Origin of the sequence: Candidatus Thalassolituus haligoni (assembly GCF_041222825.1) — a bacterium.
GTDB lineage: Bacteria > Pseudomonadota > Gammaproteobacteria > Pseudomonadales > Oceanobacteraceae > Oceanobacter > Oceanobacter antarcticus.
Genome location: NZ_CP139482.1, coordinates 2,288,849 through 2,346,519, shown reverse-complemented (window position 1 = coordinate 2,346,519; position 57,671 = coordinate 2,288,849). Strand labels below are relative to the sequence as shown.

Annotated in this window: 49 protein-coding genes (2 of these 49 running past the window's edge); 29 read left to right on the top strand and 20 right to left on the bottom strand. The window is 54.7% G+C overall.

What is annotated here, in order from left to right; translation table 11 throughout:
• Positions 1-945, top strand: the 3' portion of a protein-coding gene (locus SOJ49_RS10500; RefSeq protein ID WP_369854462.1) for a (Fe-S)-binding protein. The gene continues 540 nt to the left of window position 1, outside the view; only the last 945 of its 1,485 coding nucleotides appear in the window; its start codon lies beyond the left edge, outside the window; its stop codon occupies positions 943-945.
• Here the strand turns inward: SOJ49_RS10500 and SOJ49_RS10495 are convergent.
• Positions 905-1,558 carry an alpha-ketoglutarate-dependent dioxygenase AlkB gene (locus SOJ49_RS10495; RefSeq protein WP_369854461.1) on the bottom strand — a complete coding sequence of 218 codons (654 nt, stop codon included), beginning with the start codon at positions 1,556-1,558 and terminating at the stop codon, positions 905-907. The genes SOJ49_RS10500 and SOJ49_RS10495 overlap by 41 nt on opposite strands.
• 328 nt (positions 1,559-1,886) lie before the next feature.
• Between SOJ49_RS10495 and SOJ49_RS10490 the strand changes: the two genes are divergently transcribed.
• From SOJ49_RS10490 to SOJ49_RS10480, 3 genes are all read left to right on the top strand, one after another.
• Entirely contained in the window at positions 1,887-2,216 is a 330-nt protein-coding gene (locus SOJ49_RS10490) for a helix-turn-helix transcriptional regulator (protein WP_369854460.1), read from the top strand.
• Complete coding sequence (locus tag SOJ49_RS10485; RefSeq protein WP_369854459.1) at positions 2,210-3,538, top strand: type II toxin-antitoxin system HipA family toxin; 1,329 nt, start codon at positions 2,210-2,212, stop codon at positions 3,536-3,538. Before SOJ49_RS10490 ends, SOJ49_RS10485 begins: the two co-directional genes overlap by 7 nt.
• A 131-nt stretch (positions 3,539-3,669) precedes the next feature.
• A complete protein-coding gene (locus SOJ49_RS10480; protein ID WP_369854458.1) occupies positions 3,670-5,037 on the top strand; it encodes a hypothetical protein in 1,368 nt (455 codons plus the stop codon).
• A 308-nt stretch (positions 5,038-5,345) separates the two neighbouring features.
• On the opposite strand, the gene SOJ49_RS10475 is transcribed toward SOJ49_RS10480, so the two are convergent.
• The gene (locus tag SOJ49_RS10475) at positions 5,346-5,792 is read right to left on the bottom strand and encodes a bacteriohemerythrin (protein ID WP_369854457.1); all 447 of its coding nucleotides are present in this window, start codon (positions 5,790-5,792) and stop codon (positions 5,346-5,348) included.
• A gap of 576 nt (positions 5,793-6,368) precedes the next feature.
• Between SOJ49_RS10475 and SOJ49_RS10470 the strand changes: the two genes are divergently transcribed.
• Entirely contained in the window at positions 6,369-7,346 is a 978-nt protein-coding gene (locus SOJ49_RS10470) for a TRAP transporter substrate-binding protein (RefSeq protein ID WP_369854456.1), read from the top strand.
• Positions 7,347-7,673: 327 nt separating this feature from the next.
• On the opposite strand, the gene SOJ49_RS10465 is transcribed toward SOJ49_RS10470, so the two are convergent.
• The 8 genes from SOJ49_RS10465 to SOJ49_RS10430 form a co-directional block, all read right to left on the bottom strand.
• Positions 7,674-8,093, bottom strand: a complete 420-nt coding sequence (locus tag SOJ49_RS10465) for a DUF86 domain-containing protein (protein WP_369854455.1) — start codon at positions 8,091-8,093, stop codon at positions 7,674-7,676.
• On the bottom strand, positions 8,090-8,452 hold the full coding sequence (locus SOJ49_RS10460; RefSeq protein WP_369854454.1) for a nucleotidyltransferase domain-containing protein: 363 nt from the start codon (positions 8,450-8,452) through the stop codon (positions 8,090-8,092). Before SOJ49_RS10460 ends, SOJ49_RS10465 begins: the two co-directional genes overlap by 4 nt.
• A 164-nt stretch (positions 8,453-8,616) precedes the next feature.
• Positions 8,617-11,598, bottom strand: coding sequence for a valine--tRNA ligase (locus SOJ49_RS10455; RefSeq protein WP_369854453.1), 2,982 nt, complete (start codon positions 11,596-11,598; stop codon positions 8,617-8,619).
• 190 nt (positions 11,599-11,788) lie between these two features.
• Positions 11,789-12,631, bottom strand: a complete 843-nt coding sequence (locus SOJ49_RS10450; protein WP_369854452.1) for a hypothetical protein — start codon at positions 12,629-12,631, stop codon at positions 11,789-11,791.
• Positions 12,628-13,068: a DNA polymerase III subunit chi gene (locus tag SOJ49_RS10445; protein ID WP_369854451.1), complete on the bottom strand. Its 441-nt coding sequence runs from the start codon at positions 13,066-13,068 to the stop codon at positions 12,628-12,630. The genes SOJ49_RS10450 and SOJ49_RS10445 overlap by 4 nt, the downstream gene beginning before the upstream one ends.
• Positions 13,069-13,168: 100 nt before the next feature.
• Positions 13,169-14,176: a putative RNA methyltransferase gene (locus tag SOJ49_RS10440; protein WP_369854450.1), complete on the bottom strand. Its 1,008-nt coding sequence runs from the start codon at positions 14,174-14,176 to the stop codon at positions 13,169-13,171.
• Positions 14,173-15,300 (bottom strand): succinyl-diaminopimelate desuccinylase, encoded by a 1,128-nt coding sequence (gene dapE, locus SOJ49_RS10435; protein WP_369854449.1) that lies wholly within the window; start codon positions 15,298-15,300, stop codon positions 14,173-14,175. The genes SOJ49_RS10440 and dapE overlap by 4 nt, the downstream gene beginning before the upstream one ends.
• Positions 15,301-15,442: 142 nt before the next feature.
• On the bottom strand, positions 15,443-16,222 hold the full coding sequence (locus tag SOJ49_RS10430; protein ID WP_369854448.1) for a Slp family lipoprotein: 780 nt from the start codon (positions 16,220-16,222) through the stop codon (positions 15,443-15,445).
• Positions 16,223-16,431: 209 nt separating this feature from the next.
• On the opposite strand from SOJ49_RS10430, the gene SOJ49_RS10425 reads away from it, so the two are divergent.
• The 5 genes from SOJ49_RS10425 (at position 16,432) to SOJ49_RS10405 (ending at position 23,895) form a co-directional block, all read left to right on the top strand.
• Entirely contained in the window at positions 16,432-16,995 is a 564-nt protein-coding gene (locus SOJ49_RS10425; RefSeq protein ID WP_369854447.1) for a hypoxanthine-guanine phosphoribosyltransferase, read from the top strand.
• A gap of 330 nt (positions 16,996-17,325) precedes the next feature.
• A complete protein-coding gene (locus SOJ49_RS10420) occupies positions 17,326-17,817 on the top strand; it encodes a chemotaxis protein CheX (RefSeq protein WP_369854446.1) in 492 nt (163 codons plus the stop codon).
• A gap of 389 nt (positions 17,818-18,206) precedes the next feature.
• Positions 18,207-19,592, top strand: coding sequence for a TolC family protein (locus SOJ49_RS10415; RefSeq protein ID WP_369854445.1), 1,386 nt, complete (start codon positions 18,207-18,209; stop codon positions 19,590-19,592).
• On the top strand, positions 19,589-20,779 hold the full coding sequence (locus tag SOJ49_RS10410) for an efflux RND transporter periplasmic adaptor subunit (protein WP_369854444.1): 1,191 nt from the start codon (positions 19,589-19,591) through the stop codon (positions 20,777-20,779). The genes SOJ49_RS10415 and SOJ49_RS10410 overlap by 4 nt, the downstream gene beginning before the upstream one ends.
• Positions 20,776-23,895: an efflux RND transporter permease subunit gene (locus SOJ49_RS10405; protein ID WP_369854443.1), complete on the top strand. Its 3,120-nt coding sequence runs from the start codon at positions 20,776-20,778 to the stop codon at positions 23,893-23,895. Before SOJ49_RS10410 ends, SOJ49_RS10405 begins: the two co-directional genes overlap by 4 nt.
• 419 nt (positions 23,896-24,314) lie before the next feature.
• Here SOJ49_RS10405 and SOJ49_RS10400 read toward each other — a convergent pair whose 3' ends face one another.
• Both SOJ49_RS10400 and SOJ49_RS10395 read right to left on the bottom strand, forming a co-directional pair.
• A complete protein-coding gene (locus SOJ49_RS10400; protein WP_369854442.1) occupies positions 24,315-24,599 on the bottom strand; it encodes a tyrosine-type recombinase/integrase in 285 nt (94 codons plus the stop codon).
• Between the two features lie 43 nt (positions 24,600-24,642).
• Complete coding sequence (locus tag SOJ49_RS10395; RefSeq protein ID WP_369854441.1) at positions 24,643-24,849, bottom strand: site-specific integrase; 207 nt, start codon at positions 24,847-24,849, stop codon at positions 24,643-24,645.
• Positions 24,850-25,145: 296 nt separating this feature from the next.
• Here SOJ49_RS10395 and SOJ49_RS10390 point away from each other — a divergent pair, with 296 nt between their 5' ends.
• Together SOJ49_RS10390 and SOJ49_RS10385 are read left to right on the top strand one after the other, a co-directional pair.
• Positions 25,146-25,601 (top strand): hypothetical protein, encoded by a 456-nt coding sequence (locus tag SOJ49_RS10390; RefSeq protein WP_369854440.1) that lies wholly within the window; start codon positions 25,146-25,148, stop codon positions 25,599-25,601.
• Positions 25,602-25,714: 113 nt separating this feature from the next.
• The gene (locus SOJ49_RS10385; RefSeq protein WP_369854439.1) at positions 25,715-25,978 is read left to right on the top strand and encodes a hypothetical protein; all 264 of its coding nucleotides are present in this window, start codon (positions 25,715-25,717) and stop codon (positions 25,976-25,978) included.
• A gap of 69 nt (positions 25,979-26,047) precedes the next feature.
• Here SOJ49_RS10385 and SOJ49_RS10380 read toward each other — a convergent pair whose 3' ends face one another.
• The gene (locus tag SOJ49_RS10380; protein ID WP_369854438.1) at positions 26,048-26,494 is read right to left on the bottom strand and encodes a bacteriohemerythrin; all 447 of its coding nucleotides are present in this window, start codon (positions 26,492-26,494) and stop codon (positions 26,048-26,050) included.
• Positions 26,495-26,831: 337 nt separating this feature from the next.
• Between SOJ49_RS10380 and SOJ49_RS10375 the strand changes: the two genes are divergently transcribed.
• From SOJ49_RS10375 to SOJ49_RS10365, 3 genes are all read left to right on the top strand, one after another.
• Complete coding sequence (locus tag SOJ49_RS10375; RefSeq protein WP_369854437.1) at positions 26,832-27,080, top strand: hypothetical protein; 249 nt, start codon at positions 26,832-26,834, stop codon at positions 27,078-27,080.
• A 178-nt stretch (positions 27,081-27,258) separates the two neighbouring features.
• The gene (locus SOJ49_RS10370; RefSeq protein WP_369854436.1) at positions 27,259-28,839 is read left to right on the top strand and encodes a SulP family inorganic anion transporter; all 1,581 of its coding nucleotides are present in this window, start codon (positions 27,259-27,261) and stop codon (positions 28,837-28,839) included.
• Between the two features lie 58 nt (positions 28,840-28,897).
• Positions 28,898-30,007, top strand: coding sequence for a DUF1513 domain-containing protein (locus SOJ49_RS10365; RefSeq protein WP_369854435.1), 1,110 nt, complete (start codon positions 28,898-28,900; stop codon positions 30,005-30,007).
• A gap of 86 nt (positions 30,008-30,093) precedes the next feature.
• Here SOJ49_RS10365 and SOJ49_RS10360 read toward each other — a convergent pair whose 3' ends face one another.
• On the bottom strand, positions 30,094-31,569 hold the full coding sequence (locus tag SOJ49_RS10360) for a PLP-dependent aminotransferase family protein (protein WP_369854434.1): 1,476 nt from the start codon (positions 31,567-31,569) through the stop codon (positions 30,094-30,096).
• A gap of 187 nt (positions 31,570-31,756) precedes the next feature.
• On the opposite strand from SOJ49_RS10360, the gene ccoG reads away from it, so the two are divergent.
• The 9 genes from ccoG to SOJ49_RS10315 all read left to right on the top strand — a co-directional run bounded on the left by ccoG (position 31,757) and on the right by SOJ49_RS10315 (position 44,521).
• Entirely contained in the window at positions 31,757-33,151 is a 1,395-nt protein-coding gene (ccoG, locus tag SOJ49_RS10355; RefSeq protein WP_369854433.1) for a cytochrome c oxidase accessory protein CcoG, read from the top strand.
• 292 nt (positions 33,152-33,443) lie between these two features.
• Positions 33,444-35,615 carry a TonB-dependent receptor plug domain-containing protein gene (locus SOJ49_RS10350; RefSeq protein ID WP_369854432.1) on the top strand — a complete coding sequence of 724 codons (2,172 nt, stop codon included), beginning with the start codon at positions 33,444-33,446 and terminating at the stop codon, positions 35,613-35,615.
• Positions 35,616-35,762: 147 nt separating this feature from the next.
• Positions 35,763-36,905: an HmuY family protein gene (locus SOJ49_RS10345; protein ID WP_369854431.1), complete on the top strand. Its 1,143-nt coding sequence runs from the start codon at positions 35,763-35,765 to the stop codon at positions 36,903-36,905.
• Between the two features lie 2 nt (positions 36,906-36,907).
• A complete protein-coding gene (locus tag SOJ49_RS10340; protein ID WP_369854430.1) occupies positions 36,908-38,002 on the top strand; it encodes a hemin-degrading factor in 1,095 nt (364 codons plus the stop codon).
• A complete protein-coding gene (locus tag SOJ49_RS10335; RefSeq protein ID WP_369854429.1) occupies positions 38,002-38,943 on the top strand; it encodes a hemin ABC transporter substrate-binding protein in 942 nt (313 codons plus the stop codon). The genes SOJ49_RS10340 and SOJ49_RS10335 overlap by 1 nt, the downstream gene beginning before the upstream one ends.
• On the top strand, positions 38,943-40,058 hold the full coding sequence (locus SOJ49_RS10330) for a FecCD family ABC transporter permease (protein WP_369854428.1): 1,116 nt from the start codon (positions 38,943-38,945) through the stop codon (positions 40,056-40,058). The genes SOJ49_RS10335 and SOJ49_RS10330 overlap by 1 nt, the downstream gene beginning before the upstream one ends.
• A complete protein-coding gene (locus tag SOJ49_RS10325; RefSeq protein WP_369854427.1) occupies positions 40,055-40,837 on the top strand; it encodes a heme ABC transporter ATP-binding protein in 783 nt (260 codons plus the stop codon). The genes SOJ49_RS10330 and SOJ49_RS10325 overlap by 4 nt, the downstream gene beginning before the upstream one ends.
• A gap of 204 nt (positions 40,838-41,041) precedes the next feature.
• Complete coding sequence (locus SOJ49_RS10320) at positions 41,042-42,103, top strand: FUSC family protein (protein WP_369854426.1); 1,062 nt, start codon at positions 41,042-41,044, stop codon at positions 42,101-42,103.
• A gap of 240 nt (positions 42,104-42,343) precedes the next feature.
• Positions 42,344-44,521, top strand: coding sequence for a malate synthase G (locus tag SOJ49_RS10315; protein WP_369854425.1), 2,178 nt, complete (start codon positions 42,344-42,346; stop codon positions 44,519-44,521).
• 140 nt (positions 44,522-44,661) lie between these two features.
• Here the strand turns inward: SOJ49_RS10315 and katG are convergent, their stop codons facing one another.
• On the bottom strand, positions 44,662-46,848 hold the full coding sequence (gene katG / locus SOJ49_RS10310; protein WP_369854424.1) for a catalase/peroxidase HPI: 2,187 nt from the start codon (positions 46,846-46,848) through the stop codon (positions 44,662-44,664).
• 296 nt (positions 46,849-47,144) lie between these two features.
• Between katG and SOJ49_RS10305 the strand changes: the two genes are divergently transcribed.
• Both SOJ49_RS10305 and SOJ49_RS10300 read left to right on the top strand, forming a co-directional pair.
• The gene (locus tag SOJ49_RS10305; RefSeq protein WP_369854423.1) at positions 47,145-48,071 is read left to right on the top strand and encodes a 2-dehydropantoate 2-reductase; all 927 of its coding nucleotides are present in this window, start codon (positions 47,145-47,147) and stop codon (positions 48,069-48,071) included.
• A gap of 136 nt (positions 48,072-48,207) precedes the next feature.
• Complete coding sequence (locus SOJ49_RS10300) at positions 48,208-49,320, top strand: hypothetical protein (RefSeq protein ID WP_369854422.1); 1,113 nt, start codon at positions 48,208-48,210, stop codon at positions 49,318-49,320.
• Positions 49,321-49,352: 32 nt separating this feature from the next.
• On the opposite strand, the gene SOJ49_RS10295 is transcribed toward SOJ49_RS10300, so the two are convergent.
• The 3 genes from SOJ49_RS10295 to SOJ49_RS10285 all read right to left on the bottom strand — a co-directional run bounded on the left by SOJ49_RS10295 (position 49,353) and on the right by SOJ49_RS10285 (position 51,834).
• Positions 49,353-51,170 carry a cation:proton antiporter gene (locus tag SOJ49_RS10295; RefSeq protein ID WP_369854421.1) on the bottom strand — a complete coding sequence of 606 codons (1,818 nt, stop codon included), beginning with the start codon at positions 51,168-51,170 and terminating at the stop codon, positions 49,353-49,355.
• A gap of 258 nt (positions 51,171-51,428) precedes the next feature.
• Positions 51,429-51,608, bottom strand: coding sequence for a hypothetical protein (locus SOJ49_RS10290; protein ID WP_369854420.1), 180 nt, complete (start codon positions 51,606-51,608; stop codon positions 51,429-51,431).
• A gap of 7 nt (positions 51,609-51,615) precedes the next feature.
• Positions 51,616-51,834, bottom strand: coding sequence for a hypothetical protein (locus tag SOJ49_RS10285; RefSeq protein ID WP_369854419.1), 219 nt, complete (start codon positions 51,832-51,834; stop codon positions 51,616-51,618).
• A 272-nt stretch (positions 51,835-52,106) separates the two neighbouring features.
• On the opposite strand from SOJ49_RS10285, the gene SOJ49_RS10280 reads away from it, so the two are divergent.
• From SOJ49_RS10280 to dinG, 3 genes are read left to right on the top strand one after another with little or no spacing between them, the layout of a single operon-like run.
• A complete protein-coding gene (locus SOJ49_RS10280; protein ID WP_369854418.1) occupies positions 52,107-53,723 on the top strand; it encodes an AAA family ATPase in 1,617 nt (538 codons plus the stop codon).
• Positions 53,723-54,532, top strand: coding sequence for a general secretion pathway protein GspB (locus tag SOJ49_RS10275; protein WP_369854417.1), 810 nt, complete (start codon positions 53,723-53,725; stop codon positions 54,530-54,532). The genes SOJ49_RS10280 and SOJ49_RS10275 overlap by 1 nt, the downstream gene beginning before the upstream one ends.
• A gap of 6 nt (positions 54,533-54,538) precedes the next feature.
• Entirely contained in the window at positions 54,539-56,629 is a 2,091-nt protein-coding gene (dinG, locus tag SOJ49_RS10270) for an ATP-dependent DNA helicase DinG (RefSeq protein ID WP_369854416.1), read from the top strand.
• Between the two features lie 35 nt (positions 56,630-56,664).
• Here the strand turns inward: dinG and SOJ49_RS10265 are convergent, their stop codons facing one another.
• Both SOJ49_RS10265 and SOJ49_RS10260 read right to left on the bottom strand, forming a co-directional pair.
• Positions 56,665-57,333: a hypothetical protein gene (locus SOJ49_RS10265; protein WP_369854415.1), complete on the bottom strand. Its 669-nt coding sequence runs from the start codon at positions 57,331-57,333 to the stop codon at positions 56,665-56,667.
• 152 nt (positions 57,334-57,485) lie between these two features.
• Positions 57,486-57,671, bottom strand: partial view of a histidine phosphatase family protein gene (locus SOJ49_RS10260; protein WP_369854414.1) — the final stretch only. 429 nt of this gene lie beyond the right edge of the window; only the last 186 of its 615 coding nucleotides appear in the window; the start codon falls outside the window, past its right edge — the gene reads right to left on this strand; its stop codon occupies positions 57,486-57,488.

Genomic DNA, 57,671 nt, shown 5'->3' with positions numbered 1-57,671 from the left:
CTGAACCCGGCGGTGAATTTGCCAACGCGGGCAGGGCGCTCGATCAAACAGCCCGATAGTGCCAATGGATCCGGTGTTTCTGGCAACCTGAATGGCCATAAGGTGGCGCTGTTTATTGATACGTTCACACGGTACTACGAACCGCACATCGCGGCAGCGGCGATCAGTGTGCTGGAGGCCAGTGGCTATCAGGTCATGTTGCTGCAGCCAGAATCTGGAGGACGATCGGAGCAGGATTCGCGTCCCTACTGTTGCGGGCGTACCTGGCTGGCACAAGGCATGATTGATCAGGCCAGGGCAGAGGCCCGTCGGCTGATTCAGGCCATAGTGCCGCTGGTGGAGCAGGGCTACAGCATTGTCGGGTTGGAAGCTTCCTGTGTGCTGGGGTTAAGAGACGATGCCCAGGCGCTTGGTCTGGGAAAGGACGCCGTGACAGCAGCCAAAAACAGTTTTTTATTCGAAGAATTTCTTGCTCGTGAGGCCAAGTCCGGACGGCTCAATCTGTCGTTATCCAGCCCGGCCAGCGCTACGCTGGTACATGGCCATTGTCATCAAAAAGCCGTTGGTGCGATGAAGTCGGTACGGCGGGTGCTGAAACTGCTTCCTGATCATGCCTTCGATTTTATCGAATCCAGCTGCTGCGGCATGGCAGGCAGTTTTGGGCTGGAAGCCGAGCATGCGCAACACAGCCTGGCCATGGCTCAACAAGACTTGCTACCTGCGCTGGCAGCACGGGGAGACCGCCAGGTGATTGCCAACGGGTTTTCCTGCCGACAACAAATACGTCATCACAGCGATGCCAAGCCGTTGCACCTGGCCGAACTGATTGCCGGCTGTCTGGAAGATTATCCTGCTCGCTCAGCCGATCAGTCCCCAAATGAGGGAGATGTCAGGGAACGGAACATCAGGAAGCAGGAGGAATCACCCATCGAAACGTCAGGTTAACCCGTGGCTGGTGGATGCCGGTTTCGGCAGGTACGGCGTGTTCCCAGTGTTGCTGACAGGGCGGCTGCATCAGCCATAAGTCACCCGAATGTACCGGAACGGCTATTTCAGGTTGTGGTTCAGGTTGTGGTTCATGTGTGTGTTGGTGTCCCGGCGTAATCTTTGGACGCAAGCAGAATGCCCGTGTTGCCCCGACCGATAACGATGCAATCACCGGCGCTGGCCCCAACTCCGATTCGTCGTCGGCATGCCAGCCAACACTGTCCTCTCCAGATCGATACAGCGTTGCCAGCACGGAGTTAAACCGCTGCCCAGTCAAAGATTCCACCCGCTGACGTAACCGGTTCAGCCGCTCTGGCCAGGGCAGGGTTGTCAGTAAATTATCGGAGTAGCGATAGCGAATACCAGCATCTGCAAACCAGGCTTGCTGGCGAGGAATCGGAAAACGACGGCCAAAAGCCTCGTAAAAGGCATTGCCCCAGGCCACTTCATGCAGCAGCCAGTGCAACCATTCATCTGCCTCTGACTGGGTCAATATTGACCCCAGATACAGCAGGCCAGCCCGTGTTGCTGTTTCGTTTGCTATTGCATTTGCTGTCGCACCAACCTCCATATTCTGCTCCTGAGATTGCCAAAATTCATTACTGCGGTTACAACCGCAATAATGCCATGTCGGTATTGCAGCATTGATGCCAGGCTGCTGGGTCAGGATGTCATCCAAGAAGATTCATGCCGAGTTTAAGACAATGCGGGTTGCTGTCTGTGCGGAAAATATTAATTGATAATGTTGTAATGTTCTTTTTTAGGTACTTTAATAAAAAATATTGAATTAATGTTCTACTTTAAGGACTTTAAATTATATTTCGATTATTTTATTTTAATGTGCTAATTTGTACTCGTTAAGTGAAAATAAAGCACTAAAGTCCTCAATAGGTATCGTTATGAGTCTATCTGGAAATTCTGCGACAGCACTTGCAGCCGAGCTGGGCGAACGCTTGAAGCAAGCCCGGTTGAACCGCGACCTGACACAGGCTGATGTTGCCGAGCAAGCAGGCATCGCCAGAAAAACCGTCCTTAATGCCGAGAAGGGCAAGGCCCAGCTGGACATCTTTATCGCCATTCTGGCGGTGTTGGAACTGACGGATCAACTGGAGCTGTTTTTGCCCAAGCAAGAGATTTCACCCATCCAGCTGGCCAAGCTGCAGGGCAAGCAGCGGCAGCGTGCGTCCGGGCAACGACATCCTGACCAGGAGGCAAACACAGAATGGTAATGGAAGTTGTTCGGGTGATTTACCAGCAGCAAGACGTCGGAGCGGTGAGCTTTAATACCACCACGGGGGTCGGCGCGTTTGAATACGATCCGGCCTTTATACGTCAGGGAATCGAGCTTGCGCCCCTGAAAATGCCACTGGCAAAACGTATCTACAGCTTTCCGGAGCTGGACTTCAACACCTTTAAAGGTTTGCCAGGCTTGATCGCTGATTCGCTCCCGGACGACTTCGGTAACGCCGTGCTGAATGCCTGGGTGGCGGCGCAAGGCAAGTCGCCTGCCGATATCACACCGTTGCAGCGGCTTCAATACACCGGGATACGGGGTATGGGTGCGCTGGAATATCTGCCCGCCACCCGCATCAAAAGCCTCAATGCCTCACATTCTGTAGCGATTGAATCCCTGGTCGCCATCGCCCAGGACGTGGTGGATTGTCGTGATGACTTTGCCGTGAAGCTGAGCCACGGCGGCCAGGAAGACCGCGAAGCCATGATGTCTTTGCTCTCGGTTGGTATGAGTGCCGGTGGCGCCCGAGCGAAAGCCGTACTGGCATTTGATGACAACTTCAAACAGGTACGTTCCGGCCAGGCACAGGTACCTGATGGCTTCACCCACTACCTGATGAAATTTGATGGTGTCAGAGAGCACAGCAAACAGCAGGAAACCTTTGGCGACCCTATGGGCTTTGGGACGATGGAATATGTTTACTACCAAATGGCGACCGCCTGCGGTATTGACATGATGCCTTGTCACTTGCTTGCCGAAGGCCCTCGGCGGCACTTTATTACCCAGCGATTCGATCGCCAGGCCTCAGCTGATGACGAGGGTAAAATCCACGTCCAGACCCTGAATGGCATTGCCCATGTCGATTATAAAAAACCGGGTTCCTTCTCCTATGCCGAACTGTTTGGTGTGGCCCGGCAACTGCGGCTGTCGGCGTCAGAAGCGGAACAACTGCTTAAACGCATGACGTTTAATATCGTTGCCCGCAACCACGACGATCACGCCAAAAACTTCGCCTTTATGTTGCAGGGAAATAAGTGGTCTCTGGCACCCGCCTACGACCTGGCCTACAGCTACAAACCGGGCAGCCAATGGGTCAACAGCCACTGGATGAGCCTCAACGGCAAACGGGACAACTTTACCCGGCAGGACATTTATTCCCTGGAAAAACTCAGCCCGCTGTTCACCCGAGCCAGAATCAACGCCATTCTTGATGCCACTCAGGATGTGGTCTCTGGTTGGAAAACACTCGCCGCTGCGGCGGATGTGCCTGATTCGTTAATCCGGGAAGTAGAACCAAACTTGCGGCTGGGGATATGACTCAGGCTCCAACGTCGCTCTGTTTATGCAATCTTGTTACGCAACACTATATTCATGCTGCGCCACTGCTCATCGCGGCAGACAACTGGCAGTATGGCCCTTCTCCTGACTGATCTTGCGGATACCCCAACGTGACTGGCTCCTTGCTGTTGAACCAACCCCTGCAACGCTGGCTAGCAGGTGCCCCGGCTATCAAGTTGTTTGCTGGCTTGCTGCTGCTGTTCGCTTTGCTACTGGTCTTGGCCAATGCGCTGGTGGTCAATTTCCCGGCATGGATGGCGGGAGTGCCGTTGTGGGTTGCCACCCTGTTACTGGCCCCGCAAATCAAAGTGGCCCAGCGCAAACAGATTGGCGTGCTCTTGCTGGTGGGGGCCGCCGGGCTGGTCTTTGCCGGTTGGAGTGGCTCGGGTGGGCGGTACTTGCTAAAAGCCGTGGAGGGTAACCAGATGTTACTGGCCATGCTGATTGGCGTCAGTTTTTTGCGGCTGGTGGCGCTGGCTGGCATAACCGCGTCTGAACAGCTTCCACGAGGACAGCGAGCGTTACAGCAAACCCTGCTCAGTACCCATCTGTTTGCCTCCGTGCTGAATATTTCTGCTGCGCTGATTGTGGGTGACCGGCTGCGACACGCACGTAACAACCAGCCGTTACAGCCAGAGCAGGGGGTGGTGTTGCTACGGGCATTTTCAACCTGTGCCTTCTGGTCGCCGTTTTTCGCCGCCATGGGGCTGACGCTGTTGAGCGCGCCCGGCTCTCAGCTGGCCACGCTGGTATTGTTCGGCCTGCCGTTGGCACTGGCCGCCTTGCTGTTTTCTGCCTGGGAAATCAGCCGTAACCCGGAGGCTGAAAATGCCCTTGGTTATCCGTTGCAGTGGTCGTCACTCTGGATGCCACTGGTGTTGGCCGTGCTGGTTATTATCAGCCACTTGATCTGGTCAGAACTGGCGGTACTGACACTGGTTACGTTGATTGCCATGGTGTTTTCGTTTATTTGGCTGGCGTTAACACGCGGGATCAAAGGTCTGAACGACGTGGGTCAGTACATCACGGTCGGCTTGCCAGGGCTGTGCAGTGAAATCGCTCTGTTTTTAGGCGCAGCAGTATTAGCCGCCGGGGTCTCTGCCACCATGAACACACTGGATATTTCTGTTGCCCCTGAACACTTCGGCGCTCTCGAAGCCTGCATCACACTCGTTATATTAATTGTGGTCGCCGTCGCTGGTATGCACCCGGTAACCAGCGTGGTGTTGGCTGGCAGTTTATTGGCAACCAGCGTCACCGACCCTAACCTGCTCGGACTTACCTTGCTGATGGGGTGGGCCGTGGGCGTCGGGTTGTCGCCGCTGTCTGGTATTCAGCTTACCTTGCAAGCCCGCTTTGGCATGAGCGCTCGCGCCATGATGTGGGCCAATCGCTACTACGCACTGCTGATAGTGCCGCTGTGTTGCGCCACTTTATATGGGTATGAGTGGGTGACGGATATGGGTATGAGTGGGTGACGGATATGGGTACGAGTGGGTGATGGGGGCAGTAATCCATGTGATGTGATTGCGTCTACATTGTGTGTCTGCGGCAGAGTTCATCGTGCTGTGTACCAAGACAATAATCACAGATTCATGTGTACGTCGATCAGGCCATTTAAAACGGCTACCTGGCAGGCTTAGGGCTGTCTTGTGTCCTGTAGCGAACCCGAGGCCCGCTCTGGATTGAGTCAACGCCATTCGCACATAGACATACTACGTAATACGAGCATGTATATGCCGCATGGATGGCGTGACAGCCCCCATGCCCATGGGGCTGTTGTTGTTCAGGCGAAGAAGCGTTTTTTCATGCGGCTGACAAAACCACCTTCGATTGATTTACGCACGTAGGGCACATAGTCCTTGTCGTCGCGCTGAATATGGTTGGTCAGCCAGAGGCCGATATCCGACCGTACTTCCTTGGCGACTTTGAAGCAGTCTTCGCCGTTTTCAAGGCGTTGATCGTACGCCAGAGCGCGATTACGGAATGCCTCATGTACTTTGGAATGAGCCGCCAGAATGGGATAACTGGCACGCTCCATCAAGGTCTCTTCAAAAGCGTTGTGGGAGATTGAGTAGTCAATCAGTGACCTGGCAATCTGTTTCACGACATCTGGATCCTGGAGTCGAATGGCTCTGTCGACTTCAAGCAGGTATTCAAATATCCGCTTGTGCTGAGAATCAATCACATCAATCCCGGTTTCGAACTCGGGCACCCACTGGAATTGCAACATGTGTATTTCTCCTTCAAGTTTACATAGGTTCAGCAAAATCTATTCCAGTATTAATGTTATTAAATTCAATAAGTTACGATTTGTCGGAAAGTGCACTTGTCATGTTTATGACATTTTAGTATCCGTTTTGTTACATAGATGCGTTGACTGGATGGTCTGCGAGGCTGATGCGGGCCAGTGTGAAATTCCGGCTGGATATTGGCGTGGATGGTGATATCTGCATGTTTGGTCACAGGGTTAACAAACAGGGCGAGATCGATTGTGAACAGAAGATGGCTTGGCCGGTATTGTGAGGACGTCTGGATCTGTAGCTGACTGTCGTGGCTATTTATCTTGGCAGAAGTACTAGCGGCTAAAGAAGTGTCATTCAAACCCGTAAGTATTATTCCTGTTCCAGGCCTGCGGATGGATGCTGCGTACACTATGCCTTGGCGCTACTTTGGGCCTCGGCGCTAATTTTGGCTGCAAGCAGCTATTTCCTCGATTCTGGCTCACGCAACCTAAAGCGGATCGGTCAGCGGGCAGCTCAACGAAGCGCTATTGAGTGACGGCTCCACGTAACGGAATGAACCCAACATGATAAAAATAATAAAAAACCGGAAAAAGAACCTGATAAAAATGCTGATGGTACTGCTACTGTCAGTACCGGTTGCGGCCGAGACGATACGTTTCGGTATGATCACCACACCAGACCACGCCTGGTCACGGTTGATGCAACAGTTCAAAAGCAGCCTGGAAAATAGCTCCAGTAATGCCATTCGAGTACGCGAATCCCGCTTTGCCAAGGTGCGTGGTGAATCCAGTATTATCGAATTACTGGGTCGCGGTCAGCTTCAGGCAGCCATTGTTGCGGTAGGGTCTTTGACCACACTCGATCCATCCCTGAATGGCTGGTTAATGCCTTATCAATTTTCAAGCGCTGCCCAGTTGCGCCTTGCGGCACAGAGCGATGATGCCAAAGCCATGCTGGCCGGGCTGGAGCGTCATAATCTGGTGGCGTTGGGATACGTCTTTTCCGGTATGCGTGTGATTATGACGCCAACGTTGATGACCAGCGCCAGTGATCTGAAAGGCAAGCGAGTCGGCACCTTTCCAAATGACGTATTCTACAATTGGTATCGGCAGCTGGGCGCTGACCCGCAGCCGATCCAGATTCAGGATATCCGGCTCTGGTTTGAACAAGAAAAAATAGATGCTATCGATACCGACCTCGCCACCGCCGTTGATCTGCAGCTATACGATCAGGCACCCAATCTGATGTATACCAACCACATGGCATTCCCAGGGGTGTTTGTGGTTTCAAAAAGCTGGTGGGCTGCACTTGCATCAGGCAAGCAGCAAGCGATTTCGGCAGCTTTTTCCCAGGCGGAAAAGACGACCTTTGCAGCGTTGGAACAGTCCGAAAAGGCAGACTTGCAACAGCTGCGGGAGCGGGGCGTTACCGTGAAAAAATACACCGAAACCGATTTTAACGGTGTACCCAAAAAACTGCGGGATTTTTACTACGGTACTAACGAGCGTTTGAAACGCTTTGGGATGGCGCAGGAATACTAGGAGCCTGTCGGACTTAGGCGTTCGTCGCGAGGGAAAGACTGGTTTGAGCGATTTTTGCGCAAATTTGAGGCGAATAGTGGTTCTATTTAACCAGAATTTGCTCAAAAAAGAGCCAGATTCAGCTTTTCCGCAGTAGGGCAGCCCTAAGCCCGACAGGCTCTTAGGTCATTCTCGATTATTTAACGTGGCCTGTCAGGAGGGAAAATCCCGTCAGGCAAGGCGTTGGACGCAGAGAATGGCCAGCCTATTTCAAGTCCAATAACACCGCATGGGGCGTTGTTGACCGCTACTCAGCAACAGGGCCGCTGCAATCGTTGAGAACGCCCGCTAAGGCTGGCTGGACAGATACCCCAGCCCCTCGTCAATAAATGTTCCGATCTTCCTGTATCCGTGTGATACCAGCACGGCTTCTATACGTGTCCAGTCCAGATTGAGGTAATCGTGAACAATGGCGTTACGCATGCCGATAGCACCTTTTAAAACGGCATGGGGTATTTGGCTTTGCAGCATGTCGTGGGCCTTTAGAGCGGTGCCGTAACCATCACCAGAAGCTGGAATATTGGCTTGTTTGCAGCAGTGTTTGGCGACGCCGATGGCGGCTTCTACCAGTATTTGCAAGCTGCGCTCGACGGCCAGACGTTCAATCTTTCTCAGTGGTGCCTGGGTTGCCAGCTCGGCCAGCTCGGCCAGTGTATCGAGCTGTTCTTGTGTGTGCTGGCGCATGGATTCAATGTAGGTTGGTGTCATGCTCGTTGGCTCCAGTAAAGCCACTCATCCCACTTTGACCAGATACGTTGTTCCATAAACATTGCGTCGGCATCACCGAACAGGCGTTCGCCTTCGACCGCTTCGTAGGCCAGCGGGGTTGGTGTTTTGGCAATGGATACGCAATGAACGGTGAGGTGCAGGGCTTTGGACAGTTCATAATCCAGCTCTGGCAGAATTTGCCAGTCGTCCTGATCTTCCAGTAACAGCACGGCGAGATCGACATCGCTGTGTTGGTTGGCGGTGCCTTTGGCGTAACTGCCATACAGCCAGGCAGCCAGAATCCCTTGCTGCTGCAAGTTGTGTTGAATCTGCTGGCGCTGATGATGGGTGAGTGTCATGCCGGAGAGTGTAGCGAAAGGGTTGGGGGTTGTCGAAAGCCGATGGGGCTGGGGGAATGGAGAAGGGTGGGTGTGCAAGCACTAAATCACTGCGTGACTCGACAGGGTAAGAAAATCTGTACTGGCTCCCACGCGGGCGCATGAGGAGCCAGGTCTGGCGGTTTTTACAGTGCTTTAATGGCTTCGATCTGTTCCTTGATCTTGCCTTGGTCACGTTCGTAGCCGTTCAGTTTTTCTTTCTCTTTTTCAATCACGGCAGCCGGGGCTTTGGCGACGAAGCCGTCGTTGTTCAGTTTGTTGCTGATGCGGCCGATTTCTTTTTCCAGGCGTTCTGCTTCTTTGTTCAGGCGAGCGATTTCCTTGTCTTTGTCGATCAGGCCTGCCATGGGCACCAGTACTTCCATTTGGCCAACCAGTTGGGTAGTGGCCATGGGGATGGTGTCGCCGTCGTTAACCCAGGTGATGTTGCTGAGTTTGGCGAGCTTGGCGAGGAAGGTCTGGTTTTCGTCGGCGCGGCGGAAGTCTTCGTCGTCGCCGTCTTTCAGCAGTACGTCGAGTTCTTTGCTGGGGCCGATGTTCATTTCTGCGCGAATGTTACGTACGGCGGTAATGACGCCTTGTAGCCATTCAATGTCGGCTTCGGCTGCGGTGTCGATCAGGGCGTCCTGGGGTGCCGGGTAGGCCGCCAGCATGATGGTTGCTGTGGCGTCTGGGCCGCCTTTGCCAGCCAGGTCTTTCACCTGTTGCCATACCGCTTCGGTGATGAAGGGGATGATCGGGTGGGCCAGGCGCAGGGTGGCTTCTAAGACGCGTACAAGGGTGCCGAGGGTGCCGCGTCGGGTTTCGGCGCTGGCGTTTTTGTCCCACAGTACCGGCTTGGACAGTTCCAGATACCAGTCGCAGTATTCGTTCCAGATAAATTCGTACAGCGCCTGGGCGGCCATATCGAAGCGGTATTGATCCATGTGGCGGCGTACTTCGCCTTCGGCGCGTTGCAGGCGCGAGATGATCCAGCGGTCGGCCAGTGATAATGCGGCAGGCTCACCGGTGGCACCACAAGCCGCCAGCATGTCGTCGGTAATGGCGATGCTGGTGTTGTTGGCTGCTGCGGCTTCGACGGCTTCTTCTCCAGCAATGGAGAGCATGACGTAGCGCGAGGCGTTCCACAGTTTGTTACAGAAGTTGCGGTAACCTTCCAGGCGTTTCATGTCCCAGTTGATGTCTCGACCGGTAGAGGCCATGGCAGCCAGGGTGAAGCGCAGGGCGTCGGTGCCGTGGGGGGCGATACCGTCGGGGAATTCTTTTTGGGTGCGCTTGCCGATTTTTTCCGCCAGTTGTGGCTGCATCATGTTACCGGTGCGCTTTTCCATCAGTTTGTCGAGGCTGATGCCGTCGATCATGTCCAGTGGGTCAAGGACGTTGCCTTTGGATTTGGACATTTTCTGGCCGACTTCATCGCGGATCAGGCCGGTGACGTAGACGGTTTTGAACGGAACTTGTGGCTTGCCTGGGGTTTTCGATGAAGCATCGTCTTTGCAAAAATGCATGGTCATCATGATCATGCGGGCAACCCAGAAGAAGATGATGTCGAAGCCGGTAACCAGTACATCGGTGGGGTGGAAGTCAGCCAGGCGACGGGCGACTTCTTTGTCGTCGGTGTTGGGCCAGCCGAGGGTGGCGAAGGTCCACAGGGCGGAAGAGAACCAGGTGTCGAGGACGTCGTTGTCTTGCATCAGTTCAACGTCGTCAGCCAGATGGTTCTGGGTGCGCACTTCGGCTTCGTCGTGGCCAACAAAGACATTGCCTTCGGCGTCGTACCAGGCCGGAATGCGATGTCCCCACCACAGCTGGCGGGAGATGCACCAGTCCTGGATGTCGCGCATCCAGCTGAAGTACATGTTCTCGTAGTTTTTCGGGACAAATTGGATGTCGCCGTTTTCGACCGCTTCGATGGCGGGTTTGGCCAGGGTTTTGGCATCGACGTACCATTGATCGGTAAGCATTGGCTCGATGACGACGCCACCACGGTCGCCGTAGGGGACGGTGAGGTCGTGGTCTTTGATGGCGTCGAGCAGGCCCAGTGTCTCGAAGTCGGCAACAATGGCCTTGCGGGCGGCAAAGCGTTCCATGCCACGGTATTTTTCCGGGATGCTGGTGTCGACGTCGGTATTGACCGAGCCATCAGAATTAAACGCCTGGGCTTCGTCGCGGATGTCGGCGTTGAAGGTCAGGATGTTGATCATCGGCAGGCCGCAGCGTTTGCCAACTTCGCAGTCATTAAAATCGTGAGCCGGGGTGATTTTGACGCAACCGGTGCCCTTGGTCATGTCGGCGTGTTCGTCACCGACGATCGGGATGCGGCGGCCAACTAACGGCAGTTCGATGAATTTGCCAATCAGGTGCTGGTAGCGGGAGTCTTCCGGGTTTACGGCAACGCCGGTATCACCGAGCATGGTTTCCGGACGTGTCGTCGCCACGACGATGTAGTTTTGGGTGTTGCCGTCGGCGTCGGTGTAGGTTTCGCCGTCGGCCAGCGGGTAGCGCAGGTGCCACATGCTGCCTTTGGATTCCTTGTTTTCGACTTCCAGGTCAGAGATGGCGGTGTGTAGTTTCGGATCCCAGTTCACCAGACGCTTGCCACGGTAGATCAGGCCGTCGTTGTAGAGACGGATAAACACTTCTTGCACGGCTTTGTAGAAGCCATCGTCCATGGTGAAGCGTTCGGTGTCCCAGTCAACGGAGTTGCCGAGGCGACGCATCTGGCCGGTGATGGTGCCACCGGACTGTTCTTTCCATTGCCAGACTTTTTCGAGGAACTTGTCGCGGCCTAATGCGTGGCGATCCGGCTGGCCTTCGGCGGCCAGTTTGCGTTCAACCACCATCTGGGTGGCGATACCGGCGTGGTCGGTGCCGACTTGCCACAGGGCTTTTTTACCCAGCATGCGGTGATAGCGGGTGAGGGCATCCTGAATGGTGTGCTGGAACGCATGGCCCATGTGCAGGGAGCCGGTGACGTTCGGCGGCGGAATCATAATGGAGTAGCCTTCGCCATCCAGGCCATCCTGATAGGGCTTGAAGTAGCCTTTTTCTTCCCATTGCTGGTACCAGGTTTGTTCGAGGGCGTCGGGCTTGTAGGTCTTGTCCATGGTGATGGTGTGATCTCAATGGTAACGCAGCGAGCCATCTCGGCAGATTTGGCAAGCGACTGATTAAACGATGAAAAAATGGCGGTCAGTATAACGGAATCGGAGCGCGGGTTCAGCCGCTGGATGGGGCTGGATAAGTATGTGGGCCAGCAGCCCGCATACTCAGGGGATCAGGTAGTCGCAGGCGTTCTCAGCGTGGCTTGGCCATCAGGATGTTGCGCAGTTTTTCACGCAGTCGGGTCTGGATAATGGGGGTCAGTTCATCGATCAGGGATTCGATCAGCTGGTTTTTTTCCGTTGTTTCGAGGCGTGAGATGGCTTCGGAATCGCGCTGCTGCTTTTGTTCCATCACTCGTTGCATGGTGCGATGGGCTTCTTCGGCACTGTGCTGGGCGGCCAGTCGTTCGGAGGTCAGGCGATCCAGCACCGATTGTGGCAAAAATGGGTTGGAAGATATTTTGGCGGTAATGGCGGGTGCTGGGCTGGCCGCTGGCGCAGACGGCTCAATGTGGAGGCTGTTGTCCGTGTCCCTGTCTGTCAATGTGGGGATGTCCGCTTCGGTCATGTCTTTCTTCAGATCGGGCAAGTGATTGGCCGCAGGGGGGACCGGAGTGGCTGCCGGAGAGAGGTTGAAAGGTGTAATCATCAGGCCGTCAGCGGCAGAATGGCCGCCGTCAATGGGGCCGAGCAGGGCATCAAGGGTGTCGGTGCTGTGGTCGGTTGCGTGCTTGCGCAGCATCTCCTGACGCAGGTGTTCAAGAATGTCGCCAGAGATAATGGCGGGTGCCGGTGTCGTGGGTGGCGTTTTAACCGCCGATAAATGAGACGGGCGATTGCCAGGCTTGTTGATGTTGCGCAGTGCGGGTGGTTCATCCCGGCTGAACAGGTCGCTCAGTACCGGCACTTCGTCAACGGTGTTCAGCTGGGTCAGTGCGCGTTCCAGGTCAATTTGCTCACCGGCTGCATCGTCGAGGACGCGTTGCAAGGTTTCCAGTTCGTCGAGCAGGTTACGCGAATCGTTTTCGGTGCTCATGTGCGTAGTCTCATATCCTGGTGAGTAATAGGGTAGCCCCTGTCACGCAAAAAACGAAAATGGTCGCGAGTGTGTTCCAGTACCGCATCGTGCTGGATGACGACTTCGACCAGTCGATCAAAACGGCCAAAAAAAGATGGCAACTGGTGGTGCAAGTTGATCAATACGTCGTGCTGCTCTGGCGGTGCTTCGTGCCAGCCAATATGCACCGGGCTCTGGCCAACAGGCCGTTGCTCGTCCACCAGGCTGTGCGGCACAAAGGCGCTGTCACGGAACTCCCACAGCTGCCGATCCAGTTGTTCGGCGTGGTTGCGAGACCCGGTGTGAATATAGACGCGTTTGCCCTGGCTCAGGGCTTTTTCGGTCAGGCGGCACACGAATTGTTGTTGTTCGACGATGGTGGTCGCTGCCAGTACATAAAAAAGAATATCTGTCATTCGTGGCGTGGCCGCAGTTGTCCTGGGTCAATAATGAGCTAAATGCTACCCCGGTTAGGGGGTGCTTTCAAACAGGTTGATAGCATTAACGGCGGATCTTTTATGCGTTGTCTGGCAGTGCCGGGCGATCGTCAGACGGTTTGACTGAAAATTGGGAAATACGGACGTGGAGGGTCACATTAAGACCGTTCAGGGCCAGTACTTGTTGGCGTTTTTCGGCCGTGATACGCCAGCCGTGCGGGGTCATGGTGAGCAGGTCGGGCAGGGCATCGGCAGGAATGAATACCTGGCTGCTGTATTCACTGCTGGTGAGCCGCTCAAATCCCTGTTTTGCCATGTCGTCTGCCGGATCGTAGCTGTCGGTACGGACGTCGGTATAAATCTGTTGCCGTAATTCCTGCAGGTGTTGCTGGGCCGGGGTAATCAGCCAGACCGGCGCACCGGGTTTGAGCAGCTCTGGCCAGCGGTCGGCCATGGTCGGGGTGAAAACGCTGAAGATGGCATCGAGACTGCCGGGCAAAAATGGCAGACGGCTGCCACTGGCAACCAGCCATTCAATTTCTTTGCTGCGCTGACAGGCGGTGCGTACGGCATCTCGTGAAATATCGATGCCGTACAGGCGGTGATTGATATTGGCTGCCGTCAGGTGGCGGGACAAGAATTCGGTGTAGTAGCCTTCGCCACAACCGCTGTCGGCAATATGGAGCGGTTGTGTTGTGCTTTGTTCTGTCTGAGTGTGTTCTGCCTGAGTGTGTTCTGCAGTTTGTTCAGCTTGAGCCTGTTCTTTCATGGTGCTCAATACGGCCGTGAGTGCAGTATTGATGGCGGTGGCAATGGCCTCATAATAACCGCCGTTCAGGAACTGTTGTCTGGCCCTGACCATTTCCAGATTGTCGCCTGGATTGAGTGAGCGTTTCTGGTTGACCAGTAACAGGTTGAAATAGCCCTGCTTGGCGCGATCAAAACTGTGGTTGCCAGCACAGGCACGACGTTGTAATTGGCCGCGTTTGTTGGTTGCTCCGGCCAGTTCTGGCAGTGCTTGCTGGCACACCGGGCAGACCAAAATATCGTCTGACCTGGTGGTGTTGAGTGGGGTGCCGGTGTTCATCCCAGCAGGCGCTCAAGAATGCCTTCGTACAGGCTGGCCAGGGTGTCGAGGTCGGCGGCGCTGACACATTCGTCAACCTTGTGGATGGTGTCGTTGCGGGGGCCAAGTTCAACCACCTGGGCACCGGTCGGGGCGATAAAACGACCGTCGGAGGTGCCGCCTGCGGTCGATAGCGCGGTCTCCTGGCCGGTCACCGCGCGAATGGTGTCAATGCAGGCGTCAACCAATGGGCCATGATCGGTCAGGAATGGCAGGCCGCTGAGGTTCCATTCGATGTCGTAGTCGACCTTGTGCTTGTCGAGGATGTCGCAGGTGCGTTGTTTGAGGATGTCGGCATTGAGCTCGGTTGAAAAACGGAAGTTGAACACCACCGTCATGGCGCCGGGAATCACATTGGTTGCCCCGGTGCCGGCATTGATATTGGAAATCTGGAAACTGGTGGCTGGGAAAAATGCGTTGCCCTGATCCCATTCTTCGCTGGCCAGTTCGGCCAATGCTGGAGCTGCCTGATGCACCGGGTTGCTGGCCAAATGCGGGTAGGCAACATGACCCTGAATACCCTTGACGGTCAGTACTGCGCCGAGCGAACCACGGCGGCCGTTCTTGATGGTGTCGCCAACCCGATGGGTAGACGAGGGTTCACCAACAATGCAGGCGTCGATTTTTTCGTTACGAGCTTCCAGGGTTTCAATCACTTTGACGGTGCCGTTGTGTGCCGGGCCTTCTTCATCGCTGGTAATCAGAAAAGCAATTGAACCGGGGTGATCCGGGTATTTGGCGACGAAGTTTTCGACCGCAATGATCATGGCGGCGAGTGAGCCTTTCATATCGGCAGCGCCCCGGCCATACAGCATGCCATCAACGATCTGCGGTTCAAACGGCGGGTATTTCCAGTTGTGTTCCGGGCCGGTGGGGACAACATCGGTATGGCCAGCAAAACAGACCAGCGGGCCTTCGGTGCCACGCCGTGACCAGAAATTGTCGACCTCTTCAAAACGCAGTGGCTCGTTGGAGAATCCGGCGTTGGCGAGGCGCTCCATCATTAATGCCTGACAGCCTTCGTCTTCCGGGGTAACGGAGCGGCGGGCAATCAGATCGCAAGCCAGTTGCAAAGTAGGGGACATGACAACTCCTGGGGTTGGCTCAGGTCAAAAACGGCCGCGGATAATACCACAGCCTTGATCTGGGTATAGGGTGAGGCGATGTGTTGGTGGCCATCCCGGACAACACCCGGCTGCCGCGCTTCGCTGGCGCTGTTGGTGTTGGTCAGTTCGCCAGTGGTTTGATTTTAACTGGGCGCTTCATGGGGATTGGTGCTTCGCCATCGTGCTTCAACGGATCTGTCCAGATAATGGTTGCTCCGCGTCGGGATGGCGGCGGGTAATAAGGCCAGCCTCCCCATGTGCCCCAGCCGGTGTAGTAGTAGACTTCCGTCGGGACGGTTTCGCGCCAGAGTTCGATACCGTCGGTCTTGATCAGGGCAAAGCGATAGGCATGATCACCGATTTGCCCATTTTCCATGCCCGTAAATTGCCCTCTGACGGTGACCAGACGACCTGGCTGGTAAATTTCCGGGTCAACAAAATAACCGAGTTCGGCGCGGAAACGGCCACCAGATTGATCGTTGTCGGCGTGTGGCTGGCCGGAACTCCACAGCGGGCGGTGCAAAATTTCCAGCGTGGTGTGCTCAGCACCATTGATCACGCTGACGATCCGGCCACCCAGCACGACGGTCTGGTGCTGATATTGGTCGGGGCTGGCTTGTAATTGTTGCAGGTCTGGCAGGCTGTCAGGATTGGCCACAGAGATTGATTTTGGGTAACTGGCACAGCCGGATAATAACCCGGACAGCAATAAAGCCAGCCCGATCAGTCCTGGGCGTATACGTGGGCGTTTATGGCTGCTGTTGTTCGCTGGGTGCAAAAAACAGGCGATGGGAACATAAATGTCGGCATAGAGGTCAGTATGGATACGGCCAGAGACAGGGCCAGAAGTAGGATGGACGTTGCTGTCGATATTGCTGTCAGTGTTGCGAAAATAGTGCATAAGCCAAGTTCCCTCAAATTCCCTGTGGTTGGCAAAGGCCGCTGGTCCGCCAAGCAGGATAACGGCGCGTTCTTGCTACTTGGTTACGTGGCAGGGCAGAAGGTTCCTGCCGCCAGACTTTGCTCTGGCCAATCGGTTGTTGCAGGCCGTCCCGCAGTTGCGGCTGCGTGCTACTATACCGCTTTTTACTGACATGCCGGGAAACCTCCATGAGCGATATGCCGACCAAAGAACAGCTGGATGCTGTGTTGCAAGAAGCCGATTTGCTGAAAACGCCACAACAGGTTGATGACGCGATCAATCGGCTGGCAGCCGATATTACCGAGCGATTGCAGCAGTCTGTTCCTGTGGTCTATACCATTATGAACGGGGGGCTGGTGCTAGCCGGACTGTTGTTGCCACGGCTGGGTTTTGCGCTGGAAGTTGGCTATATGCACGCGACCCGTTACCGGGGAGATGTGACCGGCAGCGCCGAGCTGCAATGGCAAGCACCTCCGTCTGTGCCCATGGCTGATCGTACGGTGCTGATCCTCGACGATATTTTTGATGAAGGACATACCCTGGCGGCGGTGGTGGAAGCCTGTCGTCAACAGGGTGCCAGGGAAGTGCTTACGGCGGTGCTGGTGAACAAGATTCACGATCGTAAAACCAGCGCGCTGACAGTCGATTTTGTTGGGCTGGAAGTGGAAGACCGCTATGTGTTTGGTTGCGGTATGGATTACCGGGGTTTTTGGCGCAATGCGCCCGGTATTTATGCGGTTAAAGGTCTTTGAGTCGTTAAGGTCTTTGATGTCGATGAGTGATAGCCGTTGAAGACTGGCTGTGGTGGCAAGCGATCACAGTCGGTAGGCTCCTAACTGCAGGTCATGTTTTTTGGGTTTGGGTTTGGGTTTGGGTTTGGGTTTGGTGTAGGTACTGGTCATAAAGTAACAGATGGCCATGACAGCTTAGGCTGGAATGACAGGTCGGGGTGTTTTGGGGGTTGGAATATAGACCCGGCAACGCTCCGGAATGGCGCGCTGGACTACACTGGCGATATCGTAGCTGGAGTTTAGGTGCAGATATGACGGTCTGGTTTGGCTCCCCCGGAGGTGGTTTGATTCATGAACGTTGAGTATATCAATCCTTTTGTTGAGACCATCAACAATATACTGGCGACCATGGCATCCATGACCTGTGAGTATAAAAAGCCTTATGTGAAGCCGGATGATGCGCCGCTGGGTGTGGTGACGGGTCTGATTCCCATGGCCGGTGACACGGTACGCGGGTCGTTGGCGATCAGCTTTTCTGAAGGCGCTATTCTGATGATCAGCAGCCTGATGCTGGGTGAAGAAATCAGCCAGCTGGATGACTCCTGCCGCGATCTGACCGGCGAATTGACCAACATGCTGTCGGGTGGGGCGCGCAAGTTGCTGTGGGAAAAAGGCTTTGATTTTGAAATGGCCCAACCGCAGCTGCTGTTTGGTGATGATCTGGTGGCCCATGCGGTGAACGGCCCGGTGCTGGTGATTCCGTTCGAGACCAAGGCTGGCCCGTTTTTTATCGAAGTGGTATTCAGTAGTCGCCTGGATCGCGCCAGGGTGATTGCCGGATAGCTACGACGTTCGGCACCGCATGGCGGCAACCTGTCTGGTTGCTGCAGTTTGAACAGCAATCTCTTTTATTATTATCTCCTTGTTTCCCTCCCGGCGTGATGGACTATTTTATAGCCTGCTTATGCCTCGCTGGCGGCGCAGCTGATCTACAGGTTGTGGTTGACGATCCTTGACGGAACTTTTCAAAAATGCGATGAGTCTGACGCGGCAGTTTGCCCTGTAGATGGTCGTTTGGGATGTCGTTTGGGATGTCGTTTGGGATGTCGTTTGGGATGTCGTTGCGGGTGTTATCTGACCATGCGTGTTATGCGCTGTTTTAACTGCCAGGGAGATGCCCGGTGAATGTTGCATTATCTATTTCCGCACGGCTCGACTGGAGATGGTCGCGCGTGCTGTTGTTGCCGTGTTGGTGGGTGCTGGTGACGGTGGTCGGCTGTAGCACGATTGATCCGGTGCAGCCGCAGTCACTGGATATTCCGGGTTTGGCCGATGCCAGTATGACCGCTGGCGAGCCAGTGAATGCCCGCTGGTGGCAAGCCTTTCATGATGACTATCTTGATCAGCTGATTGAGACCGGTCTGGAACACAACTTTACCCTCCAATCTGCCTGGGCCAGGCTGCAGCAGAGTCAGGCTCTGGCGCGGCAGTCCGGTGCGGAACAGTATCCGAGCCTGGATGCCAGCCTGTCTCGCAGTCGTTCATTTGGTCCTGATTCCGCTGCCAATAACTGGAATGCCGGATTGTCGGCGACTTATGAAATTGATTTCTGGGGCCGGATTGGCGCGTTACAGCAGCAAGGCCAGTTAAATGCCCTGGGTAGTGCTGCAACGGTACGTGTGGCGGCCAATACCCTTGCTGGTGAGGTAGCTGGTAGCTGGTTTGGCTGGTTACGTCAGCAAGGCCGGATTGCATTGTTAACCCGGCAGCAGCAGCGTATTGCGTCGGCATTGGCCGTGACCGAGGCGCGTTTTAATCGCGGGCAGGCTGCGGTTTCGGATGTCTGGCAACAGCAACAGTTGCAAGAAGGCGTTGTTGCCGGTCTGGTGGCCGACCGCGCCCAGCAAGTGATCTATCAGCAGCAACTGGCTGTCTGGCTTGGGCGCAGTGACTGGTTGCGAGTCGATGCGGTGCCCGAGTTGGCTGCGTCTCGCTCTTTGCCTGAATTGCCGTTGCAACCCCCGCTTGTTTCTCTGACGGCTTTACAGCAGCGCCCGGATGTACAGCAAGCCTGGTTCGCCTTGCAGTCGGCCAATGCGGCAGTCGCGGTGGCAGTGGCAAACCGCTACCCACGGCTGACGCTGTCGGCTTCGTACTCTGCTGCGGATGCCAACCTGGCCGATGTCTTTGATCATTGGGTGGGCAACCTGGCTGCCGGACTGGTCGCGCCATTGCTGGATGGTGGCAGTCGCCGGGCAGCGTTGGCTGCTTCGCAGGCCAGTGTGCGGGCCGCCGTGGCGGAGTATCAGCAAACATTACTGGCAGCGGCACAAGAGGTTCAGCAAGTGCTGGTGCAGGAACAGCAGGCCAGCGATCTGTTGGTCAGCCTGACAAAACAGCTGCACCTGGCGCGTCAGACCGAAGGGTTCCAGCTGGCGCGCTATCGTCGTGGTGTTGGCGATTTTCTGGCATTACTGAATGCCCAGCAGGACGTACTGGCGCTGGAGCGAGAGGTGCTTGATGGGCATTGGCAACAACTGCAGTATCGAATTCAACTGTATCGCTCCGTCAGTCACGGAGATTTCACCGGGGCTGATGCTGGAGAGCCACAAGAATGAAGCAACAAACAGGCATGACAAAACAGGCAGGTAAAGTATGGCTGGTGCTGCTGGTGCTGATACTGGGCGGTGCGGCTGCCTGGGTCGTACTAAAAACAGCGCCGGTGCCAACACGAGTCAAGCCTGACGTTCAGGCGCGGCTAGTGGAAGTGCAACCGCCAGGCAGCGGGGATGTTCGTCCGGTCTGGCAGGCCGGGGGCCAGGTGATGGCGGCTGAGCAGGTATCGCTGCAGGCGCAGGTCAGCGGCCGGGTCGTGGCCGTGGCGGCTGCGGCAGTGCCAGGGGCCACACTCAAGGCGGGTGCTGCCTTGTTGACCATCGAGCCACGGGATTACGAGCTGATATTACAGCAGCGCGAAGCTGCTCTGGTGCAGGCACAGGCGAGTCTGGATATTGAACAGGGAGCGTCGGCGCTGGCCGCCGATGAGTATCAGCTGGCGGCACGTCAGCTGGCAGCTTCGGATCGGGCGCTGGTGTTACGTGAACCACAAATTGCCAGTGCCAAAGCGGCTTTGCTCAATGCCCGTGCGGCGGTAAATCAGGCACGACTGAATCTGTCCCGTACTCGGGTAACGATGCCCTTTAATGGCCAGATACAGTCACGCGGTGTGGCGACTGGCAGCCAGGTTGGCAATTCAGCGACTTTGTTTGAACTGGTTAATACCGATGAATTCTGGGTCGAAGTCAAAGTGCCTCGGGGCTTTTTGCCGTGGTTGGATCCGGAGGCCCCGGTGCTGCTTCATCATCCTGGTTGGGGCGGTCAGACCCGAGAAGCGCGGATTCTGAATTTGCTGCCCGGAGTGGATAGCAACGACCGTCAGGCACGGTTGATGGTGGCGGTGCGTGATCCGTTGAGTCTGAATCATCCTGCTGAGCCGGTACTGCTGCTGAATGATTTTGTCTCAGTCGAGCTGCAAGGCAAGCCCATCCGCAATAGCATTACGGTGCCATTGCAACAGATGAACGACGACGGCAGCCTATGGGTTGTTAACAATAACAAGATGATACTGCGTAAACCTGAAGTACTTTATCAAGGTCGAACGCTGGCCTGGGTTGGCTCTGGATTACAGCCAGGCGATCAACTGTTGGTGAATCGCCTGGATAGCGTGACGGCAGGCATGCCGGTGCGTCTGGCGACCCGTGCATCAGCGACTGACACCGCTACGTCGGCGGGAGTCCGGCCATGAGTGTGGCGCAAGGGAATGGCCCGATCGCCTGGATGTCGCGTCATGGGGTGGCTCCCAACCTGCTGATGGCGGTACTGATTCTCGGTGGTTTTATGATGTCGCTGACGATCCGCAAGGAGTTTATTCCATCCTACGAAGCCGAGGCTGTGATCGTTCAGGTTGGCTATCCGGGGGCGACGCCGACGGAGATGGAACAAGGTGTTGTACTGCCTATCGAGAACGAGCTGGCTGCCGTTGATGGCCTGAAAGAAGTGAATTCCACCGCCTCCCAGGGCAGTGCCAGAATCAATATCGAACTCGACAATGGCACCGACCGCCAGCAGGCCTATCAGGATGTGCAGCAGGCGGTGAATCGGATCACGACCTTTCCGGCGCAAATGGAAACCCCCATCGTCAGAATTGCCAGCCGTAATATCAGTGTGGTGGAAATGGCGATTTTTGGACCGCTGGATACCTTTGCGCTGAAGCGTTTGGCCGAACAGGTAAAAGATGAACTGTTGTCCTCAGCGGATATCTCCAAGGTCGAGCTGACCGGCACCCCGGATGAAGAAATCCATATAGAAATCCCCCAGGCAGAATTGCAGCGTTACGGTCTGACCTTGCAGGACATCGCCAGCGCTGTTGGCAATAACGCCATTGAACAAAGCGCCGGTACGGTCAAGACACCGGGCGGCGATATTCTGGTGGCACTGGACCAACGTCGTTACTGGGCCGGGGAGTTTAATGACATCCCGGTGATTGCCGATGCCGCTGGTGTGCGCTTGCGGCTGGGTGATATTGCCCATGTGCAAGAGGGCTTTGGTGATGCCCGGCGGTTGGTGACTTACGACGGTCAGGAAGCAATTCGCTACGACGTCTATCGTGCCGAGCAGCAAACGCCGCTGACGGTGGCGGCCGCAGTACATGAAAAACTCGATGACATTCGCAGCTGGCTACCGCCGGGTGTCAAAATTGTGGTCACCGATGATGATGGCAAAACCTACAATCAGCGAGTGGGCTTGCTGATCAAAAATGCCGCTATCGGCTTGATTCTGGTACTGGTGTTGCTCAGTCTGTTTCTGGAATACCGACTGGCGTTCTGGGTCACCATGGGCATTCCGACGGCCTTTCTGGGATCCTTGCTGTTACTGCCAGCGGTGGATGTTTCCATCAACATGATCTCGATGTTTGCCTTCATTGTTGCCCTCGGGATCGTGGTGGATGACGCCATTATTGCCGGTGAAAATATTTACGAACATATGCAGCAGGGCATGCCGTTTGCCGACGCGGCAGTGGTGGGCGCTCGTGAAGTGGCCAGTCCGCTGGCGTTTGCAATTCTGACCAACGTCGCGGCGTTTCTACCGCTGTTGGCGCTGCCCGGCATGATGGGCAAGCTGTTCCTGGCGATTCCGATCGTGGTGATCAGCTGTTTTCTGATCTCCTGGCTGGAAGCATTGTTTATTCTGCCGTCGCACCTGGCGCATCTGAAAGAAAAGCCGGAGAGCCGACTGGGGCGCAAGCTGGATGCCATACAAGAGGCAGTGGATGGCCAGCTTGGGCGCTTTATCGAGAGGGTGTACCGCCCGCTGCTGGGCCGCAGTTTGCGTAACCCTGGATTAACCCTGGCGATCGCACTGGCGCTGGGCATCACCGTGCTGGCCTGGGCCTTCAGTGGCCGCATGGGTTTCAGTATGTTTCCACGACTTGAAGGTGAATTTACTGTCGCTCAGGTGGAGCTGCCATCCAATGCGCCTTTTGAGCAGGCGCTGGACGTTCGGCTGCAACTGGAAGCGCGGCTGCGCGATATTGTTGCACCGGTCGAGGCCGCAGGAACACCGCTGCTGGTGAGTGTGGAAGGCAGCATCGATGGCTCAACCGTTGAAGTGGAAGCGCGGCTGGTGGATTCCGAAATTCGGCCGATTTCTGCTCATGAAGTCGCCAAACGCTGGCGCACAGCCATGGGAGAAATCCCCGGCATTCGCAGTATCACCTTTGATTCTGAACGGGGTGGCGGCCCATCGGGTGGGCGCGGCCTGACTGTGGAACTGCGTGGCACCGATACCCGCTTGCTGGCTCGGGCCAGTGACGACCTGGCGGTGTTTATGGCACAGCTGGGAGGCGTCAAGGATATTGCCAGCAGCTTTAGCAGTGGCAAACCGCAATGGGACGTGGAAATTAACGACCTGGGTCGCAGCCTGGGGCTGGAGTCGGACGACGTTGCCATGCAAGTCCGGGCGGCGTTGTACGGCGCTCGGGCCTTGCGTCAGCAGCGGCAGCGGAATGAAGTAACGGTACTGGTGCGGCTGCCACAAAATGAACGCCGTTACAGTGCCGATATTGAACGTCTGATGATCCGCACTCCAGCGGGTGGTTACGTGCCTCTGGCAGAAGTGGCAACGCTGGCAAAAACCGTGGCCCCTTCCAGTATTTCGCGGCGGGCGGGTAAACAAGTGGTGAGTGTGACCGCCGATGTGGAACCCCGGACGCAGATTCCGGCGGTGATGACGGTATTACAGCAAGAAGCCTTTGTCGACCTGCAAGCCCAATACCCGACGCTGGATTTTGATTTTCGCGGACGTCAGGCCGATACGCGGGAAAGCATGAGTGCCATGCAGCTGTACGGCTTCTTCTCCTTGCTACTGATTTACGTCTTGCTGGCGATTCCGTTCCGCAGTTACGGCCAGCCATTACTGGTGATGCTGGTGATCCCGTTTGGTGCCGCCGGGGCAATCCTCGGCCATATCCTGCTGGGTTACAGCTTGTCGATTATCAGCATTATGGGCATTGTGGCATTGGCCGGGGTAGTGGTGAACGACAGTCTGATTCTGGTCGATTATGCCAACCGCATCCGGGCGAAGCGGAGTCTGACGGCGCTCGAAGCGATCAGCGAAGCCGGAGTGCGGCGCTTTCGCCCCATTTTGCTGACCACGCTGACGACCTTTGGTGGCTTGGCTCCGATGGTATTTGAAACCTCCCGCCAGGCGCAGTTTATTACGCCGATGGCGGTATCGCTCGGGTTCGGGATCCTGTTTACCACCTTTATCTGCTTGCTGGTGTTGCCCGCCCTGTATGTGCTGCTGGATCAGCTGCTGAACAAGCTGGCGGGGCGTCCTGTATTGAAACCAGAGGAGATATAAGTGCACTTCAGGTCGGCCTGCAAAGCTTCTACCTGTCTGATCAGGAATTATTAATCAGTCCGGCAGGCTCCTGGCACTTCGGTTTCAAATGTGCTGCTTCCAACTGACGTTAGATTGGAAAAATCACACAGAAAAATGGGCGCTTCAGAGCAGCACGTTGCACTGACCTCTTGCGCCCTGCAGCAAAAAGCCACTACGACCAATGGAGAAGGGGTGGTGACGTTTTCTGCCAGAGCATTGCTGCTGTGGAGCTTGCCGTCTGCTGTGTAAGCTGTGAGGTAATCCACTGATTCAACCAGTAATAAAATGCTGTGAATTCCTGACCTCATGAATTCTGACCCTTGAATTCGATCTCGTTGAAAAACGGGCTGGAAGTCATGGGTCGCTGCTTTATAAAAACTGTATATATTTAGTGCAATTCAGATTGGACCGGGATTAATGTCCGGTTTTGAGCCACGCTTGCCATCGTGAACCGTCAAAGACCCGGCATCGAAGTTAATATCCTTGACTCGTAGCCTCAAATATTCGGTGATCCGCAGTCCAGAACCATAGAGCAGTGCAAATAACAGACGGTTACGGCCGCCCAGTTGATTAAAAATTGCCTGAACTTCTGAGCGATTCAAAACGACAGGAATACGCCTCGGTTTGTTCGCTCGATTGAAATCCAGCCCGCTCAAAGGACGCTGAAGAAACTTGTCGTACAAAAATACCAGAGCATTCAGGGCAACTCGCTGGCTATTCTATGACTCATGCTGGCGATGACACATGCTGGTCAGATGCCAGGTGATCCAGAAAACCCATGACCTCAACAGGCCCCATCAGATCCGGGTGTTGGCGTTGCTGAAAGCGTATGTAGGCTTTGATCCAGTAGAGGTAAGTTTTTTCTGTTCGAAGGCTGTATCCATTCAGCCGCATGAAACGCGAGATCTGGTTTAAAAACGGACTTTTACCCATGGTTCTACTCCTCCTGAAAGAACTGTATGCATGATCAGTATAATAAAATCGAAGAGAAAATCCATGCGCGTATTTCCAGAGAGCTTGCGTGTTTTTTCGGTTGGTGTTAGCGTAACCTCATGAAGTTTAATGGTTTTGCGTTTTTAACTCAAAATTAATGCGCACGTTAAAACAGAAAAACGAGCATGCGTGTTTTTCCAGGGAGGAGAGTTCGGTGAAAGCGGAAATCATCAATCAATTCAAATACCTGCCTTCCTCTCGCAATAAATCGTGCCACCAGAAAAACGCGCCTGCGCATGAATAAACTGTTAGCTTTAGAGGCAAGCATGGATGATGAATTAGATTTTGAGCGATGGGAGTCTGCTGTAGGTAAAATAGTGATGTCACTTTCCCGAGTGGAAGGTGAGTTATTAATAAAGTATCAATCACACTTCTCAAAAAATAAATATTTTAAAGATAGCTTTAAAGAACGCCTTGCCCGAATTCAAGAATTATATAATAACGAATGTGGCATTAACTTATTAGCTACTTCTTTGTTTGAACAAGTGTCAGATGACATTGAATATAGAAATCTTGTTGCTCATAATCCTGTTTATGCTGACATGTCAGGCGAGTTTTTAAAGTTCAAAGTCTCTACTTTAAAAAGTGATGGTATATCTATAGATTTACCCGAATTAGAGTGTGAAGCAAAGCGCATATGGTCTTCTTGTATAGACTTCACTGTGTTGCTTCGAGTTTGGGCTAAAGTCTAAAGCTAACAAGAACATTAAACGGAAAAATTACAGTTGGCTGTTTTTCGTTCCTCAAACATTATAGCCAACTATAATTTTCCGCTTATGTAAGAGTTATGTGAATAGGAGGCCTCGTGTCTAATAAATCGAAAGTAGATGAGTTGTTTAATGCAATGTCAGATGAAGTTTGTAAATTTATTAAATCTTCTGAATCTGGCTTTAGTGAATCTTGGGTGTCTGCAACCTATATCAAAGAGCAACTTGATTTAAAAAAGCCTGCATACCCGCAAGGTAATAAAATCGATAATAAAACGGGTTGGATTTTTGCCACAATTGCGCGCCACTTACAGGATCAAAATAAAGTCCTATTTAAAAAAGTCGGTAGTCGGTCCTTCTAAAAAACAAGCAAATAATTCACATAATCGGGTGCCATTCTGTTCACGGATGCAGACTGGCTTTATTTACACTTAAGCAAAAAAGTGTTTCACCATGCGCCGCACAAAGTTGCCTTCCAGCGTTTTTTTGACATAAGGGACATAGTGCTTGTCATCGCGTTGAATATGATTGGTCAACCATAAGCCAATATCCGAACGCACTTCTTTGGCGACTTTGATGCTGTCTTCGCCATTTTCCAGTCGCTGGTCATAACTGACCGCTCGTCGCCGGAAGGCTTCATGAACTTTGGCATGAGCCTTTAAGACGGGGTAATTCGCTTGTTCCATCAGGCTTTCTTCGAATGCGTTGTGTGAAATGGAGTAGTCGATCAGCGCTTTGGCGACAGCCCGGATTTTAAGGTCATCCCGTTGCTTGATGGCAGCATCAACTTCTTGTAAATAGTCGAAAATACGTTTGTGCTGAGAATCAATAATATCAATACCGGTTTCAAATTCCGGGCTCCAATGAATTGGCTGCACAGGTTCCTTCCTTACCTTGGGGTTAAAAAACACACGGGTTGAAATGACTAGAATGCGAAATAACTGCCGGTGATCTGTCACGCGCAGCATCCGGCCTGACCGATAACCAACCAGTGACAAACATGAGTGTTGCCCGAGCATCAACTGGTTCTATACCCGCCATAATTTTGGGGAAATAGTACAAACAAGACACAAAACCTCCGTGTTCAGCGAGGCTGCCGAGAAAGTGGCAGTTCGTGATAGGCTTTCGGGTTTGGGTTAATACTAACGAGTGGCTTCAACACTCACCCTAAATATTAGTGAGTTACTGATGTTTAGGGAAGTACTGGTTTGGAATATGGAACTCGTTGAACGGATCAATCTTGTTATAAAGCAAGAGGGGTACACTCGACCGATGCTTGAAAAGGCGACGGGGATCAAGGCAAAGCGCTGGGAAAATATGAGTGGCAAGATCGCAAAGCCCTATGCCGAAGAGCTGGAGGCCTTGGGGAGACTGTGGCCAGAATACGCTTATTGGTTGATTACTGGCTCAGAGATACCGGAAGCCGGACAAATCAGTCCAATGACAAAAAAGTCCATTACCTAAAAGACGCTGGGTTGTCTGCTGTTTGATGCTCATATTATCTTTTGAATGACATTCTTTGTTTGATGAAGGCGGTGGCTTCTGAATGAAGATGATTTGCATTGCTGCCGATCCATCCTGAATTTGACGGCTCGTACTGGTATAGTGCGCGGCTTTCCGATTCCTGGGGGTATTCGATACCATGCCATCTTTATTTCGTGAGTTTGCCGCAACATTCTCGCCCAACATCAAAACGGATGTGTTATCCGGTCTGACGGTTGCTTTGGCATTGGTGCCAGAAGCCGTCGCGTTTGCCTTTGTTGCCGGTGTTCACCCGCTGGTCGGGCTTTATGCTGCCTTTATGGTAGGTCTGATTACCGCCTGTATCGGTGGTCGTCCGGGGATGATTTCCGGTGCGGCCGGGGCGCTGGCGGTGGTGATGGTGGCACTGGTGGCTGATGCGGAGCGCCTGTATGGCGATGGCATGGGACTGCAGTATTTGCTGGCTGCCGTCGTGCTGATGGGGGTAATTCAGGTTGCCGCTGGCGCGCTGCGGCTGGGCAAGTTTATCCGCTTGGTGCCTCACCCTGTGATGCTGGGGTTTGTGAACGGTCTGGCGATCGTGATTTTTCTGGCGCAGCTGCCACAGTTGCAGGTGAGTACCCCGGAAGGCAAATGGGGTTGGCTGACGGGTGAGTGGTTCAGCGGCATGCAGCTTTACGTCATGCTTGGTCTGATTGCCCTGACTATGTTTATTACTATTAATCTGCCCAAGCTGACCAAGGCGGTGCCGTCGGCCTTGGCTGGTATTCTGGTGGCCAGCCTGTTGGCTTTCGGTCTGGATCTGGACACCAAAACGGTCGGCGATCTGGCCAGTATCGCCGGTGGTTTGCCGCCAATTGCGATACCGAATGTGCCGTTTAATATGGAAACCCTGCTGTTTATTCTGCCGTACTCGGGCATTTTTGCCGCGATCGGTTTGATTGAGTCGTTGTTGACGGTGACGGTGATCGACGAAATGACCAATTCTCGCGGCCGGGGTAACAAGGAATGTGTGGCTCAGGGTACGGCCAATATTGTTACCGGTTTTATCGGTGGTATGGGTGGTTGCGCCATGATTGGCCAGTCGATGATTAATGTCAGTTCCGGTGGTCGTGGCCGTTTGTCGGGCATTGCTGCTGCGTTGTTTTTGCTGAGTTTTATCCTGTTTGCCTCACCGTTAATTGAACAGATCCCCATTGCGGCATTGGTGGGTGTGATGTTTATGGTGGTGATTGGTACGTTCGAGTGGGCCAGTTTCCGGATGGTCGGCAAAATCCCGAAACACGATCTGTTTGTGCTGGTATTGGTGTCGGTGATTACGGTGCTGACCGATTTGGCCATTGCGGTGATTATTGGGGTGATTGTGTCGGCGCTGGTGTTTGCCTGGCAGGGTGCCAAGCGCATCCACGTGTTAAGCCAGAAGCAGGAAGATGGCTCCAAGCTCTATAAGCTGTATGGCCCATTGTTTTTTGGTTCGGTGGCATCGTTCAAGGATCTGTTCGACATCAGCAATGATCCAGACAAGGTCCTTATCGATTTTGCCGATAGCCGTGTTATGGATCATTCGGCACTGGAAGCGATTGATACGCTGGCTGAGCGGTATATCGCCGAAGGCAAGGAAATCCATTTGCTGCACCTGAGTCAGGAATGCCGCACGTTGCTGAAACAGGCGGGCAGCTTGTGTGATGTGAATGTGATTGAAGATCCCCACTATAAGGTAGCGGTTGACGAGCTGGCGTAACAACGCCTGTCCTGCTGGATTCTGGGATGACGAACTGCTGGCCAAACGAGGATAAATCATGACTGTATCGCGTCGTACTCTGCTCGGTTGGCTGGCGACTACGGTTCCGGCGACATCCTTGTCGATGGCGGCGCTGTTAACCACTGGTTGCAGTCAGCGTAACGGCACCTTGCTGTTGGGTGGCGGGCGCTTCGTCCAGCCGGATGGCAGCGGTCAACGTCATGTGGTGGCGGTGGTGGATATACAGCGGCAGCAAACGGATCTGATTGATCTGGATTTTTATCCACACGGTATCCATTGGCACCCGGAATCTCCCAATCGGCTGGCGGTGTTTGAGAAAAAAGGCCCACATGCCTGTGAGCTGGATCTGGTGTCTCGGCAGCTTACCCGTGTGATTGAGTCCCAGCCGGGGCGTTATTTTTATGGTCATGGTGTTTATTCTGCCGACAACCAGCTGCTGTTCAGCACTGAAACCCGGCTGGATGGGCTGGATGGTGTGATGGCGGTGCGGGATGCCAACTCGCTGGCGTATCTTGGCGAATTCCCGTCTTTTGGCAAGGAGCCGCACGAGTGCAAGTTGATTGATAGCGGTAAAACGCTGGTGATCACCAATGCGGGTGGGCCTCTTGATGGCGCTGCGCCCTGCGTCAGTTTTGTTGATGTTGCCAGTCAACAGCTGTTGGAGCGGGTGTTGTTAACCCGTGAAGATATTAATACCGGGCATGTGGCCATCGCCGACGATGGCAGTCTGGTGGTGGTATCGGCCCCGCGTACCGGAATGAGTGTTAAGGACAACGGTGGCGTCAGTATTCGTCCGCAGGGTTTGCCAATGTTGTCGATGACGTCGCCACAAGCGATTGTGGATCATATGACGGGGGAAGCCCTGAGTGTGGTGATTGATAACCGTTCCGGGGTTGCGCTGGTGACTCACCCGGATGCCGATATGATTACTTTCTGGTCGATTGCTGAGCAAAAAATGGTGCATTCGTTGGCGCTGGCGCGGCCACGGGGGACGACGCTGACGACGGATGGTCGTTACTTCCTGGTCAGTTATGACCGGGTGCCGAAAATCCTCAGAATTGCGACTGCCGATGTGTTTGCTACCCCAGAGATGGTGGTGGATAGTGCTTATATCTCTGGGTCGCATTTGTTTAACTGGCATGTCTGAGCTTTTTCTCTTCTTCTCTTTTTCTCGGTATTTTCTCCCTCTTTTGTTTTTTTCGTTAATTCTTGTCGCCAGGGAGTAACGGATAATTATTCAGTGCTTGAACCGTTCAGCAGCAAAGAAAGTCGTTGCAGGGCTGCCCGTCGTGGCGCTGTCCAGGCATGGGCAAAACTCAACCGAATGGCGTTGGTGAATTGTCCGGAGGCTGAAAATAGCGGGCCGGGTGTGATGATGACGCCATGAGCCAGGGCCTCGGGATAGAGCGCCAGGGTGTTGATCTGGCGCTTTGGGGAATGCGGTGGGTTGGTCGTGTCGGTTCCCAATTCCAGCCACAAGGCCAGGCCACCGTCCGGTGCGCTGAACTGTGGTGCGCCGGGCCACTGACTGAGTACAGACAGCAATTGATCTCGTTGCTGCCGTAGCTGGTAGCGCTGACGTCGCAAATGACTGGCGTAGCTGCCATCGGCGAGGAAGTCTGCCACGCCCTGTTGCAGATAACGGCTGCTGGCCAGCTGGGTGACCAGTTTCAGTCGCAGAATATCGGCATGCCAGCGGCCACCGCTGATCCAGCCAAGGCGCAGATCCCGTGACAGGGATTTGGAAAATGAGCTGCATAACATCACTCGCCCGCTCAGGTCGCGAGCCTTGAGCGGGTCGGGTACGCGGTTAAACGCGGTGTCGGCGTAAATATCATCTTCAATAATTGCCAGATTGTGCTGTTCGGCCAGATTGAGTAATTGCTGTCGAGCGTTGTCGGGCAGCAATGCTCCGCCGGGTGTGGCGAAAGCGGGGGCAACCACACAAGCACGCACGGGCCAGCGTTGGAGTATGACTTCCAGTGCATCGATATCCATACCGGTGGTGGTTGAAGTCGGGACTTCAACGGCCTGTAACTGCAGCTGCTGCAGTAATTGCAAAACGCCGTAAAAGCCGGGCGCTTCCACCGCCACGACATCGCCTTTTTGGCAACTGGCCATCAGGGCCAGAAACAGTGCGTGCTGACAGCCGGAGGTGATGCACAGTTGCTCGTTAGTCAGGTTGCAGCCACGTCGTTGCAGTTGCTGAGCCAGTTGTTCGCGTAGCATGGGCAGCCCTGCGGGATCGTCGTAATACTGGAAATCATCTCCGCGCTGGCGGCGCAAGGCACGGCCCAGGGCGCGGTTTAATATCACAATGCCGGGTGGCAGGTCGTCGGAGCTGCGCTCTGGCAGCAGATCGAAGGCCGCGCTGCGGCGCATGATGTCGAGAAATAGTTCGCTGACATTGACCGCGCGTGGGGCATCAATCTTGAGCTGGGGCGCTGGCACGCTGGTGGCGGGTCTGGTGTTGCTAAGTCTGGGGTTGGCGGGTCGATGGCTGACGTAGTAGCCGGATTTGGGTCTTGCTTCCAGTAAGCCGCGTGCTTCCAGTCGTTGCAGTGCATGGACAACCGTTGCTTTGGAAAGCTGGTGTTGCTGGCACAGTGTGCGAATGGAGGGCAGGCGTGTTCCCGGTGGCCAGCGTTGCTGTTCAATTCCCTGTAACAGGGTTTGCTCCAGTTGCTGGTAGCGAAAGTCGGGTTTCATCCGGTTCTCCAATCATGCTTTCTATCAGCAATTTCTGTCAGTAGTTTCTGTTAGTCGTTTCTGTCAGTGCTGCCAAGCGGCTCTTCTCATCTGTCCCTATTGTTTATAAGTTTTTTAGGCCTGAATCGCAAAGCGTTCGCGGCGTAATCTGACCTTTGTGATAGCTGGCTGATAATAAAGGTAACCGATGGAAAACATCCCGATCGTGGCGCTCGACTCTGAGCCGTCAACAACAAAGATGGCTCAGGTGAACGGTAAGTTTTATGTCCGCCTTATGGCGGGGCATTATCAGAATCTTCGCCGTTGGCTGAGCTGGCCGCTGATGGCGGCGTTTTTTCTGGTGGTCTGGCTGCCATGGGATGGGCATCCGGCGGTGCTGTTTTCGTCCCAGGAGCGCCGTATTTTTCTGTTTGGACTGAATCTGAGCTGGCACGACTTGCCGTTGTTGTCGGGCATGTTGATTGCGGCAGCGGCACTGCTGTTTTTTACTGCGGTGGCCTGGGGGCGAGTGTGGTGCGGTTTTGCTTGTCCGCAAAGTGTCTGGACCTGGTTGTTTATTCGTATCGAGCATCTGATCGAAGGCGATGCTCGGGTGGTGCGCAAACGGGAGAATCGGGGTTTGTCAGTAACCGACTGGCTTCGGCGCGGTGTTAAACATGGCGTCTGGATGGTTGTGGCGCTGGCGACGGCAGCGACGTTCAGTGGTTACTTTGTGCCTGTGCGCGAGCTGACTGCCGAGCTGGTGTCGCTGGAATTTGGCTCTGGCGTGTGGCTCTGGGTCATTATTATGGCAGCGCTGACTTATGCCAATGCCGGACTGGTACGGGAAAAGATTTGCCTGCATGCCTGCCCGTACTCGCGTTTTCAGAGTGTGATGTTTGATCTGGATACCCGTACCGTCAGTTACGACGCGGCACGCGGCGAGCCACGTATCAGCGCCCGTCGACAAGACAGTAGTGGTGGGGATTGTGTCGATTGCAGTTTGTGCGTACAGGTGTGCCCGACCGGGATTGATATTCGTGATGGCTTGCAGGCAGCCTGTATTGATTGTGGTGCCTGTATTGATGCCTGTGATGGCGTTATGGCACGGCTTGAGCGTCCGCCAGGGCTGATTCGCTTTGCGTCAGAGCGGCAGTTGCAGGGGCAATCGTCACCGTTGTTCCGTGGCCGGTTGCTGGGGTACGGGGCCATTGCCCTGATGGCTGTTGGTGCGGTGATCTGGGTATTTACACAGGCAACGGCGATGGTGGTGGAAGTTCGGCGCGACCGCACCGAACTGTTCAGTATTCGCCCGGACGACACTGTGTGTAACGATTATCGGCTCAAGGTGGAAGGTTTTGTACCCGGAGAAACCCAGGTTCAGGTGATCGTGCGGGAGCTGGTGGCTGTCGGTGCTAATGAAGGTCAGTTTGAGTTGCTGGGGCCAGAGGGTATCGACCTGGCGCAGAGTCAGGCGAGCTGGCAGAACTATCGGGTTTGTGCCCTGAACCCGGCACAGGGGAAAACCCGGCTGCAGTTTGAATTTCGGCTGGGTAAGCATATCAGTACGCGCAACAGCACTTTTCTGGTCGGGCGGCACTAATGGCGCTCACTGGTTTATAGGATCAGCCCTGCAGGGCTGATCTTTCTTGTTTTATTCATCTCCTCTCTTCGTTTTCTTCGTTTTCTTCGTTTTCTTCGTTTTCTTCGTTTTCTTTTCAATGGCTGCTCACCGTGGTCGAGCTTGTGGCGCAGGTTCTGGCTCGGTGAGAGAGCGGGTCTGGAAAATGTGCTGGAAGCTATTTTTCTTTCGATTAAAATGATAGTGGTTTGCATTTGTATTTGATTGATAATTATGGATAATGATCATCATTCCTATTTGGGTGTGGTAAAAAATGCATTTCGCTTGGTTGGCGGTTGGTCTTCTGTCGGTTGCTTCTCTCTCTGCGGTGACGTTGGCGGAGGAGCGTGCGTCTGCGGCGTTGGCTGCAGACGATGTGTTTTATCTCGATGCCCTGGTGGTGACGGCATCGCGTACCCAACGACCCCTGGCCGATACGCCTTTTCGAACCTTGCTGCTGGATGAAGCAACCATCCAGCGTTTGCACAGCCGTGATGTACGTGATGCGTTACGGGTTATTCCAGGCATTCAGCTGCGGGAAATTCACGGTAAAACCGGTGAGGCGGTTCAGGTTCAGGGGTTGGATGGCGAGCGGGTGCTGGTGCTGGTGGATGGCATGCCGGTATCGGCGACAACCGGGTCGACGGTGGATCTGTCGCAACTGTCGTCGCTGGATATCGACCATATTGAAATGATGCCAGGCGCTGCTTCGGCGTTGTATGGCAGCGCCGCGATGGGGGGAGTGATCAATATCATTACCCGGAACGTGGAAGGTATGACACGGCTGCGGCTGGCGATGGATGCCGGTAGTTATGGTGAGGCGCGGGAGCTGTCGGATGAATGGTTGCCACAACGTCATTATCTGGCAGCGGCTGATCTGGCGCTGACGGACACGCGCCAGCTGGGTTTCAGTGCCGACCAGCGTAAAAGCTCGGATTTCGATTTATACGATGGCAGTTGGACCAGTAATGGCTTTGACGGCACCAAAACCACTCTGGCGGCTTCCTGGCGGGAGCGTTGGGGGTCGTCAGAGCCAGGGGTGGCTGGTGGGAATGCCGTACTACGGGTGGAGCAATATCGTGAAGATCTGGTCGGTCGACGGCTGACCACCAGCAATAAGGACGGGATCAAGGAAGAGGATCTTCAACGCTGGCGGCTGGCGGCCAATATCGAGCAGTCACTGTCTGTCGGTCAGGTGTCAGCCAGTATGTTGTATGAGCAGCAACGTGACGACACCGCACAGTTGGCGGTGGATGACGACATTGTTGCCGGTAACCTCTGGCGCTCGGCGGACTACAGCCAATACAAATTGATGGGGCAGTGGCAGGCACCCCGAATGTTGTTGGGTCGTACGGCGTTGCAGCTGGTCACGGGGCTGGAGGGTTTTGGTGAGCAACTGGAGCAACAAAAAAAGGAGATGAAACTGAGTTGTTCCGGGGTGGGCAGCAACTCCACCACGACTGAGCTGGGTAGCGGTTATTGCCTGGTTGATACTAATGAAGTGCCGGAGGAACAGCGTCGCAGTGTTGAGGCGTTTGTGCAGGGGACGCTGGCGCGGTCTATCGACAATGGCGTTGCTGACAAGGGCGCTGCCTCAGGTCTGCAAGAACTGGAATTGTCACCCGGTATCCGCTGGCAGAACGACAGCGGTTTTGGCCCGTATCTATCGCCGACGCTGGGGAGTCGGCAGCAATGGCAGCTCTCGATGTCGGGCACAGACTGGAAACTTCAGACACGTCAATCAATCGGGGTTGGTTATCGCGTCCCGAATCTGAAAAACCGCTATTACATTTTTGATCACAGCATCAATGGCTACAAGGTGTTGGGTAACGAGACGCTGCAGCCCGAACACACTCGCAGTGTCCAGGTGTCGGCGATGATTACCGACGGCAAGCGCCTGCACCTGGAGTTGTCGGCGTTTCACAATCAGATTAAGGATCTGATTGAAGCGGTGTCGACGGGGGAGACCGAGCAGGATGGCACGGTGGTGATTTATCGCTACAGCAATATTGCCAGCGCTATGACACGGGGTGCGGATGTGTCGGCCCAGTGGCAGATATCCGATGCGCTGCAACAGCGGCTGTCGTACTCGTTGCTGGATGCCCGTGATCTGGAAATCGGCGCAGCCCTGGTGAATCGCTCGCGTCATCATATTCAGGGGTTGTGGCTGTGGGATGTCTCTGCGGATCTTGGCCTGACGCTGATCTCGGAGTACGTCGGTGCCTCTTATACCGAAGTTGCCGATTCCTCTGCCGGTACGGCGAACCACATGTCGCCAGGCTATTGGCAATGGGATTTGAAAGGTGACTGGCGTCTCAGTCCGACGCTGCGTTGGTATGCCGGGGTCAATAATCTTGCTGACAGCGTCCGCGATCCCCGTGATTCCTATGACCGACGGCCATCCACCGGGCGTTTTCCATACCTGGGGGTTGAACTGACCTTTTGACCCATCCTGATCCATAACTGGCGCTGTATCCGCTATCCGCTGATGTGAATGACAGCGCCTGTGGTCACCGGCATATGGCCATGCCTGTGGCCATCGGAATGACGATGAAAACAATCCAATAACACCAACGCTATTCAAGGAGTGTGTATGAAACAGCGCTATCAATCTCTTTCGGTACTGGTTGCCGCAATGCTGCTGGCCAGTTGCGGTAGCAGCAGCGACGACAATGATAATGATGCATCGACGGGAGATTCCGACGAGTCCGATGTTAGTTACACCAGTCTGAAAATCAACGCCGCCGATTATGATGCCTGGCAGTACGTCAGCCTGGCGACCGGTGACGTGCTGGATTTGACCGATGTAGAGGCTGCCACCTCGACGGACTGGCAACTGGCTTTCCGCCGTACTGCCATCAAGCTGAATGGCGGTGTTTCCGGCAGTGGTACTGTTCAGGTAGCGCTGGCTGACGCCCAGGAAGAATTTTACGACTCGGAAGGTGATGCTGATGTATCGGTCTTTACCAATGCTGTTGCCGATACCGAGGCTGAAGCGCTGACCGTCAGTTATGACGCAACAGCCTTGAGCTTCAGTACCGATGCCAATGAACCGGCCTGGTCGGACTGGTATGTCTACGATGCCACTACACACCAGATTGCGGCGAATACCTCGGTTGGCTGGCTGTTGCGTCATGCTGATGGCAGCACTTACAGCAAGGTGTTTCTGGATGTGGCTAATTACACGGATATTACGGTTCGCTTTACCTCTCAGGCGGCGGACACGGTGCAGTTTGCCGGGCCTGAACAAACGGTCAGCGCGACTCTGGCAACCGATGCCACGGTGTTGTGTCTGGATCTGGATGCTGTGGCCGAGGTGGACTGCGATGATGCTGGCAGTGATTGGGATCTTCGTTATGAAATTGATACTGCGACTCGGGCGGTCAATATCTGGACTAATGGCGGTGTTTACGGCGCTGGCAGTGGCGCGGTGTTTGGCACGATCGAGGCAACAGAGCTGGCGGCTTATACCAGCGCCACGATGGTTGACAGTTACGATATCTCGGCGCACTACGCTGCCGACAGCAGTTCCAATCCGTTTACTGACAACAGCTGGTATGCCTACAACCTTAACGAAGGCCATTTGTTGTGGCCAAACTTTCGCACCTATCTGATTGACCTCGATAGCACGGATGACAGTGCTGATTATTTTACCCTGCAAGTGGCGGACTACTACAGTCTGGGTGCTTCTGGCAGTCCGGAAATCCGTTTTCAGTTGATGTCGACAGGAGAGTAATCATGACAAATGTAACCGGTATTCAGGCGTTGTCCGGGCAATGGCAAATGCTGTGTCAGCAAGAACCCAAATTACGTATCCGCGATGCGGCGTTACGTTTGGGGGTGAGTGAAGGGGAGTTGCTGACCACTCGTATAGGACAAAATCCATCAGTAGGGCGGGTCGTGCGTCTGGAAGGGGATTTCAAACGCTTGTTACGCGACATTGAGTTGCTTGGCGAAGTCATGGCGCTGACTCGTAATGACGCCATGGTGCACGAGAAGACCGGGCAATATCAGGGGCTGACGGTGAATGGCAATATGGGCCTGGCGTTGGGGGTAATTGACCTGCGGATTTTTTTCAGCCGCTTTGTCCATGGGTTTGCGGTTGAGGATGTGGCAGCGGAAACCACCGCCGGTGTACGCCGCAGCTTGCAGTTCTTTAATGCTCAGGGTGACGCGATCCATAAAATCTACCTGACGGACGCCTCGGATCTGGATCAGTATTTTCAGTTGCTGGAGCGGTTCCAGAGCACCGCTCAAACCCCGGGTATGGTTGTGGAGCCAGCGCCAGCCGCGAACGATGCTGCTCCCTTGCCCGACCTGGATGTCACGGCCTTGCGGCAAGACTGGTCAGCGCTGCAGGATGTCCATCATTTTCAGGCGTTATTGAAAAAATATGGTCTGAGCCGAATCGCGGCCTATGACGTCATCGGTACGGAATACGCGCGGGCATTGGCCCCGGACGCATTTGTCGCCGCCCTGGAGATGGCGCGTGATGTGGGTCTGTCGATCATGTTGTTTGTTGGCAGCGATGGTGTAATCCAGATTCATACCGGCCCGGTGATCAATCTGGTGCGTACTGGTGAATGGTTCAATATTCTGGATGACACGTTTAGTTTGCACGCCAGACTCACCTTGATTGATCAGATCTGGCTGGTACGAAAACCAACAGTGGACGGTATTGTCAGCTCGCTGGAGCTGTACGACCAGGAAGGTAACCAGCTGGCGTTGATGTTCGGTGAACGTAAAAATGGTCAGCAGGAGTTGGCTGGCTGGCGTTTTGTGCTGGATGAGTTGCAGCAGCAGTACGTACTGGAGCAAGAAGGAGTCGCCTGATGGCTAAACTGCGAGTGTTGTCAGGATGTGTCCTGCCGGTGGTGGCTGGGTGGCTGGGTTGTTTGCTGGTCGTGTGTTCTCCCCCGACGTGGGCTGACGACGATAACAAGCATGGTGCGGTTGATACGCCTCGGCGGGTAGTCAGCATTGATGGTTCCATTACCGAAATTATTTATCAGCTCGGTGCCCAGGATCGGCTGGTGGCGGTGGATACCACCAGTCGTTTTCCTAAGGCGGCAACTGAATTGCCCGATGTCGGGTATATGCGCCAGCTTTCGGCAGAAGGGATATTGTCGATGCAGCCTGACCTGGTACTGACAACGCAGGCCGCAGGCCCAGAGGTGGTATTTACCCAGCTACGGCAGGCCGGGGTGCGGATTGTCCGGGTGGATAATAATTATTCATTGCAGGGTGTGCTCGACAAGATTACCTCGGTTGCTGAGGCGCTTGGTAAGGAGGCCGAAGGGCGGGCGCTGGTGCAGCGTATCGACTCCCGTAGTCGTGAGCTGCTACAGCAAATACCGGTTAATGACTCTCCGCAGGAGATCCCGCAGGTGATGTTTCTGTTGGGTGCTGGTGGCCGAGGCATGATGGCTGCGGGCGAGAATACCCAGGCCGATGCGATGCTGAAGCTGGTGGGGGCCGCTAATGCGATGAGTTACAGCGGTTATAAACCGGTCAGTGCTGAAGGTGCCCTGCAAGCCGCACCTGAGGTTGTCTTTGTGGCGCAAGTCGGCGCAGCCGCAGTGCCGACAGCCGTCTTGCAATCCCTGGCGATGACTCCGGCAAGCCAGCATGATCGTATTTTTTCGGTGGACGTCAGTTTGATGCTGGGTTTTGGCCCGCGCTTGCCAGAGGCCATGCAGCAGCTGATGGCGTTGCTTTATCCTCGTTCGGGCCAGTTTGAAATTGCTCGCAAACAGCATGCTGTAGGAATGTGATGATGCCACGCACTCTGGTTTATTCCCGTCGGCTGAGTGATGCCGTATTCAGTTGTCGAGCGTCGTTGTCGGCTTATGGCGCGGGCAGTCAGCGGCTGGTGTTGCTGGGGCTGGGTATGATGCTGGTCGTGGTTTTTCTGTTTGGCCTGACGGTTGGGCCGGTGTCTATTGCCATTACTGACGTCTGGTTCAGCCTTCGACAGGCTCTCAGTATGGCCCCGACCGGGTCTGCCAATGACTGGGTTGTCCGTGAGTTACGTTTGCCTCGGGCCTTGCTGGCGATGATTGTGGGAGCCGGTCTGGCGGTGGCAGGGGTTATCACCCAGGGGGTGTTTCGTAATCCGCTGGCGGATCCTGGGCTGATCGGTGTATCCAGTGGTGCAGCGTTGGCGGCGGTCGCAGTGATTGTGTTGAATCAATCCTTGTTGTCTGGCTGGGTTTCACTGACCGGGCCGCTGGCTTTGCCGCTGGCGGCGTTTATGGGTGGTCTGGGAGTGACGTTGGTGATTTACCGGTTGGGTACCCGTGGCGGCCAAACCCAGGTTGGTATGCTGTTGTTGGCCGGTGTGGCAATCAATGTGCTGGCGGGAGCGGCGACCGGGGTGCTGACCTATGCCGCAAACGATCAGCAACTGCGGGATATGACGTTTTGGTCAATGGGTAGTCTGGCCAGCGGTCGTTGGCAGGATGTGATGGCTCTGGCTGGGCTGATTGGGGTGCCACTGCTGTTGAGCTTGCGTTATCGGCGGCTACTGAATGCCTTGCTGATGGGCGAGCAGGTGGCGATACACCTGGGTTTTGATGTGCAGCGATCAAAACGCTGGTTGTTGGCGTTTGCAGCACTGATGGTGGGGGCCGGGGTGGCTGTCACCGGGATTATCGGTTTTGTTGGTCTGGTCGTTCCCCATTTGCTGCGTATGGTCATGGGGTCTGACCATCGTGGTCTGATTCCGGCGTCGGCGCTGGGTGGAGCATTACTTTTATTGGTGGCGGATACGCTGGCCCGAACCTGGATGGCACCGGCCGACTTGCCTGTTGGTCTGGTGATGGCGTTGCTGGGTGGGCCAATCTTTCTGTTGTTGTTAGTACAGCAGACTGGCGGTCAGCGACGATGATACGGGCTGATTCACTGTCGGTGGTAAAAGGACGCTGCTCGTTGTTGGAATCTGCCTCCATGGTGCTGTGCAGCGGAGAAAAGCTGGCCATTCTGGGTGCCAACGGGGCTGGCAAGTCAACCTTGCTGTCGTGTCTGTGCGGTGAAAACAGCGATTATGGCGGGGAGGTGTGGTTGGGGGCAGACAACCTGGCTGATTTGCTGCCGGGGCAACGGGCGCAGCGTATCGCGGTGATGCCGCAACAGGTTGAACTGGCGTTTCCATTTCGTGTGTGGCAGGTGGTGGCCATGGGGCGTTCGCCCTGGGGGGATGAGCAGCAGACCCTGGATTGGCAGCAGGACGTTATGAAAGCAACGGAAGTACATCATTTGCGGAATCGTCTTTACCCCCAGCTTTCTGGCGGTGAAAAGCAGCGCGTGCAGCTGGCTCGGGTGCTGTTGCAGCTCTGGCACTATCAATATCCATCCGGTGGTCAGCAAGCGTATCTGTTGCTTGACGAATGCACCTCGGCTCTGGATCCTGCGCATCAGCATGCGGTAATGAATCAGGTGGCTGCCATGGTCGGCCCTAATATTGGTGCGCTGGCTGTTATGCACGATGTGGCACTGGCAGCATCCTGGGCCGACAGGGTAATGCTGCTCCGCGATGGCCGGGTAATGGCATCCGGAGATGCCAGTCTGTTGTGTGATGCCGAGGCGTTGGCTGCTTGTTATGACATGTCACTTACGTTGTCGCGACAATATGCCCGTGTTAATCAGCAGTGGCTCGAAGGCCGTTAACGCACTGTGATACGGATTTCCACAGGTGACCCATGGCTGGCCGATACTGACCTGATCGACGGCAAGTGTTTGTGGTGATCAAACGACGGGTATTGTTGCTGGTGGCGACATTCTGGTTGCCGTGACGGCCTTGCAACGGATCATGCAGTTTTGCGGCCGTTGATTTGTTAATATGTGTATTGATACGCACTAATGGATCATTGAATGCCAACCCAGCCAACCCCCCGCGATGCTTCGTTTGTACGCTCCCTGTTTGCTCTTAACCCCAGCTCAAGGCCGTATCGATATGGCCTGTTGGTCGGCATCTGTATGGCCTTTCCGGCATTTGTAGGCACCTTGATGGGGAATTTTCAGCAAGGGCTGATGGCGGTGATGGGGTCGGCCATTATCTTGTATCTGCCGACGTCCGGTATCGCACAGCGAATGCTGACGCTGGCTGCCTGTACGTGTGGTTTCGCGTTTTGCTTTTTCCTTGGTTTGTGGGGCAGTGTCCATCCGTTGGTCTCTGCCGCCGTGCTGGCGGTGACGGCATTTCTGGTCAGTCTTGTTGCCGGGTATTTCAGGATCGCGCCGCCGGGAAATTTCTTTTTTATTATGCTGGCCGCCATCGCGACGGTAGTACCTCACGAACCAGCGGCTATTCCTGAGCGTATTGGTCTGCTGGTGATGGGCAGTATGGCAACCTGTCTGTTTGCGTTTGTTTATTCGTTATTGTTTCCGGCACCGGTGGCGGCAGCGGACTTGCAGCCGCTGAGTCAGAACGGCATCCGTACCCTGGTGTTGCATTCCGCCTTGATGGGCATCTTTGTTGGCGGTGGCTACTGGTTTGCCCATGAAATTGGTATGCACAATCCGTACTGGGTGCCTATTTCCTGTGCGGCGATTATGCAAGGTGCCAATTTGCGTATGGTCTGGCTCCGCAAGATTCACCGGATAGCCGGTACGGCCGTGGGGATGGTGTTAGCCTTTCTGCTGTTCAAGCTGATTGATGGGCCGTGGATGTTGACGGCTGCTATCGTGATTCTCAGTTTTGTGATCGAGATGCTGATCCCCAGGAATTACGGTTATGCCGTTATTTTTATTACGCCACTGACGGTGATTTTTGCCGGAGTCGCCAGTCATGGCCTGGAAATGAACGAGCTGGTTTTTACCCGCTTGCTGGATATTTCTCTGGGTAGCGTGATTGGTGCGCTGGGTGGTGTGTTTGCACATTGGCTGGTGCCGCGTATGACAACGGTACTGAAGCAACGATCAGCCCGGCACTGATTGATGGTGTGTCAGTTTGTTTTGTGGCGGTGGCGGGGCCTTTATTTATACCGTTATCTTTTATTTGTTTGATGAATGGCAAGTATGTCCTTCATACCGGTTATCAGAGTGTGGGCCAGGCGGCTATACTCGCCGACTGTATAAACATAAGCGGGCAAAATAGTCCGCCAGCTCCTGAGTTGCTCCGGCTACCCCTTGGGTGTTTTTCCCGGAGTTTACTATGACCATAGAGGCCCAAAGATGACTGGATACGTGCAGAAGGGTGGCATTCAGATTGCCCAAGCCCTGTATGACTTCGTAAATGAAAAGGCAATTCCTGGTAGCGGCGTTAACGTCGATACTTTCTGGGCCGGATTTGATGCGGTGGTTAACGATCTGGCACCAAAAAACCGTGAGTTGCTGGTCAAGCGTGACGATCTGCAAGCCAAAATCGACCTGTACCATACCGAACGCAAGGGTCAGCCACACAACCCGGAAGAATACAAAGCATTCCTGCAAGCTATTGGCTACCTGTTACCCCAGGCAGAGCAGTTTGAAGCAGAAACCCGCAACGTCGAGCCGGAAATCGGTCAGATGGCTGGCCCGCAGCTGGTGGTTCCTGTCATGAACGCCCGCTTTGCGCTGAATGCTGCCAACTCCCGTTGGGGATCTCTGTACGATGGTCTGTACGGCACCAATGTGATTGCTGAAGAAGGTGGCGCAGAAAAGGGCACAGGCTACAACGAAGTCCGTGGCAACAAGGTGATTGCTTATGCCCGCGATTTCCTGAATCAGGCTATCCCGCTGACGACGGGTTCCCATGCAGGCACTACGGCTTACGTCATCGTTGATGGCCAGTTGGAAGTGACTCTGGCCGATGGCTCGACCACTGGCCTTGCCAACGCAGCGCAGTTGAAAGGTTGCCTCGGTGATACTGCAGCACCTGACGCGATTCTTTTTGAAAACAATGGCTTGCACTTTGAACTTCAGATTGATTCCAGCAGTATGGTTGGTGCCACTGATGCAGCAGGTGTCAAAGACATTCTGATGGAATCGGCTCTGACCACCATCATGGATTGTGAAGACTCGGTTGCCGCCGTGGATGCCGAAGACAAGGTGATTACCTATGGCAACTGGCTGGGCCTGATGCAAGGTAACCTGGAAGAGCAGGTGACCAAGGGCGGTAAAACCTTCACGCGTCGTATGAATCCGGATCGTGAATATGCCGCTATCAACGGTGACACCGTGAAGCTGAAAGGCCGCTCGATGCTGTTTATCCGTAACGTCGGTCATTTGATGACCAACCCGGCGATGCTCGACAAAGACGGCAACGAAGTACCAGAAGGCATCATGGATGCCATGGTAACGACCTTGTGCGCCATGCATGACCTGAACGGCAATGCGCCATTTCAGAACAGCACCACGGGTTCGGTAAACATCGTAAAACCGAAAATGCACGGTCCGGAAGAAGTGGCGTTTGCCAACGAACTGTTTGGCCGGGTGGAAGATGTTCTGGGTCTGCCGCGCTTTACCGTGAAAATGGGCATCATGGACGAAGAACGTCGCACCACCGTTAACCTGGCAGAGTGTATCCGTTCCGCCAAAGACCGGGTGGTCTTCATCAATACCGGCTTCCTGGATCGTACCGGTGATGAAATCCATACCTCCATGTTGGCGGGTGCATTCGTACCAAAAACCACTATGAAGCAGCAGTTGTGGATCAACAGCTATGAAAACTGGAACGTCGATACCGGTCTGAAGTACGGTCTGCAAGGTCGCGCCCAGATTGGTAAAGGCATGTGGGCGATCCCGGATGAAATGGGTCAGATGATGGAACAGAAAATTGGCCATCCAAAAGCCGGTGCCAATACCGCCTGGGTTCCTTCACCGACGGCTGCCACTCTGCACGCGCTGCACTACCACCAGGTTGATGTCTTCGCGGTACAGGAAGAGCTGAAACAACGTGCCTTCGCATCAGTCGACGACATTCTGACCATCCCGCTGATGAGCGAAGAACAGCAAGCAGCGCTGACGGAAGAGCAGATTCAGCGTGAGATCGACAACAACTGCCAGGGTATTCTGGGTTACGTTGTGCGCTGGGTTAACCAGGGTGTTGGTTGCTCCAAGGTGCCGGATATCAACAACGTCGGCCTGATGGAAGACCGCGCCACTCTGCGTATTTCTTCCCAGCACGTGGCGAACTGGCTGCACCACGGTATCTGTACCAAAGAACAGGTTGAAGACAGCCTCAAGCGGATGGCTGCAATCGTGGATGGGCAGAACGCTGGTGATGCTGAATACACGCCAATGACACCGGCACTGGATGGTATTGCCTTCCAGGCTGCGTCTGACCTGATCTTCAAGGGCAAGGAGCAGCCGAGTGGTTACACCGAACCCTTGCTGCACGCCTACCGTCTGAAGTACAAGGCCGCACAGTAAGTAAAACCGAGTAAGTAAAACCGCCGTAAAACACCAATCGCAGGCTTTGTCTGAGTGTGGTGTGATAAAAAACGGGAAGGTGTCGCCACCTTCCCGTTTTTTATTGGCCTTCCGGCGGTTTTGCCTTTACGCCTCCGTATTTACTTCAGGTCGTAACGGTCGGCATTCATCACCTTGACCCAGGCTTTGACGAAGTCTTTAACAAACTTCTGTTGGTTGTCGTCCTGGGCGTACACTTCGGCGTAGGCACGCAGGATGGAGTTGGAGCCAAACACCAGGTCTACGCGGGTTGCTGTCCATTTCACATCACCGGTCTTGCGATCAACAATGTGGTACAGATTTTTGCCAGCCGGTTTCCAGTTGTAGGCCATATCGGTCAGGTTGACGAAAAAGTCGTTGCTTAATACACCTTTGCGATCAGTGAATACGCCGTGGCGGGTGCCTGCGTAGTTGGTATCCAGTACCCGCATGCCGCCGATCAGTACCGTCATTTCCGGTGCCGTAAGGCCCATTAACTGGCTACGGTCGAGCAGCAGTTCTTCGACGCTGACGGTGTAGTCTTTTTTCACCCAGTTACGGAAACCATCGTGGATGGGCTCCAGCACGTCGAACGATGCGGCATCGGTCATGTCGTCGGTGGCATCACCACGACCCGGTGCGAACGGTACGCTGATGTCGACACCAGCATCTTGCGCCGCTTTTTCAACTGCTGCACTACCCGCCAGAACAATCAGGTCGGCAAGGCTGACCGGCTTGCCAAATCCAGCCTGAATACCTTCCAGGACGCTGAGTACTTTCTGCAGGCGATCCGGTTCGTTACCTTCCCAGTCTTTTTGCGGCGCAAGACGGATACGGGCACCGTTGGCACCGCCACGGTAGTCGGAACCGCGGTAGGTGCGGGCGCTGTCCCATGCGGTAGCGACCAGTTCCGCGACACTCAGGCCGCTGGCCAGAATGGTGGTTTTAAGCGCGGTGATGTCGGCATCAGACAGGGTGTAGTCGACTGCCGGGATCGGGTCTTGCCAGATCAGATCTTCCACCGGTACGTCCGGGCCAATGTAACGGCTTTTCGGGCCAAGGTCGCGGTGGGTCAGTTTGAACCAGGCGCGAGCGAAGCAAGCAGAGAAGTATTCCGGGTCTTGCATGAACTTCTGGCAGATGCCGTTGTAGATCGGGTCGACCTTCATGGCCATGTCGGCATCGGTCATGATCGGTTTGAGACGGATGGATGAATCTTCCACGTCAACCGGCATGTCTTCTTCGTTGATGTCGACCGGTTCCCACTGCCAGGCACCAGCCGGGCTCTTTTTTAATTCCCAGTCGTGACCAAACAGCATTTCGAACCAGCCCATGTCCCACTGGGTCGGGTTGGCGGTCCAGGCACCTTCAATACCGCTGACGACGGTGTCACGACCAATGCTGCGGCCCTTGGTGTTCATCCAGCCAATGCCCTGGTATTCGACGTCGGCAGTTTCGGGATCCGGGCTGAGGTCTTCGGCGCGACCGTTGCCGTGGCATTTGCCGATGGTGTGACCACCGGCGGTAAGGGCCGCCGTTTCTTCGTCATCCATGGCCATGCGGGCGAAGGTTTCGCGCACCTGGGCAGCGGTTTTTAATGGGTCTGGCTGACCATTGACACCTTCCGGGTTGACGTAAATCAGGCCCATTTGCACTGCGGCCAACGGGTTTTCCATAGTGTCCGGCTTGTCGACGTCGCCATAACGACCGTCGCTTGGCGCCAGCCATTCTTTTTCTGCCCCCCAATAGGTGTCTTTTTCGGGATGCCAAATATCCTTGCGGCCAAAAGCGAAGCCGTAGATTTTTAAGCCGGCCACTTCATAAGCTATGGTGCCTGACAGGAGTATCAGGTCAGCCCAGGAAATCTTGTTGCCGTACTTCTTTTTGATCGGCCACAGCAAGCGACGACCCTTGTCGGTGTTGACGTTGTCTGGCCAGGAGTTTAATGGCGCAAAACGCTGGTTACCGGCACCACCACCACCACGGCCGTCCGACAGACGGTAGGAACCCGCCGAGTGCCAGGCAACGCGGGCAAACATGCCGACATAGCTGCCCCAGTCAGCTGGCCACCAGGCCTGGCTTTCAGTCATCAGTGTACGCAGGTCGCTCTTCAATGCTTCTACATCCAATTGCTTGAGTTCTTCGGCGTAGTCGAAGTCCTCACCCAACGGGTTGGTCTTGCTGTCGTGCTGGTGAAGAATGTCGAGGTTGAGTGCATTAGGCCACCAATCGCTGTTGGTTTGACCGCTGGATGTCATTGCGCCATGCATGACCGGGCATTTGCCCGCAGAAGATTGCTTGTTATCCATAATGAGACTCCGATTCTGCTAATGGGATGGTCGGGACAATGGTAACCACCCAGGATGAAATAAATCTGGCAGCTACGGTATTTGGTATGCTGCTGGCTGGAAAGGTTCGCCTCCGGGGTATTTTTCTGGCAGTGGCTGCTGTCCAATCCATGTGTTCACTATAGACACGTTTGTTATAATTTCATTCAATTAAGTTAAATGAATCTCATAGTAAATATTGATGAATATTGGTCTTGCTGGCGTGCTGTTCGGGTCGCTGTGTAGTATGTCAGTACAACTGTTGGGACGGAGTAGAAATGAGAATTCTGATCGTAGGTGCAGGCGCAATCGGCGGGTTATTTGGTGGTCTGTTGCAGCGCCAGGGCGTAGCCGTGACCTATCTGGTGCGTGAGCACCGCTTGGCTGAGCTGGCGGCTGGCGGTTTGACAGTACAGCTGCCAGATAACGCCTTCAGTTTTCAGCCGTGCTGCTGCACTGCGATCCAGCTGGCGGCCACAAAGCCGGTGTTCGATCTGATTGTGCTCACCAACAAGGCGTATGCCCTGGCCAGTGTGATTGAGAATATTCGGCCAGTGGTATTGGAACAGACGCTGATATTGCCCTTGCTGAACGGTATTCGACAGCTCGATGTGCTGGATGCCGAGTTCGGCGCGGCGCGGGTTTTGGGCGGTATCGCCAAAACCGTGGCAACGCTGGCCGATGCCAATACGGTGGCGGTCAACAGTCCGGGCAGTAATCTGACCATAGGAGCAAGATCGGCTGAACAGAACGCTGTCGCCGGGGCAATCAATGCACTGTTTGCCGACGCCGGTGTTTTGCTTGGTGATGGCTCCAATATCGGCTTGGCCATGTGGGAGAAGTTCTGTTTGATGGCAGCGCTGGGCGCCCTGAATTGTATGTTGCAGGGATCCGTAGGGGATTATATGAAGAGTGAGGCGGGGGGTGAGATTGCGCTGGCAACCATCCGTGAATGTACAGACACCGCTGCCGCCAGTGGCTATCCGTTATCCGACAAGGTCATTAGTGGTATTCAGCGGACGCTGACTAATCCGAACTCATCTTTTAATGCCTCGATGTATCGGGATATGAAACAGGGGTTGCCGGTAGAAGGTGAACACCTGGTGGGTGATATGTTACGACGGGCGGAGGCGGCGGGTATGGCAGCACCCAATCTGAAGGTCGCCCATGCGGTATTGCAAACCTACAGTGCCAGGCTTGGGTAGTGTCCAGTAGTAAGGCTGGCTCGTATGGTTGCCTGCTGCAGACATCGCGATAAAACTGTCTGTTTTTGTCTATCAGATCTGTTGCCGCCGCCCGGTCTTTGTTCCAATGGCAGCTTCCTTTCGGCGGTGGCTTTTTATGTCTGTGCCTGTGTCTGTCCCTGTACGTTGTTGTTCTTGTTTTGTTGCTGCCGCTTTGTTATTGGCTGTTACGGTAAAAACCGCCGTCGCTGATGTGGTGTATTCCTCGGTTACGCTGGTGTCCAGCTCCGAACCTGTACCGGTATTGGATATGGTCAGTGGTTGGGATGGGCCATTTGAAGCCGGGGAGTATGCCTATGCCGATGCCCGTGTCACGCTGGGTGCTTCAATGCACTTGGCTGACGGGAACGGCTTGCAGCGCAGTTTTGTTGAGTGGGAACGGCGCTGGCATTACGACTTGTCATTTTCCAGGGGCATGTCCCGTTATTATTATTCACTTGAACAGGGCAGTGAGCTGGATGCAAATGAGGCACTGGCACTTGATGCCCGGATGCTGGTCGCCAGTGGCGTACGAACCGGTGCGGAGTGGCAGCTGGACAGCGCTGCCCTGGGTATCGTCGGGCGCTGGTCCGTGACTCCGGCATTGGCGTTGTATCGGGTGTCGGAGTGGCAGTTTGGTTCGCTGGCGGGGGTCGCCGAAGGTGGTGCAACCGAAACGGCTTCGGCAACGCTGGATTACCATTTCAGTGAAGACAAGATTCTCGCCTATGAGATTGATCCGTCCCATGGCTGGGGGCTGAGCCTGGATCTGGCCAGTGAATGGTCTGATGGCGAACGCTGGCGGCTATCGTTACAGTTGCAGGATATTCTGAACCGTTGGCAATTGGCAGATTCCGGTTATACCCGCGCTTGTATCAATTTTAATTCGCCATCGTTGCCGGTGTGCAGCAGTTCAGCAACGGCATCGGGCAAGTCGGGAGAGGAGGCGTTTGTTGCCCGGCTGCGGCCGACGACTCGTATCGCTGTTAATTATCTGCCCTGGCAGGCTCGTGTTCTGGTCTATCATCACGGCGATTACGACCGCCTGGGTATTGAAAAGCATTGGCAGCCGGTCAGCGGTATCGAGCTGGGTGCGGCGGTTTACAGCACCGCCCAGCTGGGGCTGTCGTTCAGTCATCGCTGGCTGCAGCTTGCCATCGCCAGTGACGACATCCGCTCCGGCTTTGCCCGCGATCTGGATGTGTCTGCCGGGCTGCGCTTCAGCTGGTAGCGCTCAGAGGGTAAGCTGCATCGGGATATTTTTCAGGTTTCCGGCTTGCACAGGCTGATCAGCCGCCATCCTGATTCGGGGCAGAGTTCCTGATCGGCCACTTTCATGCGGACTTTGCCTTCCGGGGTGATGGCCAGCAGCCAATACGACCGGTCGGCATTTTGTGCTTTAAAGGCGGCAAAATCGAAGGTGTCCGTCAGTCGGGTGGTTTTTAATTCAGCCCCTTGGGATAGCAGGCTGGCGAACTTGCCGTAACTCAACTCGGCATCAAATAACGGCAATCCGCGTTGTTCTGCAGCGCTGTGATGTTTGGTTTTATGGCGTTGATTATTGGTTCCCGATTCCTTTTGTGCCAATACCTTGCTATGCAGGGCAAAGACGCGCTCAAAGCCGAATTCATCACGGAAGTGCATGCAGGCGACGGTGTTGAGGTGGTTATCGGGTGACAGCGCCATCAGCTTGCCAAGTCCGGCCAAATCAAGTCGGTCACTGGCGTAGTCCGACATCGGGCTACCATAAAAGACCGGCAAACCTGCCATGCGGGCACGCTGGATATTGTCGTAGCTGGAGTCGGCCAGCAGTACCCGGATATTCTGTTTGGTCAGCTCGCTGGCGATGGCACGGGCAATCGGGTTCGCTCCCAGCAACAGAATGCCGTTGGCAGGTGGTTCTACCACGCCGAGCCAGCGAGCAACGGGTCGCGCCGTTGCGCTCTGAAAAACCACAGTGCCAAAAATCACACAAAATGTCAGCGGCACCAGCACCGCTGCGCCGTCAACACCCTGATGCTGCAATTTGATCGCAAACAGGGCGGAGACCGCTGCTGCAACAATTCCTCGTGGCGCGATCCAGGCCAGCAGTGCCTTGTCTTTCCAGTTCAGGTCGCTACCGATGGCGGATAACCAAATAGTGAGCGGCCTGGCGATAAACTGCATCACCGCCAGCAAGATCAGCGGTGCCCATCCAAGCTGGCTGACTGCTGTCATGTCCAGTCGTGCCGCCAGCAAGATAAACAGACCGCTGATCAGTAGCAGGGTAAGGTTTTCCTTGAAATGCAGGATTTCTGCCAGCCGCAAGTGCTTCTGATTGGCGAGCCACATCCCCATCAGGGTGACCGCCAATAGCCCGGATTCGTGGGCCAGATGGTTGGCAACGGTGAAGGCCAGCAAGACAGCGGCCAGTACGGCCAGATTTTGCAGATATTCCGGCAGCCAACGGCGTGCCAGGGCAACGCCAGTCAGCCAGCCACATGCCAGTCCTAGCACGGTGCCTGAAAGCAGTACCTCAACAAAAGCAAGCAGGCCACTGCCGACCCCGGCTGCCTGGTTCTGGGCGGCGATAAATTCATACACCACCACCACCAGTAACGCGCCGATGGGATCAATCAGTATGCCTTCCCAGCGCAAGATGTTACCCAGTTCGGCACGGGGTCTGACGGTTCGAAGCATCGGCATGATAACGGTCGGGCCGGTCACAACGGTGAGAGCACCAAATAACACGCTGATCGACCATTCAAGCGCAAACAGCCAGTGGGTAGCACAGGTAACGATTACCCAGGTCACCAATGCACCGAGGGTAATTAAACGTCTGACTACCGTACGCTGAGAACGTATTTCGGCAAGGTCGAGCGTCAGGCTGCCTTCAAACAGAATGATGGCGACACAGACAGAAACCAGTGGAAACAGCAGGTCGCCAAACATCATGTCTGGATCCAGCACACCGCTGACGGGGCCAGCAAGCAAACCGGCCAGTAGCAAAAACAGGATAGCGGGCAGGTTGCTGCGCCAGGCCAGCCATTGGCAAACCAGTGCGACAAATGCGATCAGGGCCAGCATCAGGCTGGTTTCCATGGGTGACTCCTTGGGCGACAGGTCGGGCTATATCAGCACTGTTGTTAACGATGATAGCAGCGGTTGATCCGCATAGTGCCTGCAGGAGGGTCGAGTCGCCAGCGTTGTTGTGCCAACAACCTCAAGTTATACCGTTATCTTTTTTAGTTTGAAGGAGTACCACACTTCTGCTTCAATTATCCGGCCGTTATCAAAAACCAACGCCGGTTCGAGCCAATCAGCCTCCAATTATAAAACACGGAATAACAGCAGCAGCCTCTAATCCTCCCTGATCAGGGTTTCTGGCAAACGATTGTCAGGGTTTTGTTCAGACATGAGTGTGATGTCTGAATCAACCTGATCGTCAGCGTCTGCATTGTCTGCCTGAGTCGATACATTCAAGTACGCAGCAGAAATAAACAAAAAGGAGTTGATGGCAATTTTGAACTTGGGATTCATGGGATTCTCATGATTGCAGGTTGGATGGATGAGCAGGTTTGCGGCGTTCTGTTGAGCGTTTGTTACGGAGCACCAGAGTGACAAGCAGCGTCAGCACAAACAGTGAAGCTAATGTTTTGAAAACGATGGACGTCAGCCATGGAGCTACTCCCGTACTGATCAGTACGATGAGTGTAACAATAGCCAGAACAACAAGGGCCAGAATAATAATGGACCAGGTCAGCATATGGGTTCTCCTTTGTAGCGCACGGGCACATCCAAATACGACGGTGCGTACATTTCCAAAAGTACCCGTACTGTTACTGAGTGTCAGATCTGGAAAAAGTTTGGTGTGTGTTTGAAATTCAACTGTTCCATTATCGTTATCTTTTTAAAAAATAGCCAATTGATTAGTATTATTGGTGGGATTATTAGTACCTATGACCAAAATCCTGTGTTTGTACGCTTGCAGGGTCGATTCCGGTATCATGCGCGCTTTTGTTGCTCTTCGGGCGTTGCATGTACCTTGACCATTTCAGTCTTGACCGTTTCCCGTTCACCATTGCGCCAGATCCGGCATTTTTGTTTCCGTCGGAGGGGCATCAGGAGGCGTTGGCACATCTGCATTACGCCTTGACCGGGCATGGTGGTCTGGTCTGCCTGACCGGCGAAGTTGGCACCGGAAAAACGACCCTCTGTCGCGTCTTTCTGGAACAAACACCAGCGGATATCAAAACGGCGTATCTGTTTAATCCGCAGCTTTCCCAGCGCGAATTGCTGCAGGCGCTGTGTGATGAGCTGGGCATAACCTATGCCTCCGATGCCAGCCAACAAGCACTTTATCAACGACTGAATCGTTCCTTGCTGGACTGGTATGCCGAAGGGAAGCGGGTTATCTGTGTAATCGATGAAGCCCAGGCGATGCCGGTGCCATCGTTGGAGCAGATCCGCTTGTTAACCAATCTGGAAACCAGCGATAACAAACTGCTAACGCTGATACTGGTCGGTCAGCCCGAGCTACGTGAGGTGTTGATGCGGCATGAATTACGCCAGCTGAATCAGCGTATCACCGCGCGTTATCACCTCAAGCATTTGAGCCAAACAGAAACCTATGCCTACTTGCGCCACCGGCTGGCCACGGCAGGGTGCGAGCGGCAAGTGTTTGGAGAAGCCGCCGCAAAAATCATCTGGCAAGGCTGCGGAGGTGTGCCACGGTTGATTAACAGTGTTGCTGACCGTGCCTTGCTGGGGGCGTATGCCCGAGGTGATGCCGACGTGAACGGTACGGTCGCCCGTCAGGCACTGGCAGAAGTGCTGGGTGATGCCGCTAATGAGCCACCAAAAGAACGCCCGGGGGCTGTGTTTTCAGCAAAGATTCTATGGCGGCTATTGGGGGCCGTAATGCTGCTGCTGGTTATTGTCGGCTGGCAATGGGCATCGCCTTCTTCCTGGCGAATGGCCGTTGCCGAATGGATTGCACCAACCCGTCCGGTAACATCATCGCAGCTCGCAATGTCAGCAGCACCTTCTGCTGTGGATCTGGAGCAGGCGATACCATCATCGGATACGATTGCGGCTACGCCAGCGCCTTCTGACCCTGTCGTCGATGAGCGTCAGCTGGCGGCAGAGGATCTGAGTCGGGCCATGGGGCTGGAGGCTGGCAATTGTCGGCAATTATCCGAGGCCGGCTGGCAATGCCTCTGGGTGGCCTGGCCCTATTCCCAGCTCAAACCGTTACGTTATCAGGCAGCCGTCTATCACGAAGGGCGCTGGCAACAGCTGACTGACGTGGACGCGAGTCGGCTGCTGCCGACTCGCGTGATCAAAGCGCTGGTGATCTGGCAAGCGCCGTCCGGTTATCACGGACTGATTCGTCCTGGTGGCGTGTCGGAGGTGGTCTCCTGGGTCAGAACCCAGCTGGGTGTTGAGTGGCATGGTGACTGGCAGAGGATCGGCCCAACAAGCAGTAGTACGCCAGCAGCAGGGCCGGATCCGGCGTTTTACGACCCCTTGTTGGCGCATGCTGTGGCGCAGTTTCAGGTGTCTCAGGGTTTGACCGCTGACCGGATTATTGGCCCGCAAACGCTGTTGTATTTGCAGCGGCGGGCCTATCAGGCGCAGCAGGGGGCGAAGTAATGTCGTACATTCTGGATGCGCTGAAAAAATCCCAGCAGCAACGCTCTGACGGTGCAGGCGATAGTGCGTTAACGCCGCTGTTGACGACGCCAGCCGTGGCGGCTTCGGTGGAGGCGCACTTGCCGCTGAGTCTGGTCGTGATTGTTTTTCTGGCTGTGATCGGCGCGTTTGGGCTGTATTTTTTTAGCGCGGGCACGGGTTCTGATTCTTATCCCGATAAGCAAACAACTCCGGTCGCCGCCAAGCCGGTTGAATCAGAGCCAGTGCCTGCTACCGAAGCGGCTGTGGTGGTTGCACCAACAGATGGTCAGTCCACCGTCGCGCTGCAATCAACCCCTCAAGTACAGCCGCAACTGCGTCCGGAAGTGGTGCGTGCTACCGATTTTGTACCTGCTGAAGTAAAACCCGTGGTAACGCTAGCGCCTGAGCCAGAGCCAGAGCCTGAGCCTGAGCCTGTGTCTGTCACCGCGTTGCCAGCACCGGTGGTGTCAGCTTCATCAATGCCGCGCCCGGAAGCGCCAGAGTCACAGGCATCGTCATCGTCATCGTCATCGTCGATTGAACATCGCCATTTGCCGCCGCTGTCGTCGTTACGCAAAGTTCCGGATCTGATCATTACCGGCCATATTTACAGTCAGGACAGCAGCGCCCGCACGGTCTCGATGAATGGCCGAGAGTGGTATGAAGGTGATCTGATTGTGCCAGGTGTATTCTTACAGACCATTACGCCAACCGGTATCGTCCTTGACGTCGATGGTTATCCATTTTCGATTAACCGCAATAGCGGCTGGCAGTCCATTGGGGAGTAGTACGCAGTGTTGAGTCAGGAAAGCAAAGAGCGTATTCAGGCCCTGTATCGCGAGTGCATCAGAAAACTCGATTTGACCCCCCGGTACGGTCAGCGGGTGATGATTGCTGAAATTGCCAAGTCGCTGGGGGCCATAACCACCGACGATAAAGGCGAGCGTAATAACGATTCCGGTATCGTGGTGGTGGAAGCTGGCACCGGTACCGGTAAAACCCTGGCGTACTTGCTGGCCACCTTGCCGGTGGCGATCGAGCAGGAAAAGAAACTGCTGATTTCCACTGCCACCATTGCCTTGCAGGAGCAAATTCTCGACAAGGATTTGCCCAACCTGAAAGAAACCATTTCGTTGCCATTCAACTACGCGCTGGCCAAGGGCCGGGGTCGTTACCTGTGCTTGCTGAAGCTCGACAAGTCACTGCAACAGCTGTCAGGGATTCTGTCCACCGTTGATCTGTTTGAACAAACCCCGGAAGAGCAGGATCGTGAACTCTACGAATTGATGCTGAACCAGTATGCCAGTGGTGGTTGGGATGGTGATCGTGATCGCTGGGATGATGAGGTGGCGGACAATCAGTGGAGTCACCTCACGGCCACGCATCGCGAATGTTCCAATCGACGTTGTCCGCATTTCGATAACTGTGCCTTTTTCAAGGCCCGTTCTGCAATGGAAGATGCCGATATTATTATCGCTAACCACGACCTGGTGTTGTCGGATCTCAGCCTGGGTGGTGGCGTGGTGCTGCCTGCGCCGGAAAAAACCATTTATGTCTTTGATGAAGGCCATCATCTGGCCGACAAGGCACTGAATCACTTTCGACTGGAATTTGGCGTGCGTGCCCAGCGTCAGTGGCTAAAGCAACTGGAGCAGGGCGTCGAGCAGTTTGTTGCTGCTACCGGGTTGCCACCGTCAATCATGCATTCCTTGCAGGCTGCTCCTGAACAGTGTCGTGAGTTAAACAATCATTTTAATTTACTGTGGCCGCTGGCATTCGACCTCTTGGGTGAGCGCGACCGGGTACGATTTGAATTTGGCCGTATAACGGAAAATTTGCGCGACCTGCTGAATAACATCAAGGCACCGCTGCAACCACTCTTGCAGGGTCTGGACAAGCTCAACGACATGTTACAGGCCTCGCTGGACACCAAGGGTGAGGGTGAATTCAGCCTGGATATCGCCGAAAGCTGGCAGGCCCCGATGGGGATGATGCTGGCGCGTGCAGAAGCCTTGTGGGAAGCCGTGACCTGGATGGCTGCCGCCGAGAAGGAAGGGGAGTTGCCGGTTGCTCGCTGGCTGTCAAAAACGCCCTTTGGTGAAGATTGGGATATCAAGCTCAGCGCCTCGCCGATTGCAGTGGCAGACCAGTTGCGTAAAAACCTCTGGTCGCGCTGTCACGGTGCGGTGGTGACGTCTGCGACCCTGACGGCGTTAAACAGTTTTGGCAATCTGACCTGGGAAACCGGTCTGCCGGATTGGGCCGGGTATCATCGGGTTGCCAGTCCGTTTGATTATCCGAACCTGGGTCAGTTGGAAGTGGTACAGCTGGGTTCTGACCCGAAGAGTGATCAGTTTCAGGCTGACATTGAACAATGGATGCGGACACAGCTGGATTTTGGCAAGAGCACACTGGTGTTGTTCAGCTCCCGCGCCCAGCTGGAGGCGACCAGAGATACCTTTATTCGGGACTGGTACGAAAAATTATTGTGCCAGGGGTTTTTACCCAAAAGCGAGATCGTGCGGCGTCATAAGGAAAGGATCGACAAGGGCGAAGGCAGTATTATTTTTGGCCTTGCCAGCTTTGCTGAAGGGATCGATTTACCGGGGAATTACCTGACGCATGTGGTGATTGTGAAAATTCCATTTGCCGTGCCGGATGACCCGATTCAGGCGGCAACCAGTGAGTGGCTGGAAAGTCGCGGTCGTAATCCGTTTATGGATCTGACCCTGCCTGCGGCATCGATTCGGTTGGTGCAGGCTTGCGGTCGGCTCATTCGCAAGGAAACCGACAGTGGCCGGATCAGCATCCTTGATCGGCGGCTGACCTCGACCCGTTACGGCAAGTTGTTGCTGGACTCGCTGCCACCACTGCGACGAATCTGATTGGTGTTGTCAGGTCAAAAATACAGTCCCAAGGGTCAGTCCAGAGGCACGCTGCCAACGTAGATCAGTTTGTCGCGGGTGTTGTATTTCATCACCTGCATATGTTGCGGCTCCGGGGTGTTGCCACTGAGTGCCGCCATGATGCTGGTGTGGGCTACCAGCACCAACAGATTCTTGTGGTTGTATTGCAGATCGTTGGCCCAGCTTTTGAGTTGCATGATTTGCAGCTTGCGGGCCGTCTCGGAGTCGGCTGGCAAGTCGTTCAGTAGCGCCATTTCATGCACATAACCCAGCCCCAGTCGCGTGGCGGTTTCCAGTGCCGGGCACCACTGGCTGGAGTAGGTAAGTGCCTTGCGGATATCGTGGCGCCGCAGTGAGTTGTAAAAATGGCGGGCTACCGTTGCACCATGATCGGTCAGGTTAAAACGCTGATAACACTTGGCAGTGTCCGGGCTGGCAGGGCGTTGATCACCATGCGCTTCTGCGGCCGGAATCAGTAATACGTATCCGGGGTTTTGTCTCAATTCTTTCCATAACGCCTGATCGGCGATGCGCTGTTCATAGTCATCCAGCGGTTTGGCGTCTTTTTTTGCGGATGCACCCTGAGCGATCCCGGCCAGCAGTGTCAGCGCCAGCAGGACAACAACTCGCAATTGATAGGTAAAAAGAAAAAGAAACGGATGTGGGCGGGCATTTCTGGACATGGCGGATTTTTCGTTGCTCGGACAGTGCGCCTACTTTATGCGGATGCGGCGATGACGTCACCCGACTTTTTAGACGCAAGCGAAACGCAGGTGACGTCATCGCCAATCCGGTGTACCTGTCGCATGGCCAATTAAGTGTGGCAAGGCCGGGTTTAATCGATGTGTAATGTCCCCAGCACGGTAACGTTGCCAGCAGCCTCTTTTTCGAGCACGACCAGATCACCGGAACGGGTATGTACCCCGGTTTTGGCGGTGATGTTCGCCTGGTGGGTGATTAGCATGGTGGGCGTGGGAAATGTCTGGCTACTGATCCAGCGGTCGAGCGCTTCTTGTTGTGG

Coding starts and splice junctions, on each gene's coding strand:
- SOJ49_RS10365 (WP_369854435.1), top strand. CDS start 28,898: ATGACTGTATCGCGTCGTACTCTGCTCGGTTGGCTGGCGACTACGGTT.
- SOJ49_RS10265 (WP_369854415.1), bottom strand. CDS start 57,333: ATGTCCAGAAATGCCCGCCCACATCCGTTTCTTTTTCTTTTTACCTAT.
- SOJ49_RS10315 (WP_369854425.1), top strand. CDS start 42,344: ATGACTGGATACGTGCAGAAGGGTGGCATTCAGATTGCCCAAGCCCTG.
- SOJ49_RS10295 (WP_369854421.1), bottom strand. CDS start 51,170: ATGGAAACCAGCCTGATGCTGGCCCTGATCGCATTTGTCGCACTGGTT.
- SOJ49_RS10410 (WP_369854444.1), top strand. CDS start 19,589: ATGAAGCAACAAACAGGCATGACAAAACAGGCAGGTAAAGTATGGCTG.
- SOJ49_RS10375 (WP_369854437.1), top strand. CDS start 26,832: ATGGAACTCGTTGAACGGATCAATCTTGTTATAAAGCAAGAGGGGTAC.
- SOJ49_RS10320 (WP_369854426.1), top strand. CDS start 41,042: ATGCCAACCCAGCCAACCCCCCGCGATGCTTCGTTTGTACGCTCCCTG.
- SOJ49_RS10300 (WP_369854422.1), top strand. CDS start 48,208: ATGTCTGTGCCTGTGTCTGTCCCTGTACGTTGTTGTTCTTGTTTTGTT.
- SOJ49_RS10290 (WP_369854420.1), bottom strand. CDS start 51,608: ATGAATCCCAAGTTCAAAATTGCCATCAACTCCTTTTTGTTTATTTCT.
- SOJ49_RS10440 (WP_369854450.1), bottom strand. CDS start 14,176: ATGAACACCGGCACCCCACTCAACACCACCAGGTCAGACGATATTTTG.
- SOJ49_RS10485 (WP_369854459.1), top strand. CDS start 2,210: ATGGTAATGGAAGTTGTTCGGGTGATTTACCAGCAGCAAGACGTCGGA.
- dapE (WP_369854449.1), bottom strand. CDS start 15,300: ATGTCCCCTACTTTGCAACTGGCTTGCGATCTGATTGCCCGCCGCTCC.
- SOJ49_RS10465 (WP_369854455.1), bottom strand. CDS start 8,093: ATGACACCAACCTACATTGAATCCATGCGCCAGCACACACAAGAACAG.
- SOJ49_RS10330 (WP_369854428.1), top strand. CDS start 38,943: ATGATGCCACGCACTCTGGTTTATTCCCGTCGGCTGAGTGATGCCGTA.
- SOJ49_RS10275 (WP_369854417.1), top strand. CDS start 53,723: ATGTCGTACATTCTGGATGCGCTGAAAAAATCCCAGCAGCAACGCTCT.
- SOJ49_RS10425 (WP_369854447.1), top strand. CDS start 16,432: ATGAGCGATATGCCGACCAAAGAACAGCTGGATGCTGTGTTGCAAGAA.
- SOJ49_RS10460 (WP_369854454.1), bottom strand. CDS start 8,452: ATGACACTCACCCATCATCAGCGCCAGCAGATTCAACACAACTTGCAG.
- SOJ49_RS10455 (WP_369854453.1), bottom strand. CDS start 11,598: ATGGACAAGACCTACAAGCCCGACGCCCTCGAACAAACCTGGTACCAG.
- SOJ49_RS10340 (WP_369854430.1), top strand. CDS start 36,908: ATGACAAATGTAACCGGTATTCAGGCGTTGTCCGGGCAATGGCAAATG.
- SOJ49_RS10490 (WP_369854460.1), top strand. CDS start 1,887: ATGAGTCTATCTGGAAATTCTGCGACAGCACTTGCAGCCGAGCTGGGC.
- SOJ49_RS10395 (WP_369854441.1), bottom strand. CDS start 24,849: ATGGGTAAAAGTCCGTTTTTAAACCAGATCTCGCGTTTCATGCGGCTG.
- SOJ49_RS10360 (WP_369854434.1), bottom strand. CDS start 31,569: ATGAAACCCGACTTTCGCTACCAGCAACTGGAGCAAACCCTGTTACAG.
- SOJ49_RS10445 (WP_369854451.1), bottom strand. CDS start 13,068: ATGACAGATATTCTTTTTTATGTACTGGCAGCGACCACCATCGTCGAA.
- SOJ49_RS10475 (WP_369854457.1), bottom strand. CDS start 5,792: ATGTTGCAATTCCAGTGGGTGCCCGAGTTCGAAACCGGGATTGATGTG.
- SOJ49_RS10405 (WP_369854443.1), top strand. CDS start 20,776: ATGAGTGTGGCGCAAGGGAATGGCCCGATCGCCTGGATGTCGCGTCAT.
- SOJ49_RS10280 (WP_369854418.1), top strand. CDS start 52,107: ATGTACCTTGACCATTTCAGTCTTGACCGTTTCCCGTTCACCATTGCG.
- SOJ49_RS10325 (WP_369854427.1), top strand. CDS start 40,055: ATGATACGGGCTGATTCACTGTCGGTGGTAAAAGGACGCTGCTCGTTG.
- SOJ49_RS10345 (WP_369854431.1), top strand. CDS start 35,763: ATGAAACAGCGCTATCAATCTCTTTCGGTACTGGTTGCCGCAATGCTG.
- SOJ49_RS10450 (WP_369854452.1), bottom strand. CDS start 12,631: ATGAGCACCGAAAACGATTCGCGTAACCTGCTCGACGAACTGGAAACC.
- SOJ49_RS10335 (WP_369854429.1), top strand. CDS start 38,002: ATGGCTAAACTGCGAGTGTTGTCAGGATGTGTCCTGCCGGTGGTGGCT.
- SOJ49_RS10470 (WP_369854456.1), top strand. CDS start 6,369: ATGATAAAAATAATAAAAAACCGGAAAAAGAACCTGATAAAAATGCTG.
- SOJ49_RS10420 (WP_369854446.1), top strand. CDS start 17,326: ATGAACGTTGAGTATATCAATCCTTTTGTTGAGACCATCAACAATATA.
- SOJ49_RS10430 (WP_369854448.1), bottom strand. CDS start 16,222: ATGCACTATTTTCGCAACACTGACAGCAATATCGACAGCAACGTCCAT.
- SOJ49_RS10305 (WP_369854423.1), top strand. CDS start 47,145: ATGAGAATTCTGATCGTAGGTGCAGGCGCAATCGGCGGGTTATTTGGT.
- SOJ49_RS10495 (WP_369854461.1), bottom strand. CDS start 1,558: ATGGAGGTTGGTGCGACAGCAAATGCAATAGCAAACGAAACAGCAACA.
- ccoG (WP_369854433.1), top strand. CDS start 31,757: ATGGAAAACATCCCGATCGTGGCGCTCGACTCTGAGCCGTCAACAACA.
- SOJ49_RS10350 (WP_369854432.1), top strand. CDS start 33,444: ATGCATTTCGCTTGGTTGGCGGTTGGTCTTCTGTCGGTTGCTTCTCTC.
- SOJ49_RS10390 (WP_369854440.1), top strand. CDS start 25,146: ATGAATAAACTGTTAGCTTTAGAGGCAAGCATGGATGATGAATTAGAT.
- katG (WP_369854424.1), bottom strand. CDS start 46,848: ATGGATAACAAGCAATCTTCTGCGGGCAAATGCCCGGTCATGCATGGC.
- SOJ49_RS10285 (WP_369854419.1), bottom strand. CDS start 51,834: ATGCTGACCTGGTCCATTATTATTCTGGCCCTTGTTGTTCTGGCTATT.
- SOJ49_RS10370 (WP_369854436.1), top strand. CDS start 27,259: ATGCCATCTTTATTTCGTGAGTTTGCCGCAACATTCTCGCCCAACATC.